This is a genomic window from Burkholderia latens, from assembly GCF_902499045.1.
Classification (GTDB): Bacteria; Pseudomonadota; Gammaproteobacteria; order Burkholderiales; family Burkholderiaceae; genus Burkholderia; species Burkholderia latens.
On the sequence record NZ_CABVPL010000007.1, the window covers coordinates 1 to 57,671 of the forward strand.

51 protein-coding genes and 1 pseudogene are annotated in these 57,671 nt (G+C 67.3%); 13 read left to right on the forward strand and 39 right to left on the reverse strand.

The window, feature by feature from the left end:
- The 5 genes from fhuB to BSE24067_RS07140 all read right to left on the reverse strand — a co-directional run.
- Positions 1-1,827: Fe(3+)-hydroxamate ABC transporter permease FhuB (gene fhuB, locus BSE24067_RS07120; protein ID WP_174904720.1), on the reverse strand; the 1,827-nt coding region annotated here is incomplete at its 3' end.
- Entirely contained in the window at positions 1,824-2,699 is an 876-nt protein-coding gene (locus BSE24067_RS07125; protein ID WP_151063508.1) for an ABC transporter ATP-binding protein, read from the reverse strand. The genes BSE24067_RS07125 and fhuB, both read right to left, overlap by 4 nt.
- On the reverse strand, positions 2,689-3,708 hold the full coding sequence (locus BSE24067_RS07130) for a TauD/TfdA family dioxygenase (RefSeq protein WP_151063509.1): 1,020 nt from the start codon (positions 3,706-3,708) through the stop codon (positions 2,689-2,691). Before BSE24067_RS07130 ends, BSE24067_RS07125 begins: the two co-directional genes overlap by 11 nt.
- 45 nt (positions 3,709-3,753) lie before the next feature.
- Positions 3,754-3,993 carry an MbtH family protein gene (locus BSE24067_RS07135; protein ID WP_040144164.1) on the reverse strand — a complete coding sequence of 80 codons (240 nt, stop codon included), beginning with the start codon at positions 3,991-3,993 and terminating at the stop codon, positions 3,754-3,756.
- 95 nt (positions 3,994-4,088) lie between these two features.
- Positions 4,089-4,757, reverse strand: coding sequence for an RNA polymerase factor sigma-70 (locus BSE24067_RS07140; protein WP_151063510.1), 669 nt, complete (start codon positions 4,755-4,757; stop codon positions 4,089-4,091).
- Positions 4,758-5,163: 406 nt separating this feature from the next.
- On the opposite strand from BSE24067_RS07140, the gene BSE24067_RS07145 reads away from it, so the two are divergent.
- Positions 5,164-5,367 carry a hypothetical protein gene (locus BSE24067_RS07145; RefSeq protein ID WP_151063511.1) on the forward strand — a complete coding sequence of 68 codons (204 nt, stop codon included), beginning with the start codon at positions 5,164-5,166 and terminating at the stop codon, positions 5,365-5,367.
- 49 nt (positions 5,368-5,416) lie between these two features.
- Complete coding sequence (locus tag BSE24067_RS07150) at positions 5,417-5,557, forward strand: HHHH-motif protein (protein WP_167432643.1); 141 nt, start codon at positions 5,417-5,419, stop codon at positions 5,555-5,557.
- Positions 5,558-5,626: 69 nt separating this feature from the next.
- Here BSE24067_RS07150 and BSE24067_RS07155 read toward each other — a convergent pair whose 3' ends face one another.
- From BSE24067_RS07155 to BSE24067_RS07190, 8 genes are all read right to left on the reverse strand, one after another.
- Positions 5,627-6,649 (reverse strand): fimbrial protein, encoded by a 1,023-nt coding sequence (locus tag BSE24067_RS07155; protein WP_151063512.1) that lies wholly within the window; start codon positions 6,647-6,649, stop codon positions 5,627-5,629.
- Positions 6,646-7,392: a fimbrial biogenesis chaperone gene (locus BSE24067_RS07160; RefSeq protein ID WP_151063513.1), complete on the reverse strand. Its 747-nt coding sequence runs from the start codon at positions 7,390-7,392 to the stop codon at positions 6,646-6,648. The genes BSE24067_RS07155 and BSE24067_RS07160 overlap by 4 nt, the downstream gene beginning before the upstream one ends.
- Positions 7,393-7,408: 16 nt before the next feature.
- The gene (locus BSE24067_RS07165; protein ID WP_477021215.1) at positions 7,409-9,895 is read right to left on the reverse strand and encodes a fimbria/pilus outer membrane usher protein; all 2,487 of its coding nucleotides are present in this window, start codon (positions 9,893-9,895) and stop codon (positions 7,409-7,411) included.
- Between the two features lie 86 nt (positions 9,896-9,981).
- Positions 9,982-10,494 (reverse strand): fimbrial protein, encoded by a 513-nt coding sequence (locus tag BSE24067_RS07170; protein WP_151063515.1) that lies wholly within the window; start codon positions 10,492-10,494, stop codon positions 9,982-9,984.
- Between the two features lie 537 nt (positions 10,495-11,031).
- Entirely contained in the window at positions 11,032-11,346 is a 315-nt protein-coding gene (locus tag BSE24067_RS07175; protein ID WP_151063516.1) for a hypothetical protein, read from the reverse strand.
- Positions 11,347-11,350: 4 nt separating this feature from the next.
- Positions 11,351-12,823 carry an efflux transporter outer membrane subunit gene (locus BSE24067_RS07180; protein WP_151063584.1) on the reverse strand — a complete coding sequence of 491 codons (1,473 nt, stop codon included), beginning with the start codon at positions 12,821-12,823 and terminating at the stop codon, positions 11,351-11,353.
- Positions 12,823-15,960 carry a multidrug efflux RND transporter permease subunit gene (locus BSE24067_RS07185; RefSeq protein WP_151063517.1) on the reverse strand — a complete coding sequence of 1,046 codons (3,138 nt, stop codon included), beginning with the start codon at positions 15,958-15,960 and terminating at the stop codon, positions 12,823-12,825. The genes BSE24067_RS07180 and BSE24067_RS07185 overlap by 1 nt, the downstream gene beginning before the upstream one ends.
- A gap of 18 nt (positions 15,961-15,978) precedes the next feature.
- Positions 15,979-17,166, reverse strand: coding sequence for a MexX/AxyX family multidrug efflux RND transporter periplasmic adaptor subunit (locus BSE24067_RS07190; protein ID WP_151063518.1), 1,188 nt, complete (start codon positions 17,164-17,166; stop codon positions 15,979-15,981).
- Positions 17,167-17,317: 151 nt separating this feature from the next.
- Between BSE24067_RS07190 and BSE24067_RS07195 the strand changes: the two genes are divergently transcribed.
- Positions 17,318-17,983: a TetR family transcriptional regulator gene (locus BSE24067_RS07195; RefSeq protein WP_151063519.1), complete on the forward strand. Its 666-nt coding sequence runs from the start codon at positions 17,318-17,320 to the stop codon at positions 17,981-17,983.
- A gap of 323 nt (positions 17,984-18,306) precedes the next feature.
- Entirely contained in the window at positions 18,307-19,578 is a 1,272-nt protein-coding gene (locus BSE24067_RS07200) for a M23 family metallopeptidase (protein ID WP_170297436.1), read from the forward strand.
- 279 nt (positions 19,579-19,857) lie between these two features.
- On the opposite strand, the pseudogene BSE24067_RS33085 reads toward BSE24067_RS07200, so the two are convergent.
- From BSE24067_RS33085 to BSE24067_RS07295, 19 genes and pseudogenes are all read right to left on the reverse strand, one after another.
- A pseudogene (locus BSE24067_RS33085) lies at positions 19,858-20,277 on the reverse strand (hypothetical protein); the annotation flags it as partial.
- Entirely contained in the window at positions 20,177-20,971 is a 795-nt protein-coding gene (locus BSE24067_RS07210) for an amino acid ABC transporter permease (protein WP_244122181.1), read from the reverse strand. The pseudogene BSE24067_RS33085 and the gene BSE24067_RS07210, both read right to left, overlap by 101 nt.
- 2 nt (positions 20,972-20,973) lie before the next feature.
- Positions 20,974-21,696, reverse strand: coding sequence for an amino acid ABC transporter permease (locus BSE24067_RS07215; RefSeq protein ID WP_151063522.1), 723 nt, complete (start codon positions 21,694-21,696; stop codon positions 20,974-20,976).
- Positions 21,697-21,808: 112 nt separating this feature from the next.
- Positions 21,809-22,624, reverse strand: a complete 816-nt coding sequence (locus tag BSE24067_RS07220; protein WP_151063523.1) for an ABC transporter substrate-binding protein — start codon at positions 22,622-22,624, stop codon at positions 21,809-21,811.
- A gap of 452 nt (positions 22,625-23,076) precedes the next feature.
- Positions 23,077-24,381, reverse strand: a complete 1,305-nt coding sequence (locus tag BSE24067_RS07225) for an MFS family transporter (protein WP_151063524.1) — start codon at positions 24,379-24,381, stop codon at positions 23,077-23,079.
- A gap of 231 nt (positions 24,382-24,612) precedes the next feature.
- On the reverse strand, positions 24,613-26,292 hold the full coding sequence (locus BSE24067_RS07230) for a SpoVR family protein (protein WP_151063525.1): 1,680 nt from the start codon (positions 26,290-26,292) through the stop codon (positions 24,613-24,615).
- Positions 26,289-27,557, reverse strand: coding sequence for a YeaH/YhbH family protein (locus tag BSE24067_RS07235; RefSeq protein ID WP_151063526.1), 1,269 nt, complete (start codon positions 27,555-27,557; stop codon positions 26,289-26,291). Before BSE24067_RS07235 ends, BSE24067_RS07230 begins: the two co-directional genes overlap by 4 nt.
- Before the next feature lie 125 nt (positions 27,558-27,682).
- A complete protein-coding gene (locus BSE24067_RS07240; protein WP_059449648.1) occupies positions 27,683-29,605 on the reverse strand; it encodes a PrkA family serine protein kinase in 1,923 nt (640 codons plus the stop codon).
- Between the two features lie 509 nt (positions 29,606-30,114).
- Positions 30,115-31,902, reverse strand: a complete 1,788-nt coding sequence (locus BSE24067_RS07245) for a methyl-accepting chemotaxis protein (protein ID WP_151063585.1) — start codon at positions 31,900-31,902, stop codon at positions 30,115-30,117.
- Positions 31,903-32,170: 268 nt separating this feature from the next.
- A complete protein-coding gene (rbsK, locus tag BSE24067_RS07250) occupies positions 32,171-33,100 on the reverse strand; it encodes a ribokinase (protein WP_151063527.1) in 930 nt (309 codons plus the stop codon).
- Positions 33,097-34,128, reverse strand: a complete 1,032-nt coding sequence (locus BSE24067_RS07255; protein ID WP_151063528.1) for a LacI family DNA-binding transcriptional regulator — start codon at positions 34,126-34,128, stop codon at positions 33,097-33,099. Before BSE24067_RS07255 ends, rbsK begins: the two co-directional genes overlap by 4 nt.
- 35 nt (positions 34,129-34,163) lie before the next feature.
- Entirely contained in the window at positions 34,164-35,183 is a 1,020-nt protein-coding gene (locus tag BSE24067_RS07260; RefSeq protein ID WP_151063529.1) for an ABC transporter permease, read from the reverse strand.
- Positions 35,180-36,793, reverse strand: coding sequence for a sugar ABC transporter ATP-binding protein (locus tag BSE24067_RS07265; RefSeq protein ID WP_151063530.1), 1,614 nt, complete (start codon positions 36,791-36,793; stop codon positions 35,180-35,182). The genes BSE24067_RS07260 and BSE24067_RS07265 overlap by 4 nt, the downstream gene beginning before the upstream one ends.
- 141 nt (positions 36,794-36,934) lie before the next feature.
- The gene (locus BSE24067_RS07270) at positions 36,935-37,888 is read right to left on the reverse strand and encodes a sugar ABC transporter substrate-binding protein (protein ID WP_151063531.1); all 954 of its coding nucleotides are present in this window, start codon (positions 37,886-37,888) and stop codon (positions 36,935-36,937) included.
- 409 nt (positions 37,889-38,297) lie between these two features.
- Positions 38,298-39,224 (reverse strand): CysB family HTH-type transcriptional regulator, encoded by a 927-nt coding sequence (locus BSE24067_RS07275; protein ID WP_151063532.1) that lies wholly within the window; start codon positions 39,222-39,224, stop codon positions 38,298-38,300.
- 91 nt (positions 39,225-39,315) lie between these two features.
- Positions 39,316-40,374, reverse strand: a complete 1,059-nt coding sequence (locus tag BSE24067_RS07280; protein ID WP_151063533.1) for a sulfate/molybdate ABC transporter ATP-binding protein — start codon at positions 40,372-40,374, stop codon at positions 39,316-39,318.
- Between the two features lie 13 nt (positions 40,375-40,387).
- Positions 40,388-41,332 carry a sulfate ABC transporter permease subunit CysW gene (gene cysW, locus BSE24067_RS07285; RefSeq protein WP_151063534.1) on the reverse strand — a complete coding sequence of 315 codons (945 nt, stop codon included), beginning with the start codon at positions 41,330-41,332 and terminating at the stop codon, positions 40,388-40,390.
- Positions 41,329-42,246 (reverse strand): sulfate ABC transporter permease subunit CysT, encoded by a 918-nt coding sequence (gene cysT / locus BSE24067_RS07290; protein ID WP_151063535.1) that lies wholly within the window; start codon positions 42,244-42,246, stop codon positions 41,329-41,331. The genes cysW and cysT overlap by 4 nt, the downstream gene beginning before the upstream one ends.
- A 139-nt stretch (positions 42,247-42,385) precedes the next feature.
- Positions 42,386-43,423, reverse strand: a complete 1,038-nt coding sequence (locus BSE24067_RS07295; protein WP_151063536.1) for a sulfate ABC transporter substrate-binding protein — start codon at positions 43,421-43,423, stop codon at positions 42,386-42,388.
- Between the two features lie 264 nt (positions 43,424-43,687).
- On the opposite strand from BSE24067_RS07295, the gene lexA reads away from it, so the two are divergent.
- Genes lexA through BSE24067_RS07310 form a run of 3 tightly spaced genes read left to right on the forward strand, consistent with a single transcriptional unit; the run spans position 43,688 to position 45,431 of the window.
- A complete protein-coding gene (gene lexA, locus BSE24067_RS07300; protein WP_151063537.1) occupies positions 43,688-44,335 on the forward strand; it encodes a transcriptional repressor LexA in 648 nt (215 codons plus the stop codon).
- A 26-nt stretch (positions 44,336-44,361) separates the two neighbouring features.
- On the forward strand, positions 44,362-44,700 hold the full coding sequence (locus BSE24067_RS07305) for a hypothetical protein (protein ID WP_040144136.1): 339 nt from the start codon (positions 44,362-44,364) through the stop codon (positions 44,698-44,700).
- Between the two features lie 29 nt (positions 44,701-44,729).
- Positions 44,730-45,431, forward strand: coding sequence for a DUF2939 domain-containing protein (locus BSE24067_RS07310; RefSeq protein WP_151063538.1), 702 nt, complete (start codon positions 44,730-44,732; stop codon positions 45,429-45,431).
- Between the two features lie 103 nt (positions 45,432-45,534).
- Here BSE24067_RS07310 and BSE24067_RS07315 read toward each other — a convergent pair whose 3' ends face one another.
- Positions 45,535-46,032 carry a universal stress protein gene (locus BSE24067_RS07315; protein WP_151063539.1) on the reverse strand — a complete coding sequence of 166 codons (498 nt, stop codon included), beginning with the start codon at positions 46,030-46,032 and terminating at the stop codon, positions 45,535-45,537.
- Between BSE24067_RS07315 and BSE24067_RS07320 the strand changes: the two genes are divergently transcribed.
- The 3 genes from BSE24067_RS07320 (at position 46,031) to BSE24067_RS07330 (ending at position 48,115) form a co-directional block, all read left to right on the forward strand.
- On the forward strand, positions 46,031-46,195 hold the full coding sequence (locus BSE24067_RS07320; protein WP_170297432.1) for a hypothetical protein: 165 nt from the start codon (positions 46,031-46,033) through the stop codon (positions 46,193-46,195). The genes BSE24067_RS07315 and BSE24067_RS07320 overlap by 2 nt on opposite strands.
- Positions 46,196-46,360: 165 nt before the next feature.
- A complete protein-coding gene (nodI, locus tag BSE24067_RS07325; RefSeq protein WP_151063540.1) occupies positions 46,361-47,275 on the forward strand; it encodes a nodulation factor ABC transporter ATP-binding protein NodI in 915 nt (304 codons plus the stop codon).
- 6 nt (positions 47,276-47,281) lie between these two features.
- Complete coding sequence (locus BSE24067_RS07330) at positions 47,282-48,115, forward strand: ABC transporter permease (RefSeq protein WP_151063541.1); 834 nt, start codon at positions 47,282-47,284, stop codon at positions 48,113-48,115.
- 48 nt (positions 48,116-48,163) lie between these two features.
- Here the strand turns inward: BSE24067_RS07330 and BSE24067_RS07335 are convergent, their stop codons facing one another.
- The 4 genes from BSE24067_RS07335 to BSE24067_RS07350 all read right to left on the reverse strand — a co-directional run bounded on the left by BSE24067_RS07335 (position 48,164) and on the right by BSE24067_RS07350 (position 52,011).
- Positions 48,164-48,586: a hypothetical protein gene (locus tag BSE24067_RS07335; RefSeq protein WP_170297434.1), complete on the reverse strand. Its 423-nt coding sequence runs from the start codon at positions 48,584-48,586 to the stop codon at positions 48,164-48,166.
- Positions 48,587-48,810: 224 nt separating this feature from the next.
- Positions 48,811-49,869, reverse strand: a complete 1,059-nt coding sequence (locus tag BSE24067_RS07340; protein ID WP_151063542.1) for a permease — start codon at positions 49,867-49,869, stop codon at positions 48,811-48,813.
- Positions 49,866-50,993, reverse strand: coding sequence for a tRNA 2-selenouridine(34) synthase MnmH (gene mnmH / locus BSE24067_RS07345; RefSeq protein WP_151063543.1), 1,128 nt, complete (start codon positions 50,991-50,993; stop codon positions 49,866-49,868). The genes BSE24067_RS07340 and mnmH overlap by 4 nt, the downstream gene beginning before the upstream one ends.
- Before the next feature lie 64 nt (positions 50,994-51,057).
- Positions 51,058-52,011, reverse strand: a complete 954-nt coding sequence (locus tag BSE24067_RS07350; protein ID WP_151063544.1) for a LysR substrate-binding domain-containing protein — start codon at positions 52,009-52,011, stop codon at positions 51,058-51,060.
- A gap of 166 nt (positions 52,012-52,177) precedes the next feature.
- On the opposite strand from BSE24067_RS07350, the gene BSE24067_RS07355 reads away from it, so the two are divergent.
- Both BSE24067_RS07355 and BSE24067_RS07360 read left to right on the forward strand, forming a co-directional pair.
- Entirely contained in the window at positions 52,178-53,599 is a 1,422-nt protein-coding gene (locus tag BSE24067_RS07355; RefSeq protein ID WP_151063545.1) for a M20 family metallopeptidase, read from the forward strand.
- A gap of 34 nt (positions 53,600-53,633) precedes the next feature.
- Positions 53,634-54,920: an MFS transporter gene (locus BSE24067_RS07360; RefSeq protein ID WP_151063546.1), complete on the forward strand. Its 1,287-nt coding sequence runs from the start codon at positions 53,634-53,636 to the stop codon at positions 54,918-54,920.
- 135 nt (positions 54,921-55,055) lie between these two features.
- On the opposite strand, the gene BSE24067_RS07365 is transcribed toward BSE24067_RS07360, so the two are convergent.
- Positions 55,056-56,108 (reverse strand): NADP(H)-dependent aldo-keto reductase, encoded by a 1,053-nt coding sequence (locus BSE24067_RS07365; protein ID WP_151063547.1) that lies wholly within the window; start codon positions 56,106-56,108, stop codon positions 55,056-55,058.
- A gap of 197 nt (positions 56,109-56,305) precedes the next feature.
- Complete coding sequence (locus BSE24067_RS07370) at positions 56,306-56,743, reverse strand: PaaI family thioesterase (protein WP_151063548.1); 438 nt, start codon at positions 56,741-56,743, stop codon at positions 56,306-56,308.
- 169 nt (positions 56,744-56,912) lie between these two features.
- Between BSE24067_RS07370 and BSE24067_RS07375 the strand changes: the two genes are divergently transcribed.
- Positions 56,913-57,395: a winged helix-turn-helix transcriptional regulator gene (locus BSE24067_RS07375; protein WP_151063549.1), complete on the forward strand. Its 483-nt coding sequence runs from the start codon at positions 56,913-56,915 to the stop codon at positions 57,393-57,395.
- Positions 57,396-57,671: the final 276 nt, after the last annotated feature.

Genomic DNA, 57,671 nt, shown 5'->3' on the forward strand with positions numbered 1-57,671 from the left:
CGCGACGGCCGCGCACGCGGCGAGCGTCGCGATCGTCAGCGCGAGCGGCCGCAGCGCGGCGACCGGCAGGCCGAGCGCGGCCGCCTGGTCGTCGCCGAGCGCGAGCATGTCGAGCGGCCGCGCGAGCCACGCGAATACGGGCACCGCAAGCACGCACCACGGCACGAGCATCGACACCTCGCCCCAGCTGCGGCCGTACGTGCCGCCGACGAGCCACACGACGAAGCGCGCGGGCTGCACGCTTTCCTGCGTGATCAGCCACTGCGCGAGCGTGGTCCACAGCGCACCGATCACGATGCCGGTCAGCGCGACCGCGAGCGGCGCATAGCGATGCCGGTGATTCAGCGCGAGCGTGATCGCGAGCGACAGGCCGCCGCCGATCAACGCGGCGGCGGCGAGCGTCACCGAACCCATCAGCGGCCACGTCGACAACGCGAACAGCGTGACGAGCCCCGCGCCCTGCGTGACGCCGAGCACTTCGGGGCCCGCGAGCGGATTGCGCACGACGCTTTGCATCGCGACGCCGCTCACGGCCAGCAGCGCGCCGGCGAGCAGCGCGCACAGCAGCCGCGGCATGCGCAGATCGATCAGCATCCGCGCAAGCGCGTCGTGGCCCGACAGCGCAGCGGACCAGCGCGCGGGCGACAGCCATTCGGGGCCGGCGGATACGCCGACGAACACCGCGAGCACGCCGGCCGCGACGAACAGCGCGGTGCGCAGCGGCCAGCCGAGCCGTTCGAGCCAGCCGACGATCCGCGTCGAGCCGCTGCCGGCCGCGCGTTCGGCCTGCGCGTGCAGCACACCCGACCACGCGGCGCCGCGCCGGATCATCGCGAGCATCAGCGGCGTGCCGACCAGCGCGATCGCGACGCCGGTCGACAGCGTCGCGTCGAGGCCCGATGCGAGCACCGCGCTGTCGGTGACGAGCACGAGCGCGCCGCCGGTGAGCGCCGACAGCGGCACCAGCACGCCGAGCCGCGCCGCGCGCGCGCCGCGCACCTGGCGCAGCAGGTTCGGCGCGACGAGGCCGACATACGACAGCGGGCCGGCGATGCTGACGGCCACGCTCGTGAACGCGACCGCGACGATCGTCGCGGCGAGCCGCGTCGCGTCGACGCGCACGCCGGCCGCGGCTGCCGCATCGTCGCCGAGCGCGAGCGGATTCAGCGGCCGGATCACGAACGGCAACGCGACGAGCGGCACGACGAGCCAGCGCGCGGCGAGCGCGAGCCCGGTCGCGCCCGGTTGATAGAGACTGCCGTTGGTCCACAGCGCGGCGCCCGCGATGTTCTGCTCGAAGAACGCGAGCACGAGCGTCGACAGCGCCGCGAACAAGAGCATGCACACGCTGCCCGCGAGCACGAGCCGCAGCGGCGTCGCGCGCCAGCCGCCGGCCGCGGCGATCGCGAGCGCGGCGGCGATCAGCCCGCACACGAACAGCAGCGGCACCGACGCGACGCCGGCGAGCGCCGGCACCAGCATCGCCGCGAGCAGGCCGAGCTGCGCGCCGCCCGTCACGCCGAGCAGATCGGGCGACGCGAGCGGATTGCGCGTGAGCGACTGGAACAGCGCGCCGGCGATCCCGAGGCAGCCGCCCGCGACGAGCGCGGCCGCGACGCGCGGCAAGTTCAGGTCGAACAGGAACACACCGGCGAGCGCGGCGGCGTCGCTGCCCGGCGCCGCGTTCCACCATACGCGCAGATCAGGTGCGACGCGCAACACCGCCAGCACGGCGATCAGCACGAGCGCGATCGCACCGGCGCGGCGGCCGGCGACGGTACGCTGCCCGCCCGACGCGAGCCGCTTGCGCATCGCGAACGTCGTCATACGGCGATGTCCCGGCCGATCGCGCGCTCGAATGCGTGCGCGGCGCCCGCTGCCCGCGAACCCGGCTCCGGCGAGCGCGGCGGCCCATAAGCCGGCACGCACATCGGCGCACCCGTCTGCGGATGCGCGAGCTTCAGCATGTCGACGCCGAACGCCGCGCGCAGCTGTGCGGGCTCCAGCATCGCGTCGGGCGAGCCTTGCGCGACGACGCGCCCCGCGCGCATCAACACGATGTCGTCGCTGTACGCGGCTGCCTGGTTCAGGTCGTGCAATACCCAGACGATCGTCAGCCCGCGCGTGCGGTTCAGCGCACGCAGCGCATCGAGGATGTCGAGCTGGTGATGGATGTCGAGATAGGTCGTCGGCTCGTCGAGCAGCACGATCGGCGCCTGCTGAGCGAGCGCCATCGCGATCCACGCGCGCTGCCGCTCGCCGCCCGACAGTGCGCCGACGTCGCGCCCGGCGTCCGCCGCGAGCCCGCTCGTGTCGAGCGCCTCGTCGACCGCCGCATGATCGGCGCGGGACAGACCGCGCAGGAAGCCGCCATACGCATAGCGTCCGTACGCGACGAGTTCGCGCACGGTCAGCCCCGACGGAATCTGGTTGAACTGCGCGAGCATCGTCAGCTCGCGCGCGAGCGCGCGACGGCGAAACGACGCGAGCGGCCTGCCGTTCACGTCGATATGGCCCGCACGCGCGGGCTGCAGGCCCGCGAGCGTGCGCAGCAGCGTGCTCTTGCCGCAGCCGTTCGGGCCGCACAGCGCCGTCACGCGGCCGGCCGCGATCGACAGGTCGAGCCCGTCGATCACGACATGGTCGCGATAACCCACCGTCAACCCGCGCGCGGCAAGCGCGGCGGTACTACGCGTCATCGGTCCTCCGTTCGGCCGCGCGCGGCGCCGTGTAACTCTGCGCCATCGCGACGACCACCTTGCGCGGCCCTTCGAACGGGTCGCGCGCATGCGCGGTCAGCATGTTGTCGAGCATCAGCACGTCGCCCGTCTGCCACGGGAACACGATCCGCTGGCGGTCGAGCACGCCGCGGATCTCCGCGAGAGCGTCGGCCTCGAGCGGCGCGCCGTCGCCGTAATAGACGTTGCGCGGCACGTTCTCGAGCCCGACCGCGTCGACGAGCGCGTCCTGCATGTCCTCGTCGAGCGCGGACAGGTGGAACAGGTTCGCCTGGTTGAACCACACGCGCTCGCCCGTGCGCGGATGGCGCGCGACGGCCTGGCAGCGTTCGCGCGTGCGCAGCAGCAGCTCGCCGTCGTCGCCGGTACGCCACGTGCATTCGATCCCGCGCGCCGCGCACATCCGCTCGACCTCGGCCGGCTCGTCGGTGCCGAACGACTGTTGCCAAGGCAGGTCGAGCCCCTGGCCGAAATTGCGCACGTACAGCAGCTCGCGCTGCTCGAAGCGTGCGACGAGCGCCGGATCGAGCGCGCGATGGACGGCGCGGCTGTCCGCGATCGGCGTCGCGCCGCCCTTCGGCGCCGCGAGCGCGCAGTGGAACCAGATCCGCAGCGGCCATTCGCGCGTGTACGACTGCTCGTTGTGCAGCGGAATCGCGCGATGCGGCGGGTATTCGGTCGACGTGTAGACCGCGCCTTCGACCTGGCTGCGCGGCGTCGATGCGTATTCATAGCCGATCAGCGGATCGCCGAACGATGCCGCGAACTGTTGGAATGCATCGATCGACGGCACGTGAAAGCCCGTAAACAGCACGCCGCCCGCGCGCTCGAGCGTGTCGGCCGCGATCGCATGCGCGAGCGGTGCGACCTCGTCGATCGACATCCCGTCGGCGCTGCGCGGCGACACGACGGTGGGCAGTCCCGGCTCGATACGCAAGTCGTCGAGCGTCGGCAACGAAAGCAGGGTCATGCAACGTCCTCTTCAGTTGGCGCGCCGCAGCCGCGGCGCAGCGGGTCACGACGCGCGGGAAGCGCGCTCGCCGTCCATCGCACGGCGCAGGCTCGCGGGTCGCATGTCGGTCCAGACCGTCTCGATGTGCGCGAGGCAGTCGGCCTTCGGGCCGCTCACGCCGACTTCGCGCCAGCCGGCCGGCACGGGCCGGAACGTCGGCCAGATCGAATACTGTTCTTCGTCGTTGATGACGACCGTGTAGACGATGTCGTCGGTATCGGAAGGCGTCGTGGCTTGCGTCATGATCGAAAAAAACGGGAGGCGGTTGAAGGGAGGCGAAGCGGCGAACCGTCGAATGGGCCGCTCCTGCCTGATAGACGATTGGCCGGCGCGATTTTTTACCGGCGCCGCGCGCGGCCGCCGAGAAACACCGGGCACGCGACGCCGCGCTGGCACGCGTCGAGACATTCCGCGCAGTGCCGCTCCGCGTCGCGCACCATGAAGTGCACGAGCGTCTGCGACACGTTCAGCGCACGCGCCGCGGTCTGCAGCGTCTCCTCGCGCAGCCGCACCATCTCGAACGCCGCGCGGCTGCGCGCCGGCAGATCGTCGAGCGCGGCCCACACGCGGCGCAGCGTGTCGCGCGTCATCAGCGCGGCCTCGGGGGTCGGCTCCGGCGACGGCACGTCGAAGCCGTCGTCCTCTTCGGTGTGATAGATGCTTTCGAGGCTTTGCCGCCGGCACGCGTCGATCGACGCGTTGCGCACCATCCGCGTCACGTACGCGACCGGCTGGCGCACCGCGTCCTGGTTCGGGAATTCGACGAGCTTCACGAACACGTCGTGCACGACGTCCTCGGCGCGGCTCGCGCAGCCGACGAAGCCGCGCGCGACGTTCACCAGCATCGCGCGATGGGCGATCAGCACGTCGAGCAGCGCGCCCTGCGCGTGCGATTCCACGGCACGACGCGCACGCCGCGCGGGGCGCGACGGCCGGTCCGGACAACCGCCGAGGAACGGGTTCGCCGGTGCCGCTGCCGGTCGTTCGAGCACTTCCGCCATTGCCATCGATCTGCTCCGTCCAATTCCGAGATAGCGCAATTTAACGTAAACGCAAATCATTCTCAATCCGATTACCGGAAACCCCTTCGAGTTATCCGGATTTGTCTGATCAATCGGCGGAAGCAGTGTTTCGACGGACGTTGCCGCGACGCGGGATCGGTGGCGGGTGGAAAAGCTTTCCGCATGAAAGGAAGCTCTCGTGGAGCTCGCGCGTGTGGATGTTCATGTCCGGAACCCCACCCGACATGGCATACAGCGGATTCGCTCTGTGCTGTTGGCGTGCACGGCGGAGGCACAACCTTTCATCCACCCGACGAAACGCATACGTCCGTCATTTGCCGTAGCAACTTCTTACTACGTGAAATTTTGGGGGCTCGTACGATCGCCTTGCCGTTTCCGACGAGAGAACGACATGCAGTCCATCGTGTCATCCGCGGCGATGGCCGGCGCGCTGTCGAGCGTGATGCTCGCCGGCAGTGCGGCCTGCCGCGGCGCTGCTGAAGTCACGATGGGCTGGCATGGCGATCGCTACCGGGACGGACATCGCAACCGGGAGCGCCACGACTGGGAAGCGCGGCATCCGCGCGGTCGTGACGATCAGCGCCCGCAGTGGTGATGGCGCCCGTTCCCGTAAACCAACCGACACTGAACGACAGGATCTCGACATGAAGACGCTACTGAAAACCCTGACCGCCGCCGCCGTTGCCGCCGCCGTGCTCGTACCGGCCATCGCCGAAGCGCACCCGCACCGCGTGTGTCACTTCGAGCATCATCACCATCACAAGGTATGCCGCTGGGTGCGTTGAGCCCCGCGCGACACCTTGGAACAAACGCCGGCATGCCGGCGTTTTTTTCGTCGAACGCCGACGCGCACGTCAGTAGATGAACAGCCGGATCGTTGCGGTCGCATCGAAGCGTCCGATCTTCGGCGGGCCGAACGACTTCAGCACCGCGTCCATCAACACGCTTTGATTCATCACGTTCGACGGCAACTGCGTGAGCGTGAACTGCTGGTTGAACGGGATCGCGTTGCCCTGGCTGTCCTCGATGCCGATCCCGAAATTGCTGTCCTTCGCCGGCACCAGCAAGCCGTTCTGCACCGGAAAGCTCGTTTCGAAATAACCGTCGACCCGCACCGCGACGCTGCATTTCTTCGTCAACGACAACGAGAACCGCTTGCGCGGCACCGCCGGCATGAAGCCGTTGCCCGCGGCCTGCACCTGCCCGAAGTTCACGATGCCGGGTTCGGGCGTCACGAGCACGTCGACGAAACATGGCGTCGGCTTCAAATTGCGCAGGCCGCTCAGCCGGTACTGGAAACTCGGGCTGTACGCATTCAGCCCGAACTCGCCGTCGAACTGGAACACGGTATAGATGTCGCTCGGCGGCTGGACCCAGTTGCCCTTCTTGCGCACGACGACCTGGTAGTCGATGCTGATCCGCGTCTGCTGACAGCGGCCGCGATCGAAGTCGTACCGGCTGCACGGCGGGACCGCATAGCCGGTGAACACGCCGCCGCCGCGATTGCTGGTCTTGTCGAAATAGTCGATGCCCTTGTAGCGGATGCCGATCTCGAGCCCCCAGGCGGCCGGATTCGTGCGATTCGGGTTCGCGTAGAAATAAATGTTGTCGACGACTTTCAGGCTGCCCGCGTCGCCAAGATCCTTGTAGCAATATCCGGACGTCGTGCGCACCGGCGACACCCAGATCACGTAGCCGTCCGGCGCGTCGGTCGGATACGACGCCACGCCGCCGATCGGCTCGGTCAGCGACGTCGCGCCGCTGTTCGTCAGGCAGCGCAGCGCCCACGCGGGCTGCGCCGACGCGATCAGCAACGCGAGCATGAGCCACCGCAGCCACGCGGCCGGCGACCGCCGTTCGTGCATGGCCGTGCTCATTGCTTCACGCTCTTGCACATGCCCGCGTCGCACGCATACTCGACCGACACCTGGCCGCCGTAATCGTCGATGTGCGTGACGAACAGCGTCGACGGCGTCGCGGCGTTGAACGGCACGTCGGCCGTGCTCATCGGGCTCACCATCACCGGGTCGATCGGGATCCGCGCTTTCTGCGCGCCCGCCGCCACGTCGACCACCGTCACGTGGTACGGCGTCGGGTTGTCGAACACGAGCCGGTGCGCGGCCGCGTCGACGCGCAGCGTCATCGGCAGCGTCCAGTCCTCGTCGCGCGCCGGCTGCACGCCCTTCGGCCGATAGAACAACTTCATCTGCGTATGCAGCGCGATCTGCAGCGTGTTCGGCGTATCGGTCTTCGGCGGCACTTCGCGGATGTTCAGGTAGAACACCGATTCGCGATCGGCCGGCAGCGCGGCGCCGGGCAGCTTCGCGATGCGCAGCACGTTGCGCTCGTTCGCCTCGATGCGCTGCAGCGGCGGCACGACCATCAGCGGCGACGCGATCTTGTTGCCGTGCGTGTCCTCGAGCCACGACTGCACGAGATACGGGTACGTCGTGCTCTTGTTCGTGATCGTGACGATCGCGGCCTGTTCGCCTTCGTTGAAGATCACGCGCGTGCGGTCCGGCACGATCGCCGCATGCGCGGCGCCGGCAAGCAATGCGCCCGCCGCGCTCAGCATGCACGACGCGCGCCGCAGGAAGGAAAGAGAGAAAACAGAGTTCATCGCTGGGTCCGTGAAATCATCGTTCGGTCTGACGCACCGCCGCATGCGGCTCGCCGGCGGGCTGGCACGCGACCGGAATCGGCGTGCCTTCGAGTTGAAGCTGGTTCGGCAAGGTATCCACCGTGCACAACGTGCGTTCGCCCGCGCGCACCGCGAGCGCGGATTTCGGCTGCACCTGCGTCAGGAACGCGGCGCCGCCCTCGCCGACGATGCCGAGCTCCTTGCCGTTCGCCGCGTCCTGCACCGATGCGCCGAACGGCAGCGGCTTGCCGTCCGCGTCGGTCAGCGTCAGGTACAGGTTGCTGCCGCGCGCGGCCGAGAACTTCGCGAAGCCGATCGCGCCGTCGGTCAGCACCATCCGCTGGATCGGGTTCGACACCTGCACTTCGAGCGGCAGCTTCTCGACGTTGACGGTCGCGTCGTACACGTTGTACGGCGAGATCCCGTCGAGGACCGCGTAGCCGCGCGAATCGGTATGCGTGAGCGTGCCGGACAGCGGCACGCCGGGCACGTCGTCGGTCGACACCAGCAGGCGCGTATCGCCCGCGTTGCCGTTCGCGTGCGCGGACACGCCGTACTGCGTCGCGACGAACGAGCCGTCGAGCTCGAGCGACGCCGCCGCATACGCGTTGGCGAGCGTCGATGCCTGCGCGGTCAGCTGATACGTCGACGTGCGCTGGCGGAAGCTCGCGTTCGCCGACGCGCGGCCGTCCGTCGCGCCCGCGTTGATCTGGTAGGTGCGGCCGGCCGGGTCGTCGTAGATGTAGCCCGCGTTCGCGCTCGTGCTGCCGTTGCCGGTCGTCAGGTTCGACGTGACCGTGTGGCGGCCGCCGATCGGCAGCGTCGCCGTCACCGAGAACTGGTTGCCGCTCGCGCCCGCGCTCTGCGTGCGGAATGCCGACAGGCTGACGTTCAGGTTGCGCAGTACGCCGAACGAGAACGCGCGCGTCAGCGTGAGGCCGACGCGCTGCTCCGATGCGCGCGCCCAGTAGGTCGTCTGGTCGTACGAGAAATAGGTCGACGTGTCGCCGAAGCGTTTCGACAGCGTCGCCGAGTAGCGCTGCTTGCTGTTCGCGAGTCCGTACGCGGTCGGGTCGCCCGAGAACTGCGCGAAGTTCGTGTACTCGCGCTCGGAGAAGCGATAGCCGAAAAAGCGCACGTCGGCGTCGAGCCCGTCGAAGTGCTTCGAATAGTTGATGCGGTACGAGTTGCCGTTGCGGGTCGCCCCGTTCCACCACAGCCGCGCGCGTGCGTGCGTGACGTCGGCCGACACCGCGCCGAACCTGCCGAAATCGCGGCCGACGCCGAGCGCGATCGACGTGTAGCCCGATGCGGCGATGAAGCCGCCGTACACCGTGACGTCGAACGGCAGCCCGTACGCCGCTTCGCCGAATCCGAAGAACGGCGTGATGCCGGCGCCGCCGAACTGCCGCGGCTTGCCGACGGCGGCCTTGTAGCGCAACTGCCCGGTGCGCGCGAGGAACGGCACCGCGGCCGTCGTCACCTGGAAGCGCTGCACGCTGCCGTCCTCTTCGTCGACCGTGACGTCGAGCGCGCCCTGCACGCTCGTGTTGATGTTCTGCAGCGCGAACGCGCCCGGCGACACGCGCGTCACGTACAGCACGCGGCCGGCCTGCGACACGGTCACGGTCGCGTTGGTCCGCGCGACGCCGGCGATCAGCGGCGCGTATCCGCGCAGCGACGGCGGCAGCATCCGGTCGTCGCTGCGGATCGACGCGCCCGTCAGCGCGAACGTGTCGAAGATGTCCGAGCTCAGGTAATCGTCGCCGAACGTCGCCGTCGACCGGATCGACGGCAGCGCGCGGAACGCGTAAAGCCGGCTGAAGCGGAACGTGCGGTCCGCATACGCGCTGCTGCCCGCGTTCGACTGCGCCTGGAAGTCGCCGCGAAATCGCCATGCGCTCCAGTTCGCGCCGATCGTGCCGTACGCCTGGATCGCGTTCGTCTGTTCGCCGGCCGCGCCGAAGCTGCGGTTCGTGTTCGCGATCACGCGATAGTCGAGCATCGCGCCCGGAATCCCGTCGGACCAGCGCTCCGGCGGCAGATACGTCGAATCGGTGAATTCGAGCGCGGCCTGCGGAATCGTGATCTTGAGCCGCCCGTCGCTCTTCAGGTAGCGCACGGTCGCGCCCTCGATCGCGCCGAGATCGACGCAGCGTCCGCCCTGCAAGCGCGGCAGGTCCTTCGCGAGCGACGGCTTCAGCCCGAACTGCGCGACGAGCTCGGGCGCGACGCACGGCTTGCCCGCGCCCGAGCCGTCGAGCGCGACGAACTGGATCGCGTGCAGTCCGTAGAACAGGTCGTTGACCTGCACGTCGAGCATGTACTCGCCGGGCAGCGTGAAGTCGGGCTGCGAAAACTGCGACAGGTCGACGTTGCTGCCGCCGCCGATGTCGAGGAACGACGAATTGAATTCCGTCGCATGGCTCTGGCTGCCGACGACCAGCACGGAGACGCAAAGGAAGGAATGTCTGATTCGCACGCGGCGCTACCGAATCCTGGGGGAAAAAGCGGAAAGGAAGGAGGAACGGAGAAAGGGTGCGCGCACCCCTTCTCCGGTACGGCCGCTTACTGGTAGCGGACCGTGAAGTTCGCGACGCCGTCGGCCGTACCCGGCGTCACGCCGGCTGCCGTCGCTTCGTACATCGCCGCGAAGCGTGCGATGTTCGTGCCGTTCTGCAGCACGGTCGGCGCCTTCTGCTCGGCGCCGTTGTCGAGGTATTCGCCCGACGCGGCCTGCAGGCGGATGCCGACGTTGGTTGCCGAGCCGATCGTCGCGAGCAGCTTCGGCTGGCCGGCGCTCGACGTGCCCGTGAACGTGAAGTACGCGTTCTGCGCGACGCTCGTGTCGCAGTCGGTCAGCTTGATGTCGAAGTTGGCCGGCGTGGACTTGTCGCCGGCCTGCTTGAACGTGTGCGTCGGCACCTTGCCGAGGTTCACGGTCTGGTTGACCGAGCCCGAATCGATGCCGCACGCGCCCGCGACGATCTCGCCCGTGAAGTTGATCGTGCCGGTGCCGGCCGCGAATGCCGACGTGGACAGGGCTGCAAGTGCGACAGCGGTCAGGAGGGATTTATTCATGACGTTTTCCGTGAGAATTGCAAAGGGAATGGACGACGTGGCGGATACAAAAGGCAGCGTGTGGTTGGCTCCCGTCCGTCACGAGGCGGCATTATCGAGATAGGGATGAAAGTTTTGTGTAAATCATTGTTAAATCCAACATGACAATGTTCGATTCAGCATTGCTCAAGTCGACCGCTTCTCCGCCATTCCGAATACCGACATTTTCCTCCGCAGTCCTTTTCTATTCCGCGGAACCAATTGAAATTCAAAGACATTTTCGCCTGAGTCCTTTCGTTACGCCGCTCCTCCTTGCCGGTAAAGGCTTTCCGCGATTGCCCATTCAAAATGCCAAAACACTGTCCCATTTCGCCATCGTTGCCATACCGCAACGAAAACATTTGGCGATTTTCAACTGACAGGAAATGAACCGACGATTTCCATCATTGACGATTTCGCGCGCAAACGATTGCGACGCACGAACAAACGTTTCACCGCGACATTGTGTCGCTGCATATTATTTACAAAGCGAGAATTAATCGATTCGTCAATTCAGGGTTAAAAAGCCGATATGATGCCGCGCGCGCCGGTGCATTCGCTGCACCGGCGCGACGACGCACACACCGCAATCCGGATGAAATCGAAAAGAAGAAAGTGCGGCACGATCAGCGCGCCGTGTGGCGACGCGTTCGGCCGCCGTGATGCGTGCCGGGCCGAAGGCAGTCCTTCGCCCGACAGCGAGAAGATACACGTACGTGACGACGATATGCGGACGCGCGCATCGTCGCCCTCCGCCGGCGTCCCAGCGGAACCGGCATCCATGGAACGCAGCGGCGGCGCATCGCAAGGCGCGACCGCCGCCAGCGCACTCAACGGCTCATGCAGCCGGCTCCGCCGCGTCGGCCAACGTCCACCCGCCGCCCAGCGCACGATACAGCGCGATCGCGTTCGCGAGCTTCAACTGCTTGAGCCGGATCAGCTCCTGCCCCGACTCGTACGTGCTGCGCTGCGCGTCGAGCAATTCGAGATACGTCGCGACGCCGCCCGCATAGCGGCGCTCGGCGAGCTTGAGCCGCGCGCCGTCGGCCGCGTACACGTCGTGTTGCGCCGCCAGCTGGCGCTCGATCCAGTCGCGCGCGGCGAAGGCGTCGGCCACTTCGCGGAACGCCGTCTGCACGGCCTTCTCGTATTCGGCGACCGCGATGTGCTTGCGCGCTTGCGCGACATCGAGGTTCGCGCGATTGCGGCCGCCCGCGAAGAGCGGCAGCGTGATGCGCGGCGCGAACGTCCACACGCTCGTGCCGCCCGCGAACAGGCTCGAGAACGCGTCGCTGACCGAGCCGTACTCGGTCGTCAGCGCGATGCGCGGGAAGAACGCCGCGCGCGCGGCGCCGATCTGCGCATTCGCGGCCTTGAGCCGCGCCTCGGCCTGCCGGATGTCGGGCCGCCGTTCGAGCAGCGCGCTCGGCGCACCGGACGCGACCGGCGCAATCGCGAGGGCGAGCGCATCGAGCGCGGCGCCGTCTGCCGGCACGGTCCGCGCGAAATCGCCGGCGAGCAATTGCAGCGCGCGCACCGACTGCGCGTGTTCGCGCTGCAGCGCGGCCTGCGACGCGCGGGCGGACGCAACCAGCATCTCGGCCGAGCGCAGCTCGATCGCGTCGGTCGTGCCCGCTGCATAGCGGCGCTGCGTGAGCGACGCGATGCGCTCGCGTGCGTCGAGCGTACGCTGCGCCAGCGCCAGTTGCTCGTGCAACGATCGTTCGGACACGTACGCCGCCGCGACTTCCGCGATCACGCCGATGCGTACCGTGCGCTGCGCGTCCGCCGTCGCGAAATACTCGGCGAGCGCCGCGTCCGACAGGTTGCGCACGCGGCCGAACAGGTCGAACTCGTACGCGCTGATGCCGACGCCCGCGCGATACAGCCCGCTCACCGCGCTCTCGCGCAGCACCGGGTCATACTGGCGCGCGCGCTCGTAGCCGAGGTTCGCGTCGACCGCCGGCATCAGGTCCGCGCGCTGCACGCCGTACAGCGCGCGCGCTTCGTCGAGCCGGCCGGCCGCGATCCGCAGGTCGCGATTGTTCGCGAGCGCCGCGTCGATCCACGCGCGCAGCGCCGGATCGGTGAAATACGCGCGCCAGTCGTCGAGCAGCGCGGCATCGGGCGCTGCAACGGCGGCTTCGGCGCCCTGCTCGGCTGGGCCATCGACGGGCGCATAACGCGCGGGCACCGGCGCCGCGGGCCGCTCGTAACGCGGCGCGAGCGAGCAGCCGGCGAGCGCGAACCCGAGCGCGGCGGCCAGCGCGAGCCGCACACCGCGCGCCGCGCGTGCATTCAACGCAAACATCATTGCGAACCCTCCATCGCCGCCGGCTGCGCCGCGCCGCGTCGGCGCGGGCCGACGTCGAACAGGCGGCCGACGATCACGAAAAACAGCGGGACGAGGAACACCGCGAGCACCGTCGCCGTGATGACGCCGCCGAGCACGCCGGTGCCGATCGCGCGCTGCGCGCCGGACGCCGCGCCCGACGCGAACGCGAGCGGCAGCACGCCGACGCCGAACGCGAGCGACGTCATCACGATCGGCCGCAGCCGCAGGCGCGCGGCCTCGAGCGCCGCGTCGACGAGCGACAGGCGCTGCGCGACCAGATCCTTCGCGACTTCGACGATCAGGATCGCGTTCTTCGCGGACAACCCGATCGTCGCGATCAGCCCGACCTTGAAATAGATGTCGTTCGGCATCGCACGCAATGTGACGCCGAGCACCGCGCCGATCACGCCGAGCGGGACGACCAGCATCACCGCGAACGGAATCGACCAGCTTTCGTACAGCGCGGCGAGCGCGAGGAACACGACGAGCACCGACAGCGCGAACAGCATCGGCGCCTGCGCGCCCGACAGCCGCTCCTCGAACGACTGCCCCGACCACGCATGACCGATGCCGGCCGGCAGCTTCGCGGCGAGCCGCTCGATCGCGCTCATCGCTTCGCCGCTGCTGTGCCCGGGCGCGGCCGAACCGTTGATCGTGAACGACGGATAGCCGTTGTAGCGCGTGAGCTGCGGCGGCCCGAGCGTCCAGTGCAGCGTCGCGAACGCGGCGAGCGGCACCATCTCGCCGCGCGCGTTGCGCACGCGCAGCTTCTTCACGTCGTCCGCGTCGAGCCGGTGCCGTCCGTCGGCCTGCACGATCACGCGGCGCACCTGCGTGCCGTGCATGAAGTCGCCGATATAGTCGGAGCCGAACATCACCGCGAGCGTCGTGTTGATCTCGTCCATCGACACGCCGAGTGCCGACGCCTTCGCGCGATCGATGTCGAGCTTCAGCTGCGGCGCGTCCTGCGTGCCCGCGAACATCACGTCGGTGAGCGCGGGATCCTTGCCGGCCGCCGCGAGCAGCCGGTCGCGCGCGGCGCTGAATGCCGCGTAGTCGAGTCCGCCGCGGTTCTGCAGCCGGAAGTCGAAACCGCTCGTCGAACCGAGATCGGGCAGCGCCGGCGCGTTCATCGCGAACACCGTGGTGTTCGGCGTGCCCGCGAAGCGCTCGTTGACCCGCGCGACGATCGCCTGCACGTGATCGCGTTCCGCCGTGCGCGCTCTCCAGTTCTTCAGCGTGACGAAAATCATCCCGCCGTTCGGCCCTTCGCCGTACAGATTGAAGCCGCCGAGCGCATACGTATAGGCGGTCGGCTCGTCGCGGCGGATCGCCGACTCGACGTCGCGCACGCTCTGCATCGTTTCGGCAAGCGGCGTGCCCTGCGGCCGGATCACCATCACCATGAAATTGCCCTGGTCCTCGTCGGGCAGGAACGCGGTCGGCAGCTGCGTGAGCATCAGCACTGCCGCCGCGGTCAGCGCACCGTACACGACGAGCCAGCGCAGCGGCTTCTTCAGCATCGCGCCGACGCGCGTCGCATAGCGTTGCGTCGAGCGCGCGACGAAGCGGTTGAACCAGCCGAAGAAGCCGCGCTTCTCGTGATGGTCGCCGGACACCGGCTTGAGCAGCGTCGCGCACAGCGCGGGCGTCAGCGACAGCGCGAGGAACGCCGAGAAGCCGATCGACACCGCGAGCGACAGCGCGAACTGCCGGTAGATGTTGCCCACCGCGCCGCCGAAGAACGCCATCGGCACGAACACCGACGTCAGCACGACCGTGATGCCGACGATCGCGCCGCTGATCTGCCGCATCGCCTTGACCGTCGCGTCGTACGGCGCGAGCCGCTCCTCGACCATCAGCCGCTCGACGTTCTCGACGACGACGATCGCATCGTCGACCAGGATGCCGATCGCGAGCACCATCCCGAACATCGTCAGCACGTTGATCGAGAACCCGGCCGCATACATCACGCCGAACGTGCCCGCGAGCGCGACCGGCACGACGAGCGTCGGGATCAGCGTCGCGCGCAAATTCTGCATGAACAGGAACATCACCAGGAACACCAGCACGCCGGCCTCGATCAGCGTCGTGACGACCTTGTTCATCGACACGCGCACGAACGACGACGTCTCGTACGGGATCTGGTATTTCACGCCCGGCGGGAAATACGCGGACAGCTCGTCCATCGTCGCGCGGATGCGCTGCTCGGTGGCCACCGCGTTCGAGCCCGGCGCGAGCTTGATGCCCATCCCGGTCGCGACCTTGCCGTTCACGTACGACGGATAGTTGTAATCGTTGCCGCCGAATTCGATGCGCGCGACGTCGCGCAGGTAAAGCGCCGAACCGTCGGGCTGCGTGCGCAGCGCGATCGCGCCGAACTCCGCCGGCGTCTTCAGCGGCGCATCGGCGAACACGGTCGCGGCGATCGGCGCGCTGTCCGGCACCGCGCTGCGGCCGATGTCGCCGATCGTCACGCGCGCGTTGTGCGCGCGCACGGCCGACGCGATGTCCGACGCGGTCAGGCCGTGCCCGGCCATCTTCACCGGGTCGGGCCAGATCCGCATCGCATATTCGGCGCCCCAGAACTGCACGCGGCCGACGCCGTCGACGCGGCGCAGCGCCTGCACGACGTTCGCCGACGCATATTCGCCGAGCTGCACGTCGGTCATCCGGCCGTCGTCGGACGTCAGCGACACGACGAGCTGGATGTTGTCGGCGGCCTTCTCGACCTGGATGCCGTCGCGCCGCACCGCCTCGGGTAGCCGCGCATCGACCGCCTTCAGCCGGTTCTGCACTTCGACGGCCGCGAGATCGGCGTTTACGCCCTGCCGGAACGTCAGGTACAGCGACGCGGCGCCGGCGCTGCTCGTCGCGGACGTGTACAACAGCCCCGGCGCGCCGTTCATTTCGCGCTCGATCAGCGCGGTCACCGATTCCTCGACGACCTGCGCGGACGCGCCCGGATACGTCGCGTAGATGCTGACGACGGGCGGCGCGATGTCCGGGTACTGCGCGACCGGCAGCGCGCGAATCGCGAACGCGCCGCCGAGCATCATGAAGAGTGCGATCACCCACGCGAAGACGGGGCGATCGATGAAGAAACGTGCCATGTTGGTCGATTGAACCGGTCAGGTTTGACGGGCGGCCGCCTGCGATGCGGGCCGGGTCGGCGCTGAGCGCTCGACGGGCTTCACGGTGGTGTCGGGCGCGAATTGCGCGGCGTCGTCGACGATCACGCGCTCGCCGCCCGCGAGGCCGCGCGTGATGCGCCAGTCGCGGCCGCTCATCTGGTCCGCGACGACCTCGACGTCCGTCACCTTGCCGTTCGCGCCCACCACGCGCACCGACGTGCGATCGGCCGTACGCAGCAGCGCATCGCGCGGCACGAGGATCGCGCGCTGGTCGACGGCCGCGTCGAGCGCGATCCGCACGTACGCGCCCGGCAGCAATTCGCGCTCGGGGTTCGGGAACAGCGCGCGCATCGCGACCGTGTCGGTGGTCGGATCGACCGCGAGATCGCTGAACAGCAGCTTGCCCTTCAGCGGATACGCGGTGCCGTCGGCGCGCAGCAGCGTCACCGTCACGTCGTGCTGTGCGATCCCCGTCGCACGCCCGCTCTTTACCGCGCGGCGCAATGCGTCGACGTCGGCCGCCGGCTGCGAGAAGTTCACGTAGATCGGATCGATCTGCTCGACCGTCGTGAGCGGCGTCGGCTGGTCCTGGCCGACGAGCGCGCCTTCGGTCACGAGCGCGCGCCGCGCGCGGCCCGAGATCGGCGCGGTGACGGTCGCATAGTCGAGCTGCAACTGCGCGCGCGCGAGCTCGGCTTTCGCGGAAGCAACGTCGGCCTTCGCCTGCGTATCGTCGGCGACGGCCTCGGTGTGATCGCGCTCGCTGACCGCGCGGTCGCGCACCAGGTCGTCGTAACGGCGGCGCTTGTCGCTCGCCGCGAGCGCAGCGGCCTGCGCCTTCGCAAGCGCGCCCTGCGCGGCGTCGCGCGCGGCCTTCAGCGGCGCGGGATCGATGCGAAACAGCACGGCGCCCTGCTTCACTTCCTGCCCTTCGTCGTAAGTGCGTGCGGTCACGATGCCCGCGACCCGCGCGCGCACTTCCGCCTGTCGATACGCGTCGAGCCTGCCGGGCAACTCGACAGTCATCGGCACGGCGGTCGGCCGCACGGTCACGACCGTCGCCTTCCGAACGGCGTCCGGCGTTTTGTCCGGTTCGCCGTTCCCGCATCCGGCCACGGCGAGCAGCGCCGCGAGCGCGAACGGCGCCAGCCGCGAGCGGCGCCACAGCGTGCGTTTGTTATTCATGTTCTGACCTCGGATCGTTCGCCGCCGATACAATGCGGCGGCTCAGGGTGGCCGATTATAATCAGTCACGTCTGATTAAATATGGGCGTTTGCAACCGACTCGTCATACTGTCTCAATAAAACGACAGCGAACTGTAAGGAAATTCACGACATGGCCCGCAAGACCCGGGAAGAATCGCTCGCCATCAAGCACCGGATCCTCGACGCCGCCGAACTCGTGCTGCTCGAAAAAGGCGTCGCGCAAACCGCGATGGCCGACCTCGCCGAGGCGGCCGGCATGTCGCGCGGCGCCGTGTACGGCCATTACCGCAACAAGATGGAAGTGTGTCTCGCGATGTGCGACCGCGCGTTCGCGCGCACGTCCGAAGGTTTCGACGCGGTCGACAGCCTGCCCGCGTTCGCGACGCTGCGCCGCGCGGCGTCGCACTACCTGCGGCAATGCGGCGAACCGGGCGCGATGCAGCGCGTGCTCGTGATCCTCTATACGAAGTGCGAGCAGAGCGAGGAGAACGGCGCATTGCTGCGGCGGCGCATGTTGCTCGAGCTGCAGATGCTGCGCATCGCGAAGGCGCTGCTGCGCCGTGCGATCGCGGCCGGCGAACTCGCGGCCGATCTCGACGTCCATCTCGCGGCGGTCTATCTCGTGTCGCTGCTCGAAGGCGTGTTCGCGTCGATGATCTGGACCAACCGGCTGCGCGGCACTTTGTGGAACGACGCGGAGGCGATGCTCGACGCCGGTTTCGACGCGGTGAGAACGTCGGCGGCGCTCCGCGCGCGTGCGCAAAAATTGCCTTGTGGACGAGACGCATCGCAATAAATGCGGATTTAACCCGATTTACCGCAGTGCGAAACGAATGAGCCGACCCTCTTTAAAATTTTTAACGTTTCGCGGAACATCGGTAGACTGACGCTGTCATCTTTCTTTAGCGTCTTCGTGATAACCGGGTTCGACCCGGCTAGATCACGCCGCCGTTCGAAGCGGGCCTGCCCGCAAGTTGGGTCGAACGGGAACGATACAGGCCCCTGGCGGGGCCTGTTTTGTTGCACGCCCGTCGCCCGCCCCCGTCGTCGCCCGACGGACGGACCGCCGACGGCTCCTGCCCACACCTCTTTGAACCGCTTTCCTGGATGTGGACACCTGTGGTCAAGCCTGCCGCAACTCCTGATACTTTCGCGCCCGGCCGCGCGCGGCGCTTCGTGCGCGCGCTCGTGCCGGCCGCCGTGCTCGGCGCTCTCGCCGCCTTCGGTCTCGCCGCCGCGCTGCCGGCCGTGTCGCAACTGCCGGGCGCCGTCGACACCGGCGCCGCCGCGCTGCCGCAGCGCGTGCTGTCCGACACGCCGTTTCCGACCGCGCAGCATTTCGTGACGAGCGAACTCGTGCGCACGCTCGGCGAACGCAACGAATTCGACGAACGCAGCAACCGCGGCGCGCAGCCCGGCCTGTTCGCGCCGCTCAGCGCCCACCGCAACGACATGCTCGGCTACACGAACCTGTTCCAGTACGCCGCGCCCGAAAATGCGCACGGGATGCGCGCGGGCGACATCGAACTCACGCTGTCCGATACGCTGAACCGCCTGGACGTGCCGCCCGAGGTGCGCATCCAGCTCGGCGATCTCGTCAGCGGCAAGGTCGCGATGCGCGCGAGTGCGCAGCGCGGCGACTACTACCGCGTCGCGTACGACACCAACAACGGCACGCCGCATCTCACCGCGGTCGAGTTGCGCGTCGCCGGCCGCACGTTCGGCGCGATCTGGTTCCGCGCGCCGGGCGCCGATCATGGCGCGTACTACACGCTCGACGGCGCGCCGCTCGAAGCGGCCGCATTCACGATGCCGGTCAAATGGACGCGCATCAGCTCGTTCTTCGGCGAGCGCATCCATCCGCTGTCGCAGGCGATGGCGTTCCATACGGGCGTCGACCTCGCCGCGCCGTCGGGCACGCCGGTCACGTCGGCGGCCGACGGCGTCGTGTCGTTCGTCGGCACCGATCCGGGCGGCTACGGCCGCTACGTGATCGTCGATCATGCGGATGGCTATTCGACCTACTACGCGCATCTCTCCGCGTATGCGCGCGGGCTGAAGGTCGGCGAAACGGTGAAGCAGGGCCAGCGCATCGGCTCGGTCGGGATGACGGGCGCGGCCACCGGCCCGCACCTGCACTTCGAAGTGCGTGTCGCGAACGATCCGGTCGATCCGCTCGTCACGCTCGCGAACGCGCAGACGGGGCTGTCCGACATGCAGCTCACCGCCTTCCGGCAGGAAGCGGCGCAATGGCGTTTCCGCCTCGCATCGATCCACACGGCGCCGTTCGCGTTCGCGCAAAGCGACGGCCCGCTGTGGGGCGACTTCGCGACCGGCCCGTCGATGCTGCGTTCGGTGTTCGATACGCATTACTCGGCGGAACGAAGCTGATTCCGACGCACGATCCAGCTTGCAGAAGAGCGTACGGTCAAAATGCTCCGCCGCTCTTCTCTACACGGTCCGTTGTTCAGCGCCTATGCGCGTGAAGTCATAGCCTGATTCGCAGCGGAATACATGGTACTTCAGCCCTCGCCATTCGAGCATCAAAAGCGTAAGCCCTTCGTTCGGCGGTAATCTCGACCAGACGGACATATGCAACATCCGGCTTGCGACGTGCACGTGTCGGAGAAGTACCTTGTCTCATTGTCTTCAGAACTGAGCAGTCACCTGAAAACCGAGCGTCACTCGCGCAGTCGGAAAACCCAGATCGACGCCGATCTGATTGAAAAAGTAGTCGCTCGACAGGAAGGTCTTCTGATTCGTGAACGCCGGGTTCGTCTCGATCACGTAGCTCGCGTTCGGCGACTGGCTCGGCCTGTACAACCCGCCCTGCGGAATCGCGAGATTGTCCAGCACCCTTTGCGCCGTCGCGCCGGCGATGATCGGCCTGACGGGCTGAACGGGCTTACTCGTCACGGTCCCGCCTTTCGCGCCTGCGCCGGAAACCTGCCCCGTTACCATACCGCCCGACGTTTTCGACACCGCGGCATTACCGTTCAGGCTTCCAAACGTCAGGCCCGGCACTTCCTGCCCGGGAAGCAGCCCGAGCGACGGAATCGACGCGTTGCCCGCCGTGTTGTTGATGCTGATTGCCCTCGACGCTCCGCTCCCTCGGCCCCCGCGACAACAACCACCGCGCCGCGCCGTCGAGCGACGTGCACAGCACCAGATAGATCACCGCGACGAACAGGAAGATCGGCGCCGGATACACCATCAGCCGGTTGTTCACCTGCGTGGCGACGAACGACAGCTCGGGTACGCCGACGATATACGCGAGCGACGTGTCCTTCACGAGCGCGACCCACTGGTTGACGAACGACGGCGTCATGATCCGGATCGCCTGCGGCAGCAGCACGTAACGCACCGTCTGCCAGCGCGTGAGGCCAAGCGACAGCCCCGCCTGCCACTGTCCGTCGCCGGCCGCGACGATGCCCGCATGTACCGCATGTGCGAGATACGCCCCGCCGATCAGCGCGAGCGCGCACACGACCGTCGCGAGCCCCGGCACGTCCATGTGCAGCAGCATCGGCATCAGGAAGTACGTCCAGAAGATCAGCATCAGCACCGGAATCGCGCGGAAGAAGCCGATGAACGCGAGCAGCAGCACGCGCGCCGGCCCGCGCGCGAGCGCCATCGCGACGCCGAGCGCCACGCCGAGCACCGCCGACGCGACGGCCGACGCGATCGCGAGCATCAGCGACAGCGCCGCCCCGCCGAGCGGGCCGTCCGGGAACGCGCCGACCAGCAGGTACGGGAGATTGGAGAACAGCAGCGAGAAATCCATCGTCAACGCCCTGCCCCGAGCCGGTCGCGCCATTGCGTAGCCGTGTACGCGCCGGCCTCGATCGCGGCCACCGCCGCGACGTACAGCACGGTCGCCACGCCGAACGCGGCGAACGTCTTGAACGTCTCCGTCTCGACCTGCCGCGACGCATACGACAGTTCGGCGACACCGATCGCCATCGCGAGCGACGAGTTCTTCACGAGATTCATGTATTGGCCGAGCAGCGGCGGCAGCGCGATACGCACGGCCTGCGGCAACACCACGTAGCGCAGCGACTGCAGCGGCGTAAGCCCGAGCGCCGCGGCCGCGTCGTGCTGTGCTCGGCGCACGCCGCGCAGCCCGGCTTCGCATTCCTCGGCGACGAACGCGGCCGTATAGGCGCTCAGTCCGACCCAGCCCGCGACGAATTCGAATGACGGCCATGCGAGCGTGAGCGGCCCCATGCCGAGTTCGTGGCGTGCGTTCAGCCATGCCGTCCATGTGTCGGGCAGCAGCGACGCGACGCCGAAATACCAGAACAGCAACTGCACGAGCAGCGGCGTATTGCGAAACGCGACGACATAACCGGCGGCCAGCGCGCGGAGCCCGCTCGCACGAGCATGCCGCGCGACGGCGAGCAGCAGCCCGCCGACGGTTGCGGCGAGCGCCGACGCGGCCGCAAGGCCGAGCGTCAGCAGGAAGCCGTGCCAAAGCCAGAACAGATATTTGGGCGCCAAGCCGAGCATGATGCGACGGTGCGGGCGCGCAATGCGCGCCACGAAGAAGGAAGCAGAAAACGCCGCGATCCGTGCGCGCCGGCACATCCGGCGGCCGATCGCGGCGCGCGCGGTGTGCGGCTCAGGTCTTGTCGCCGATGCGGAAGATGCGCGTGAGCGGCGTCTTCGTCGTCGGGCCGAACCATGCGTCGTAGATCTGCGCCGCGCGGCCGTTCGCCTCGAGCCCCTTCAGCGTGTCGTTCACGAAGCCGAGCAGCCGCGTTTCGCCCTTCGGCACGCCGACGCCCATGTAGTCGTTCGAGATCGTGAACGGCGGGATCTCGTAGTTCTGCTTGTCGGGCACGTTCGCGAGCAGGCCGATCAGTTTCGGCCCATCCTGCGTGATCGCCTGCACGTTGCCGGCGCGCAGTGCGGCGAACGCGAACGGCGTGTCGTCGTACGCGACGATCGTCGCCTTCGGGAATTTCTCGCGCAGCGTGATCTCGTTCGTCGTGCCCTTGTCGGCGCCGACGCGCAGCGTGTTCAACTGGTCCGCCGATTTCAGCACGCCCTTCTTCGCGAGAAACTGCTGGCCCGACGAGAAATACGGAATGCTGAAGTCGACCTGCTTCGCGCGCTCGTCGGTGATCGTGAAGTTCGCGAGCACGAGGTCGACCTTGCCCGACGTCAGGAACGGAATACGGTTCGCGGGGTTGGTCGGCTGCAGTTGCAGCTTCACGCCGAGCTTGTCGGCGAGCGCCTTCGCATAGTCGACGTCGAGGCCGACGATGTGATTGGTCTTGGCATCGACGTACCCGAACGGCGGATTGCTGTCGAACGTTGCGACGCGCAGCACGCCGGCCTTTTTGATGTCGTCGAGCCGGTCCGCGTGCGCGAGCGTGCCTGCGGTGACGAGCGCGGCCCCGACGAGCCACGTAACGAGAGTGTGGAATTTCATGAGCACGACCTGATTTGTTATGACGGCCGCCGCGGATCGCGCGGCGGCCTGGTTCGAGGAACATCGCGACGCAGTGTGTGTCGCCGCGAAGCCGCTAACGTAGCAGTGCGCGCGTCAATTTCGAACCAACAAATGGTGCTTTGCTCTGCGGGTTTCGTGATGACGCGTGCACGGCTCGGACACACCCTGCGCGCGCAAAAAAAGACGCCCGCTGCGAGCAGCGGGCGCGAATCCCAGTCAAGGAGGTGTCACACGAACTACGGGCTCAGAATAAAAGCATCGCCCGCGGCGAACAACGAAGCGATTTCGATATCGATATCGCGCGTCGCGCGATGAGCTTGCACGCGGCAATGCGAACGCGCCGCGCATGAAAAAAACGGCGCACCGCCTGCGTGGCGGAGCGCCGTTTCGTTGCGTGATACGAGTCTCGGGCAGCCGGGCCGCCCCGCCGATCACGGCTCGTGACGCAGATACCCTTCCTTGCTCGGATCGCGCATCCGCCACGACACGATCAGCGAGATCGCGCACAACGCGGTCACGTACCAGTAGAACGTTTCCTCGCTGCCGATCGACTTGAACCACAGCGCGACGTACTCGGCCGAACCGCCGAAGATCGCGTTCGCGACCGCGTACGACAGGCCGACGCCCATCGCCCGCACTTCGGGCGGGAACATCTCGGCCTTGATGAGGCCGCTGATCGACGTATAGAAACTGACGATCGCGAGCGCGACGGTGACGAGCACGAACGCGGCCGTCGGGCTCGTCACGGTCTTCAGTGCATGCATCAGCGGCACCGTGCCGATCACCGCGAACGCACCGAACAGGATCATCGACGTGCGGCGGCCGATCTTGTCTGACAGCGCGCCGAACACCGGCTGCATCAGCATGTAGACGAGCAGCGCGACGGTCATCACGTTGCTGGCCGTCTTCGCATGCATGCCCGCGGTGTTGACCAGATACTTCTGCATGTACGTCGTGAACGTGTAGAAGATCAGCGAGCCGCCGGCCGTGAAGCCGACCACCGTGAAGAACGCGCCCTTGTGCTGCCACACGCCGCGGATCGTGCCGGCGTCCTTCTTGTCGCGCGATGCGCTCGTCGACGTCTCGTCGAGCGATTTGCGCAGATACAGCGAGATCAGCGCGGCCGCCGCGCCGACGACGAACGGAATGCGCCAGCCCCACGCTTTCAGCTCGCCCGCCGACAGCGTCTGCTGCAGGATCACGAGCACCAGCAGCGCGCACAGCTGGCCGCCGATCAGCGTCACGTACTGGAACGACGCGAAGAAGCCGCGCCGCCCCTTCAGCGCGACTTCGCTCATGTAGGTCGCGCTGGTGCCGTATTCGCCGCCGACGGACAGCCCCTGGAACAGTCGCGCGACGAGCAGCAGCGCCGGCGCGAGCGCGCCGATCTGCGCATAGGTCGGCAGCACCGCGATCACCAGCGAGCCGCCGCACATCATCAGCACCGAGATCATCATCGCCGTGCGCCGGCCGTGGCGGTCGGCGATGCGGCCGAACAGCCAGCCGCCGATCGGACGCATCAGGAAGCCGGCCGCGAACACGCCGGCCGTGTTCAGCAGTTGCGTCGTCGTGTTGCCGCTCGGGAAGAATGCCGGCGCGAAGTACAGCGCGCAGAACGAGTAGATGTAGAAGTCGAACCACTCGACGAGGTTGCCCGACGAGGCGCCGACGATGGCGAACACGCGCCGCCGGGTGTCATGCGCGGACAGCGCAGCTTGGTCGCTCTGGACGTCCATGGGTTGGTCTGTTCCTTTTAGTGCTTTCTGGGCGAGACGGCTGGGGGGCCGCCGCGTGCGGTCGCACGTGGCACCGGTTCCGGCGCACGGCGCTACGGGATTTTAGCGAAATGTAAAGTAACGGGCGCTCCGGGTTCGTCCCGATGTAGAAAAATCTTCTCCCGCCGTGCGTTCATCATATGAAAACGCCAGCGCTGAGGCTGGCGTGTCATGCAAGCTGTTCTCCGGCGATCACACCCGCACCTCCGGCGGCACGTATCGGCACTCGTAGCGCTTGCGCACGGTCCCGGCCTCGTCGACGCTTTCGAGGAACACGTCGAACTGCCAGAGCCGCGCCATGTGCTTGAGCACTTCCTCGCTGTCGTTCGACAGATGGCGGTTGTCGGTCATGAAGTGGCGCAGCGTGAGACTGCGGTCGCCGCGCGTGTTCACGGCCCAGACCTGGATGTTCGGCTCGCGATGATGGATGTCGTACTGCCGCGACAGTGCCTGCCGCACGTACTGATAGCCGGATTCGTCGTGGATCGCCGACACCTCGAGCGAATCGCGCATGTCGTCGTCGAGCACCGAGAACAGCCGCATCTCGCGGATCAGGTTCGGCGACAGATACTGCGCGATGAAGCTCTCGTCCTTGAAATTGCGCATCGCGTAGTGCATCGCCGGCAGCCACGGCGTGCCCGCGATCTCCGGAAACCACTTGTAGTCCTCTTCCGTCGGCGCTTCGCAGATCCGGCGGATGTCGCTCATCATCGAGAAGCCGAGCGCATACGGGTTGATCCCGCTGTAATACGGCTTCGTCACGGGCGGCTGGTAGACCACGTTGCTGTGCGAATGCAGGAACTCCATCATGAAGCCGTCTTCCAGCTTGCCCTGGTTGTACAGCGTATTGAGCAGCGTGTAGTGCCAGAACGTCGCCCAGCCTTCGTTCATCACCTGCGTCTGCCGCTGCGGATAGAAGTACTGGCCGATCTTGCGCACGATGCGGATCACTTCGCGCTCCCACGGCTCGAGCAGCGGCGCATTCTTTTCCGCGAAATACAGCAGGTTTTCCTGCGGCTCCGGCGGGTAGCGTTCCTCCTGCTCTTCCATCTGCTCGGGCTTGCGGCCCGGCAGCGTGCGCCACAGCTCGTTGACCTGCGACTGCAGATACGCCTCGCGCTCGCGCCGCAGCGCCGCCTCCTTCGACAGCGAAGGCTTCTGCGGCCGCTTGTAGCGGTCGACACCGTAGTTCATCAGCGCATGGCACGAATCGAGCAGTTCCTCGACGCGATCGAGGCCATAACGCTCCTCGCATTCGGCGACGTAGTTCTTCGCGTACACGAGATAATCGATGATCGCGTGCGCGTCGGTCCACAGCCTGAACAGGTAGTTGCCCTTGAAGAAGGAATTGTGTCCGTACGCCGCGTGCGCGATCACCAGCGCCTGCATCGTCATCGTGTTCTCTTCCATCAGATACGCGATGCATGGATTCGAGTTGATGACGATCTCGTACGCGAGACCCATCTGGCCACGACGATAGCTTTTCTCGGTCGCGAGGAAGTGCTTGCCGAACGACCAGTGGCGATAGTTGACCGGCATCCCGACCGACGCGTACGCATCCATCATCTGCTCGGCGCTGATCAGCTCGAGCTGGATCGGATAGATGTCGAGTTCGTATTGCTCGGCGACCTGCGAGATGTGCGTGTCGTATTCCTCGAGCAACTCGAACGTCCAGTCGGACGGGCACGGCAACGGCTTGCGTTCGGCAACGTTCATACGCGCTTCCTTTTGCCCGGCAGCGGGCAAATCGGCGGCCGGCGGCGCCGGTTCGGCTCCGCCGCGTTGCTGCGATGCGGCAGTGCCGGACGTGTCGTCGCCGGAAGGGCGCGGCGCGTAGCCGCGCGACTCGTTGTGCAGATGGCGGGTCGTCATGACATTTCCACCTGCTTTTCGAACAATTCGCGAAACACCGGGTAAATATCGGCAGCCGATTCGACTTTCTTCATCGCCAGATGCGGTTGCGACAGCGCGAGCTGCGCGTATTCCAGCCACAGGTTCTGCTCTTCCGGCGCGACCTGGATGTACGCGAAGTAGCGCGTCTTGGTGAGGATATCCTCTTCCAGGATTTTGCGACACTTCGGCGAATCGTCAGTCCAGTTGTCGCCATCGGACGCCTGCGCGCCGTAGATGTTCCACTCGGTCGGCGAGTAGCGCTCGTTCATCACCTTGCGCATCAGTTCGAGTGCGCTCGACACGACGGTGCCGCCGCTTTCGGTCGAATGGAAGAACGTGTCCTCGTCGACTTCCTCCGCACGCGTATGGTGCCGGATGAACACGACCTCGATACGCTCGTAGTTGCGCTTCAGGAACAGGTACAACAGGATGAAGAAGCGCTTCGCGAGATCCTTGCGCTGCTCGTCCATCGAGCCCGACACGTCCATCAGGCAGAACATCACGGCCTGGCTCGACGGCTGCGGCTGCTTCACGCGGTTGATGTAGCGCAGGTCGAACGGGTCGATGAACGGGATCCGCCAGATGCGCCCCTTCAGGTGATGGATCTCGGCCTCGAGCGTCGCGATTTCCGCGCGACGGTCTTCCGTGTCGTTCTTCAGCGCGTCGAGCTGCGCCTCGAGTTCGCGCAATTCGTTGACGAGCGGCGAGCCGAGCGCGATGCGCCGGCCGAGCGCGCTTCTGAGCGAGCGCACGACGTCGATGTTGTTCGGCGTGCCTTCCGCCGACCAGCCCGCGCGCACGTTCTTCCAGCTCGGCACCGTCAGCAGGTGCGTCTTCACGAGGCGCGGCAGTTCGAGATCGTCGAAGAAGTACTGCATGAATTCGTCGCGCGACAGCTCGAACACGAAGTCGTCCTGCCCTTCGCCCTCGTTGCTCGCCTGACTGCCGCCGCCGCCCGAGCCGCCCTGCGGACGCGGAATCTTGTCGCCGCGCACGTAGTCCTCGTTGCCGGGATGCACGTATTCGCGACGCCCGCCCGGCGCGTGCCGGAAGTTCGGCTCCGCGATGTCCTTGCGCGGGATCGTGATGCTTTGCGTGCTCTGGATGTCCTTGATGCTACGGTCGCGCACCGCGTCGGAAACGGCACGACGAATGTAGTTCTTGACGCGACGCAGAAAGCGTTCGCGGTTGGCGATGCTCTTGTTCTTGCCGGCCAGCCTGCGGTCGATGATTTGATGAAGCACTCCCGGTCTCCCGCTCGAAAGTCGATATGCCGGGACGCTCGCCGCACATGCCGTCTGCCGTCATGCGGGCGGCGTCTCTGAAGTTGCCCGTGCGGACGAACCGCACGGGCGCGGTACCACGCGCGTCATGACGACTTGCGCACGCGCAGGTACCAGTCGCAAAGCAGCCTCACCTGCTTCGGCGTATAGCCCTTCGCGACCATCCGGTTCACAAAGTCCTCATGCTTGCGCTGCTCCTCCGCCGAGCCCTTCGCGTTGAACGAAATGACCGGCAACAGTTCCTCGGTATTCGAGAACATCTTCTTCTCGATCACGACCCGCAACTTCTCGTAGCTCGTCCACACCGGGTTCTTGCCGGCATTCGCGGCCCGCGCGCGCAGCACGAAGTTGACGATCTCGTTGCGGAAATCCTTCGGATTGCTGATCCCGGCCGGCTTCTCGATCTTCTCCAGCTCCGCGTTCAGCGCGGCGCGGTCGAAGCTCTCGCCGGTGTCGTGATCGCGGAATTCCTGGTCCTGGATCCAGAAGTCCGCATACGTGACGTAGCGATCGAAGATGTTCTGCCCATATTCGGAATACGACTCGAGATACGCGGTCTGGATCTCCTTGCCGATGAATTCCGCGTAGCGCGACGCGAGCACGTCCTTCACGAACGACAGGTACTTCTGTTCGGTTTCCGGCGGGAACTGCTCGCGTTCGATCTGCTGCTCGAGCACGTACATCAGATGCACGGGGTTCGCCGCGACCTCGCTCGTGTCGAAGTTGAACACGCGCGACAGGATCTTGAACGCGAAGCGCGTCGATACGCCGGTCATCCCTTCGTCCACGCCCGCGTAGTCGCGATACTCCTGGTACGACTTCGCCTTCGGATCGGTGTCCTTCAGGTTCTCGCCGTCGTACACCTGCATCTTCGAGAACAGGCTCGAATTCTCCGGCTCGTGCAGGCGCGACAGCACCGAGAACTGCGACATCATCTTCAGCGTGCCCGGCGCGCACACGGCTTCGGCGAGCGATGAATTGCGGATCAGCTTCTCGTAGATCTTGATCTCTTCCGACACGCGCAGGCAGTACGGCACCTTCACGACGAAGATCCGGTCGAGCAGTGCCTCGTTGTTGCGATTGTTGCGGAATGCCTTCCACTCCGACTCGTTCGAGTGCGCGAGGATCACGCCGTCGAACGGAATCGCGCCGAATCCTTCGGTGCCCTTGAAGTTGCCTTCCTGCGTGGCAGTCAGCAGCGGGTGCAGCACCTTGATCGGCGCCTTGAACATTTCGACGAATTCGAGCAGGCCCTGGTTGGCGAGGCACAGGCCGCCCGAGTAGCTGTATGCGTCGGCATCGTCCTGCGCGTACTGCTCGAGCTTGCGGATGTCGACCTTGCCGACGAGCGACGAGATGTCCTGATTATTCTCGTCGCCCGGCTCCGTCTTCGCGATGCCGATCTGCCGCAGGATCGACGGATAGCGGCGCACCACGCGGAACTGGCGGATGTCGCCGTTGTATTCGTGCAGGCGCTTGACCGCCCATGGACTCAGGATGCTCTTCAGGTAACGGCGCGGAATGCCGTACTGCTCTTCGAGAATCGGGCCGTCTTCGTCGTAGTCGAACAGACCGAGCGGCGATTCGTTGACGGGCGAACCCTTCAGTGCATAGAACGGCACGCGCTCCATCAACTGCTTCAGGCGTTCGGCGATCGACGACTTGCCGCCGCCGACCGGGCCGAGCAGGTAGAGGATCTGCTTCTTCTCTTCGAGCCCTTGCGCAGCGTGGCGGAAGTACGCGACCACCTGCTCGATCACTTCCTCCATTCCGTAGAACTCACGGAACGCGGGATAAACCTTGATGACCTTGTTCGCGAAGATCCGCGACAGGCGCGGGTCGTTGCGGGTATCGATTTGTTCGGGTTCCCCGATTGCAGCCAGCATGCGTTCGCCTGCCGTGGCGTACGCTGACGGATCGTTCTTGCAGAGCGCGAGATACTCCTCCAGCGAGAACTCTTCCTCTCGCGTTTTTTCGAAGCGGTTCGCGAAGCTGCTGTAAATATCCATGCTACCTCCCTCGCCTGAGTCTGAAGACGTGCCTGCCTTCGTACGACTGCGCAGAAGCAAGCGCGTTCGAATTCATCCTAAACCCTTTCTTATTTTTTTTCACGAACTCTTCGTATGAAGTTCGTCATTCTCGACAACACCGGTTGGACAACGCATTTCGACGCTTTACAATTGTCGTCCCGAGCCGCAGAAACTGCATCCGCCGCGTCTCGTCGAGCATCGAATCGTCTCGTGCGTTGGACACCTCCGGCGTCGTCGCCCGCCGTTCTTCCCCCTCTGCATCCCTATACGTTCGAGCGGTCGTGCGCGATGACGCCGCACGTGCACCGTTACAACTTTTTTTCGCATTTTTCACGGTCGCCGTTCGCGCGAATGCGCAGACGAACGCGCGGCGATGCACGATCGTGTTCGCGCGGCTGTCACATTCGGCCGGCCGCGAAAACGCCGACGCCCGCATGCCGCGGGCGTCGAGCGCTACCAAATGGGGATAGATGCGCGACCTGCGCGTATCAGAACGTCTCCCAATCGTCGCCGCCAGCGGCAGCCGCAACCGCCGCCTGTGCAGGCGCGGCGGACGCGGCCGAGGGTTTGCGAGCAGACGTAGCAATTGCCGTGCGCTTGACCGGTCCATCGCGCACGTCCCGATCGTCGCGCGCAGCCGCGGGTGCGGACGCGGCCACCGGTGCGGCCGTCGCGCGCGGCTTTTGACGCACCGCAACGGCGGCGGTCGCGGCCGCCGCCGGCCGCGCGGCATCGTCGTCGATCCGGAACACCGACGCGGTGTCGCGCAGGCGCGCCGCCTGTTCGTCGAGCGATTGCGCGGCAGCCGCCGCTTCCTCGACGAGCGCGGCGTTCTGCTGCGTGACTTCGTCCATTTGCGCGACCGCGCGCGCGACCTGCTCGATGCCGCCGCTCTGCTCCTCGGACGCCGCCGCGATCTCGCCCATGATGTCGGTCACGCGCTGCACCGCGCTGATTACGTCGCTCATCGTGCGCCCGGCTTCGTCGACCAGCGTCGAGCCCGTGCGAATGCGCTCCACCGACGCGTCGATCAGCGCCTTGATCTCCTTGGCCGCGCTCGACGAGCGCTGCGCAAGGCTGCGCACCTCGCCCGCGACGACCGCGAAACCGCGCCCTTCCTCGCCGGCACGCGCGGCTTCGACGGCCGCGTTCAGCGCCAGGATGTTGGTCTGGAACGCGATTCCCTCGATGATCGCGATGATGTCCGCGATCTTCGCCGAGCTGTCGTTGATCTCGCCCATCGTGCCGACCACCTGGCCGACCACCGTATTGCCCTTGTTTGCAATTTCCGACGCATTCGCGGCCAGCGAGCTTGCCTGCCGCGCGTTGTCCGCGTTCTGCTTCACGGTGCCGGTCAGTTGCTCCATGCTCGACGCGGTTTCCTGCAGCGCCGACGCCTGTTCCTCCGTCCGCGACGACAGGTCGATGTTGCCGGCGGCGATCTGCCGCGCCGCGGTCGCGATCGACTCGCTGCCGCCTCGCACCGTGCGCACCGTATCGACGAGCCCGCGCTGCATCCTCGCCAGACCGTCGAGGAGCTGCCCCATTTCGTCGCGGCGCTGGACGACGATCGCGCGGCGCAGGTCGCCCGCGGCGATCGCGTCGAAATGCGCGAGCGCTTCCGCGATCGGGCGGCCGATCGCGCGGGTAAGCGCGAGCCACGACAGCGCGGCGGCGACGAAGCCGGCCGCCAGCGCGGCGATCGACACCGCGCGCAGCGTTTCATACACCGATTCCGCATGATCGAAGCCCGTCTGCGCAGCGCTGAACTGGAACGTGCGCAGCGTCTCGCTCGCGGTCGAGAGTTCGGTGTACAGCGCCTGGAGCTGCTTCGCGCCTTCGCCGACCCGGTCGTGGTCGCCCGCCGTGACGAGGCTCGCGAACGCGTCGCAGCCGCGCTGCAGCGCCTGCCGCTTCGCCGCGACGTCCTGCGCGAGCCGGTCTTCTTCGGGGCTCCGCGGCAACGCGAGGTATTTCTGCCACCACGCGTCGGACTGCGCGCGCATCGCGCGGCTTCGCTCGACCGCGGCCGCGGAGTCGGGCGTACCGGCCAGCAGCGCCGCGCGATCGAGCGCCAGGCGCTCCCGCGCCGCGTACATCTCCGCTACCGCCACGTTGACCGCACTCGGCATCTCGTTCGTGAAGATGTCGCGCGTCGAATCGTTCGCCTTCGTCATCCCGTAAAGGCCGAGGACGCTGATCACCGCCAGCAGCACCGCGAGAAACGCCATCGTCAGACCGATGCGCGCACGTATGGTCAGGTTTCGGATCACCATCATTGTTCCTGTGTTGCGTCGTCAGGGACGGGCGAGGCCCGTTTTTCGAAACAGTGTTTCGCTCTGACTCATTTACGACCGTCCGCCGCACAACTTGATGGTATTGATACCAATTTTCCAATCAATTCATTAGTTCATTACATATTCTTGAATGATGGGGACGATACGACGCACGCCTGCGCCGCGGGAACGCCGCGCAGACATCGGCATCGGGCAATCGGGAAGAAACGGCCGGCCGCAGGCGCCGGCCGAGACGGACGGTCCAGCCCTATTCGGCCAGTTCCGCGAGGGTGGGAATCGACGGCTGCGCGCCCGCGCGGGTGACGGAGAGCGCCGCCGCGCGTTGCGCGAAGCGGATCGCGGGGTCGACGTCGTCGCCGGCCGCAAGCCGTGCGGCGAAGCCGCCGATGAAGGTGTCGCCGGCCGCGGTCGTGTCGAGTGCCTGCACGACGGGCGCCGGATAGTGGCGCGCCGCGCCGTCGGCCGTCAGCGCGAGCACGCCGCGCGCGCCGAGCGTAATCAGCACGTTGCGCGCGCCGGCCGCGTGCAGCGCGCGTGCGGCTGCTTCCGCATCGGCCGGATCGCGCACCGGCAGCCCGGTCAGCGCGGCCGCCTCGACTTCGTTCGGAATCAGGTAATCGACGAGCGGCAGCCAACCGTCCGGCAGCGGCGCGACGGCCGGCGCCGGATTGAGCACCACGGTGCGGCCGAGCCGCCGGCCGGCCGACAGCGCCGCATATACCGCATCCGGCGGCGTCTCGAGTTGGCAGATCAGCACGTCGGTCGCGGCCAGCGTGGCTTCGTGCCGCGCCACCGTATCGGGCGTGACTTCGCCGTTGCCGCCCGCGACGATCACGATCGTGTTCTGGCTCGCATCGTCGACGACGATCAGCGCGACGCCGGTCGATGCGGCCGCGCTCGTCGCGAGCCCCGCGCAATCGATCCCCTCCGCTTCGAGGCCGGCCCGCAGCGCGGCGCCGTGCGCATCCGCGCCGACGCACCCGATCATCGCGACCTGCGCGCCCAAGCGCGCGGCCGCGACGGCCTGGTTGCCGCCCTTGCCGCCCGCCGCCTGCGCATACGCATGGCCGGCGAGCGTTTCGCCCGGCAACGGCAGGCGCGGCGCGCGCACGACGAGATCCATGTTGAGGCTGCCGACCACCGTCACGCGGCCGGCGCCTGCGCGGCGCGCGCTCATGCGCGATCGCCCGGCGCGGCCGGCTCGCGGTAGATTGCCGTCGATTCGCGCAGCACGAGGCGCGGCGACACGACGCGACGCCGGCTCGGCGCAGCCGACGAACCGCCGCCGATCCGCTCGATCAGCGTCTGCGCGGCCATTTCGCCGAGCGCGCGCACCGACTGGCCGACCGTCGACAGCGCCGGATACGTGTAGCGGGAGAATTCGATGTCGTCGAAGCCGATGATCGAGCAGTCGTCCGGCACGCGCAGCCCGCGCTCGGCCGCCGCGCGCAACGCGCCGACGCCCATCAGGTCGTTGCCCGCGAAAATCGCGCTCGGGCGCACCGACTCGAACAGCCGCGACGCCGCGTGATAGCCGCCGAGGCACGAAAAATCGCTCTCCGCGATCGCGCCGGACACGATGTCGATCCCGCGCTCGGCCATCGCGCGGATGAAGCCGTGTACGCGCATCGCACTGACGGCCGTGTCGGTCGGCCCGGTGATGCAACCGATCTTCGCGTGCCCGAGTTCAAGCAGGTGACGCGTCGCGAGGTACGCGCCGCGCTCGTGGTCGATCTGCACGAGGTCAGCCGCGAGCCCCTCGATGTTGCGGTCGACGACGACGAGCGGCGCGTGCGCGTCGGCGAGCGTCCGCGCGAGCACGGCATCCTCGCCGGCCGACGCGACGATCAGCCCGTCGATGCGCTTTTCCTGCAGCACGCGCAGGTAGTTGCGCTGCTTCACGGGATCGTCGTCCGAGTTGCAAAAGAACACGCAATAGCCGTTCGCCGCGCACTGGTCCTCGATACCGCGCGCAAGCTCCGCGAAGTACGGATTCGTGCTGTTCGGCACGACGAGGCCGATGGTCGCCGTCGCGCGCGCCTTCAGCGAGCGCGCCACCGCCGATGGCACGTAGTTCAGCTCGCGGATCGCGCCCTCGACCTTCGCACGCACGTCCGCGGACACCGGCCGCGAATTGTTCACCACGTGCGAGACGGTCGTAAACGACACGCCCGCCATGGCCGCCACATCCTTGATCGTCGCCATTTCCCGTTTCTCTCTGGTCTGCTTTCTGTGTAGTTCTACCGGGCGCGCGCGCGCCGGCTGCGATACGTATCGAGCACGACCGCCACCACGATCACCGCCCCGGTGATGATCCGTTTGGTCGGCTCGTTCGCGCCGATCTGCGCGAGCCCGGCGGCCAGCACCGAGATGATCAACACGCCGAAGAACGTGCTGATCACCGAGCCGCGCCCTCCCATCAGGCTCGTGCCGCCGATCACGACAGCTGCGATCACCTGCAGTTCGAGGCCTGCGCCCGCATTCGGGTCGGCGGCCTCGAGCCGCGAGATCTGGAACAGCGATGCGAGCCCCGCGAGCGCGCCCATCAATGCGAATACGAGGATTTTATACGGCCTCGGGTTAACCCCGGCAAGCCGGACCGCTTCCTCGTTCGTGCCGATCCCGACCAGATAGCGCCCGAACACGGTGCGCGTCAGCACGAACTGCGCGGCGATCATCACCACGACCGCGATCAGGAACGCCGGCGAGATGCCGAGCGCGATCGGGTTCGACAGGAAATCGAACGCGTCGCCGATGTAGGCCGTGCGCGAATTCGTCAGCTGATACGCGACACCGCGCGCCGCCTCCAGCACGCCGAGCGACACGATGAACGACGGGATCCGCCAGCCGACCGTGATCGCGCCCGTCAGCGAGCCCGTCGCGGTCGCGACCGCGATCCCGATCAGCGCGGCCGGCAGCGGCGCCCACTGCCATTTCAGCGCGGCCACGCTGACCATCGACGCGGCCAGCGCGAGCACCGAGCCCACCGACAGGTCGATGCCGGCAATGATGAGCACGAACGTCATCCCGACCGACATCACGACGAGATCGGGGATCTGGTTCGCGATCGTACTGAACGTATCGTAGGTCAGGAAATGCGAGCTCAGCGCCGAAAACAGCGCGATCATCGCGACGAGCGCGCCGGCGAGCCCGAGGTAGTTCGACACGCCGAGCCGCGTGCCGGACAGCGTGCGCGCACGGCGGCCGGTCACGTCCTGCTGCGCGCCGGCGTCGCTCGGGGATACGGGAGGCTGGGTCATTGCTGGGGTCCTGTCGTCGAAGTGCCGGAAGCCGCGCGCGGCGCCGCTCCCGTATCCGGATGCCGCGCGCCTTCCGGCAGCGCGTCGCGGCCGAAGCCGGCGAACGCTGCGGCCAGCAGCGCATCCTGGGTCCAGTTGCCGCGTTCGAACACGGCGGTCATGCGGCCGGCCGACATCACGCCGATCCGGTCGCAAATCAGCATCAGCTCGCGCAGGTCGCTCGATACGACGACCAGCGCGCGGCCTTCGCGCGCGAGCGCGCCCATCAGCGTGTAGATCTCGAACTTCGCGCCGACGTCGATTCCGCGGGTCGGCTCGTCGAACAGCAGCACGCCCATGTCGCGTGCGAGCCAGCGGCCGATCACGACCTTCTGCTGGTTGCCGCCCGACAGTTCTCCGACGGCCTGCGCGGCGCCGTGCGTGCGAATCCGCAACGCGTCGATCTGCCGCTCGGCGAGCGCCGTCTCGCGCGCCGTGTCGACGATCCCGCCGCGCGCGAGCCGGTCGAGCTGGCCGAGCGACACGTTCGACGTGACCGACTGCGTCAGCAGCAGCCCCTCGCCCTTGCGATCCTCGGTGATCAGCGCGATCCCGTGCTTCACCGCGTCGACCGGCGAGTCGATGCGCGCCGGCTTCGGCGGATCGCCGACCGCGATCACGCCCGCATCCGGCGTATCGGCGCCGTAGATCAGCCGCAGCAATTCGGTGCGCCCCGCGCCGATCAACCCCGAGATGCCGAAGATCTCGCCGGCGCGCACTTCGAGCGACACGTCCCGCACCGCCGTGCCGCGCGTCATGCCGGACACGACGAGCCGCGGCGCGCCGATCCGGCGCGCGCCGAGATCGATGTGCTCGCCGATCTCGCGCCCGACCATCAGCGTGACGAGCCCGTCCGACGTCGTCGCGGCCATGTCGCCGACGTGCACGAGCCGGCCGTCGCGCAGCACCGCGACGCGCTCGGCCACACGCGCAAGTTCCTCGAGCCGGTGCGAGATATAGACGATCGCGACGCCGCGCGCCTTCAGCCGGTCGATCTGCTCGAACAGCAGCTCGACCTCGCGGGCTGTCAGCATCGCGGTCGGCTCGTCGAGAATCAGCACACGGCAGTCGCCGATCAGGTTGCGCGCGATCTCGACCATCTGCTGGTGGCCGATGCCGAGCGCGCCGACCGGCGTATCGGGATCGACTGCGTCGAGCCCGACCTGAGCCATCGCGGCGCGCGCGTCGTCACGCAGCCGCGCGCGGTCGATGATGCCGAAGCGGCGCGGCAGACGGTTCAGAAACAGGTTCTCGGCGACGGTCAGCGTCGGCAGCAGGTTCAGCTCCTGCATCACCATGCGCACGCCGAGCGCCTCGGCCTGCGTGCGGCTCGCCGGTGCATACGCGGCGCCGCCGAGCTGCATCGTGCCGGCCGTCGGATCGACGAGCCCGCCGATGATCTTCGACAGCGTGCTCTTGCCCGCGCCGTTCTCGCCGGTGAGCGCGAGCGCTTCGCCGGGTGCGAGCGTCAGCGTGACGTCGGCAAGCACAGGTTCGGCATAGGTCTTGCCGATGCCGGAGACGGACAGTACGGGAACGGCAGAACGGGAGGGTTGGAAGGTCGGTTCCATCGCGATCCTGGTTGCGGCCGCGCGCGGCGCGCGGGTATGACGCTCACAAGTGCAGGTGCATGCAGTGGCCGTGATCGCGCTCACACCGTATAACGGCCGCCGGTCCGGATTCTTGAGGCCGGCGGCCGTCACGGCGCGGCGTTACTTCGTCACGAGGTCCACCGGCGTCTCGACCACACCGGTCATGTCGGCCTGCTTGCGATGCTCGGCGATGGCCTTGAGCGCCGTGTCGATGCCGAACACGGCCTGCTTCGCCGCGTACTGGTCGGCGGTCGCGAGCACGCGGCCGTCCTTCAGCATCGGCTTGATCGCGTTGATGTTGTCGTAGCCGACCACGAACACCTTGCCCTGCTTGCCCGCCGCGCGCACGGCCGACACGGCGCCGATCGCCATGTTGTCGTTGCCGCACAGCAGCGCGCGCAGGTTCGGGTATTCGTTGAGCATCGCGGATGCGACCGCGTTGCCCTTGTCGATCTCCCATTCGCCCGACTGCACCGACACGACCTTCATCCCGCCCGCCTTCATCGCGTCCTGGAAGCCGGCCGTGCGCTGCTGCGCATTGGTCGTCGTCGACACGCCTTCGATGATGCCGACCTGGTCGCCGGCCTTCAGCCGTTTCGCGAGATAGTCGCCGATCTTGCGCGCGCCCTTGCGGTTGTCGGGGCCGACGAACGGCACGTTCAGGTTCTTCGACTTCAGCACGTCGGGATCGAGCCGGTTGTCGATGTTCACGACGATGATGCCCGCGTCGACGGCCTTCTTCACGACCGGCACCAGCGCCTTCGAATCGGCCGGTGCGAGCACGATCGCATCGACCTTCGACACGATCATCTGCTCGACGATGCGGATCTGGTTCGCGGTGTCGGTCTCGTCCTTGATGCCGTTGGTGATCAGGTCGAACTGGCCGGCGTTGTGCTTCTGGTACTCCTTCGCGCCGTTTTCCATCGTCAGGAAGAACTCGTTGGCGAGCGACTTCATCACGAGCGCGACCTTCGGCTTGGCCGCAGACTGCGCGTGAACGGCGGCCGGTGCGGCAGCGACCGCGACGGCGGCAAGCGCGGCGGTCAGGAAACGACGGCGAAACAGGACATTCATACATATCTCCTGGCGACTGGCCCGACGGGCCGGATTATTGTTCGACTGTTGTTTTAATGCGAGCAAACGTTTGCGCCACACTACCCGGGCAATGGCCATCGATGCTGCTTGTCGGTACCAAGGAATGGAAGCAAGGCAGACGGCCGACTGCCTGGCGCGTGCTGTCCGACGCGCCACCGCCGGCGAGGCGCCGGCGGAGTGAGGGCTATGCTGGACCGTTTCGATGCAACGCGCAACCCGTCTAATCAATATTTAAGGGTTTATTCGGAGCGCGTCGCCGCTCGCGTCGGTTGCCGTGCGTTACGCCGGACGAGTCGCCCGTTCGTACAGCGCGCCCCGGCCGGGGCCGCCGCGTGGCGATGCGATGCTGCCGGCGGGCGCATGCCGCGCCCGCCGTACATCGGTGCGATCAGACTGCTTCGCGCAACTGCCCCGCGATCTCCGCTTCGTTCAGGTGCGGCGCGAACATCTCGATCAGCCGGTACGCATACGCGCGCAGGAACGCGCCCTTGCGCAGCCCGACGCGCGTCGTGCTCGCCTCGAACAGGTGCTGCGTGTCGAGCGCGACGAGCCCCGTGTCGCGCTGCGGGTCGAACGCCATCGCCGCGACGACGCCGATCCCCATCCCGAGTTCGACGTAGGTCTTGATTACGTCCGCGTCGATCGCGGTGAGCACGACGTCAGGCACGGCGCCGGCCTGCGCGAACGCCTGGTCGATGTGCGAGCGGCCCGTGAAGTCCTGGTCGTACGTGATGATCGGATACTCGGCGATTTCGTCGAGCGTCAGGTTCTCGCGGCCGACGAGCGGATGGTCCTTCGGCACGACGACCGTGTGGTGCCACGAATAGCACGGGAACGTGACGATGTCCGGATAGCGATCGAGCGCCTCGGTCGAGATGCCGAGATCGGCTTCGCCGTTCAGGATCATCTGCGCGATCTGCTGCGGGCTGCCCTGGCGCAGCGCGAGATGCACCTTCGGGAACACGTCGGTGAACTGGCGGATCACCTTCGGCAGCGCGTAGCGCGCCTGCGTGTGCGTCGTCGCGACGACGAGGTGGCCGCTGTCCTGGTCCGCGAACTGCCGCGCGACGCGGCGCAGGTTCTCCGCGTCGAGCAGCATCCGCTCGATCAGCTGATGCACGGCCTTGCCCGGCTCGGTGAGCCCGGTGAGCCGCTTGCCGCGCCGGATGAAGATGTCGACGCCCAGTTCATCCTCGAGATCCTTGATCTGCTTCGACACGCCCGACTGCGACGTGTACAGCACGTTCGCGACTTCCGTCAGGTTCATGTTCTGGCGCACGGCCTCTCGCACGAAGCGCAATTGCTGAAAATTCATGGGTATGCCTCTTAGGCTGTCGTTGTTCGAATGTCGATTCGATGTCGATTCGGAGCGGTGTCCGCCCTGTTCTCGTTGCCGGATTCGGGCGTCAGTGTGCGGGAAAGACGCGGACCGCGCGCGGCACGGCCGTCGCGCCGTCGCCGACCTGCAGCTCGAGCGCACGCCATGCGTCGCGGTCGAGCTCCGCTTCGAGCGCGCCGCCCGTGCGCGCCTCGAGCTCGATCCGCACCGAGCCGCCGAGCGGAATCACGCGCCGCACGTCGACCGCGATGCCGTCGCGATGGCCGTCGCCGTCCTTCCACAGCTGCAGGTCGTGCGGCCGCACGTAAGCGTTCGCGGGGCCCGCGAAATCGGCGTCGACCGCGATCGGCGCGGCCGCGCCGTCGGCGACGAAGCCGCGGCCGGCGACCGTGCCCGGCAGCCGGTTCGCCGCGCCGAGAAACTCGTAGACGAATGCGCTTTGCGGATGATCGTAGACGTCCTGCGGGCTGCCGACCTGCTCGACGCGCCCGCGGTTCAGCACGACGATCCGGTCGGCCACTTCGAGCGCTTCCTCCTGATCGTGCGTCACGAAGATCGTCGAGATGTGCAGGTCGTCGTGCAGGCGGCGCAGCCAGCCGCGCAGTTCCTTGCGCACCTTCGCGTCGAGCGCGCCGAACGGCTCGTCGAGCAGCAGCACCTTCGGCTCGACCGCGAGCGCGCGGGCCAGCGCGATCCGCTGGCGCTGGCCGCCCGACAGCTCGGACGGATAGCGCTGCGCGAGCCAGTCGAGCTGCACCAGTTTCAGCAGCTCGTGCACCTTGTCGCGGATCACGGCTTCCGACGGCCGCTCGCGGCGCGGCTTCACGCGCAGCCCGAACGCGACGTTCTCGAACACGGTCATGTGGCGGAACAGCGCGTAATGCTGGAACACGAAGCCGACCTGCCGCTCGCGCGCGCCGACCGACGCGACGTCGAGCCCCTGCAGCACGACCTGGCCGGCGTCCGCGTGCTCGAGGCCCGCGATCACGCGCAGCAGCGTGGTCTTGCCGCACCCGGACGGCCCGAGCAGCGCGACGAGCTCGCCCGGCGGGAAGTCGAGCGACACGTTGTCGAGGGCGGTGAAATCGCCGAAGCGCTTCTGAAGATGACGGACGGTGATACCCATTCTGGTTGCCTCTTTACGATTTCGACGAAATGGCGGCGGGGCCGGCATGAGCGGGAACGTCATCGCGTGCGCCGGCCAGTTCGGCGGCGAGATGACGCTCGGCGAGCAGCTTCAGCGCGAGCGTGACGAGCGCGAGCAGCGCCAGCACCGACGCCACCGCGAACGCCGCCGCGAAGTTGTATTCGTTGTACAGAATCTCGACGTGCAGCGGCATCGTGTCGGTTACGCCGCGGATGTGGCCGGACACGACCGACACCGCGCCGAACTCGCCCATCGCGCGCGCGTTGCACAGGATCACGCCGTACAGCAGCCCCCACTTCACGTTCGGCAGCGTCACGCGCCGGAAGATCTGCCAGCCCGACGCGCCGAGCACGCGCGCGGCCTCTTCCTCGTCGGTGCCCTGCGCCTGCATCAGCGGGATCAGCTCGCGCGCGACGAACGGGAACGTGACGAAGATCGTCGCGAGCACGATGCCGGGCACCGCGAAGATGATCTGCACGTCGTGATCCTGCAGCCACGGGCCGAGCCAGCCCTGCGCGCCGAACAGCAGCACGTAGACGAGGCCCGAGATCACCGGCGAAACCGAGAACGGCAGATCGATCAGCGTGGTCAGCAGCGCCTTGCCGCGGAATTCGAACTTCGCGATCGCCCACGACGCGCACACGCCGAACACGAGGTTCAGCGGCACCGCGATCACGGCGACGGTCAGCGTCAGCTTGATCGCCGACCACGCGTCCGGATCGGCGAGCGATTCGAGATAGAAGCCGACGCCCTTGCGCAGCGCCTCGAAGAACACCGCGGCGAGCGGCACGACGAGAAAGAACGCGAGGAACGCCAGCGCGATGCCGATCAGCAGCCAGCGCACCGCGCGCGGCTCGCTGACGGGGTCGAGCTGTTTCGCGGCGCGCGCACGCGCGGCGGACGGATTGTTCAGCACGGCGGTGGACTCCTGGCTCATTGCTGGCCTCCGGCGGCGGACGCGGCAGCGGCAGCGGCAGCGGCAGCGGTGACGGCCGCAGGCGCGGGGCCGCTTGCACCCTTGCTCGTCCGGCGCTGCAGATACCACTGCAGCGTGTTGATCAGCAGCAGCATCAGGAACGACACGACCAGCATCACGACCGCCAGTGCGGTCGCGCCCGCGTAGTCGTACTGCTCGAGCTTCGTGATGATCAGCAGCGACGTGATCTCGGATTTCATCGGCACGTTGCCGGCGATGAAGATCACCGATCCGTATTCGCCGAGCGCACGCGCGAACGCGAGCGCGAAGCCGGTCAGCAGCGCCGGCAGCACCGACGGCAGCACGACGCGGCGGAACGTGAGCCAGCGCGACGCGCCGAGGCATGCGGCGGCCTCTTCCTGTTCGCGCTCGAAATCCTCGAGCACCGGCTGCACCGTGCGCACGACGAACGGCAGCCCGATGAAGGTCAGCGCGACCAGCACGCCGACCGGCGTGAACGCGATCTTGATCCCGAACGGCGCGAGATACTGGCCGACCCAGCCGTTGGACGCATAGACGGCGGCGAGCGAGATGCCTGCGACCGACGTCGGCAGCGCGAACGGCAGGTCGACGATCGCGTCGACGAGGCGCTTGAGCGGGAACGTGTAGCGCACGAGCACCCACGCGACGAGAAAGCCGAACACGGCATTGATCACTGCGCCGCCGAGCGCGGCCGAGAACGTCAGCCGGTACGACGCGAGCACGCGCGGCGACGTGACGGCAGTGACGAACTGGTCCCACGACAGCGTCGCGGTTTTCAGGAACGTGGCGGCGAGCGGGATCAGCACCACGAGGCTCAAATAGGCCACCGTGATGCCGAGCGTCACGCCGAAACCGGGCAGCGCGCTTGGCTTGCGAAAGGTGTACGTCGTCATCGGATGCTCTTGCTGGGTCGTTGCTGCTCACGGGCCCGACGCAAACGCCGGCGCGGAGCGTGCTCTCGCGCCGGCGGCCCGCCGGGGATGCGGCGCGCTATCGTGGCGCGCCGCTGTCGTTATGGTGTAACTGCGTGCGTTACTGCGGCTTGTAAATCGAATCGAACACGCCGCCGTCCGCGAAATGCGTCTTCTGCGCATTCGTCCAGCCGCCGAACGTGTCGTCGACCGTGTACAGCTTCAGCTTCGGAAACTGCTTCGTCAGCTCGGCCGGCACGTTCTTCGAACGCGGCCGGTAGTAGTTGCGCGCCGCGATCTCCTGGCCCTGCGGGCTGTACAGGAAATTCAGATAGGCCTCGGCCAGCTTGCGCGTGCCCTTCTTGTCGACCACCTTGTCGACCACCGCGACGGGCGGCTCGGCCAGGATGCTGACCGACGGCACGACGATCTCGAACTTGTCGGTGCCGAATTCCTTGATCGACAGGAACGCCTCGTTTTCCCATGCGATCAGCACGTCGCCGAGCCCGCGCTGAACGAAGCTCGTCGTCGCGCCGCGCGCGCCCGAATCGAGCACGCCGGCGTTCTTGTACAGCTTCGTCACGAATTCCTTCGCGCTCTGCTCGTTGCCGCCCGGCTTGTGCACCGCGTACGCCCATGCGGCCAGGTAGTTCCAGCGCGCGCCACCCGACGTCTTCGGGTTCGGCGTGACGATCGAGATGCCCGGCTTGGTCAGGTCGTCCCAGTCCTTGATCCCCTTCGGGTTGCCCTTGCGCACCAGGAACACGATCGTCGACGTGTACGGCGACGCGTTGTCCGGCAGGCGCTTCTGCCAGTCCTTGTTGATGAGGCCCTTGTTGGCGATCGCATCGATGTCGTACGCGAGCGCCAGCGTGACGACGTCGGCCTGCAAGCCGTCGAGCACCGAGCGCGCCTGCGCGCCCGAGCCGCCGTGCGACTGCTTGAAGTTCACCGTCTCGCCCGTCTTCGCCTTCCACTCCTTGCCGAACGCCTGGTTGAAATCCTGGTACAGCTCGCGCGTCGGGTCGTACGACACGTTCAGGAACGTCGTATCCGCCTGCGCGTGCGTCGCGACGCCGAGCGCCGCCGCCGCGCCCAGCGCGAGTGTTGCGATCAGGCGGCCCACTCCGCCCACCAGCCCCGTATTGCGCTTCGCCATCCTTGGTTCTCCAGTGTTGTCGGTATTGCGATGTCGGGCCAGTCTATCGAACGGGTTACATGATTAAAAATAATCCTTCCTCATTTTTTAATACTCAAAAGTGCTAACGCAGACGGGACGGACGGTTGCGGCAGACGAACCGCTGTCCGGGCGTCGCAAAATGACGCCGGAATCGGCGCGATCGCGTCGAACCTCAAGTAACACTTGAAATTCGCGAAGTACTGTATAAAAATACAGCTCACTGTCTATCCATACAGTTCAGCCATGACCAAACTCACCGCCCGTCAGCAGCAAGTGTTCGACTTGATCCGCCGCGCGATCGAGCGCTCCGGTTTCCCGCCCACGCGCGCCGAGATCGCGGCCGAGCTCGGCTTCAGTTCTCCGAACGCAGCCGAGGAGCATCTGCGTGCGCTCGCGCGCAAGGGCGTGATCGAGCTCGCGGCCGGCGCGTCGCGCGGCATCCGCCTGCTCGGCGTCGACGACGTCCCGCACCAGTTCACACTGCCGCATGCCGGCCTGATGCAGTTGTCGCTGCCGCTCGTCGGCCGGGTCGCGGCAGGTAGCCCGATCCTCGCGCAGGAACACATCTCGCAGCACTATGCGTGCGATCCCGCGCTCTTCACGAGCAAGCCCGACTATCTGCTGAAGGTGCGCGGGCTGTCGATGCGCGACGCCGGCATTCTCGATGGCGACCTCCTCGCGGTGCAGAAGCGCACCGAAGCGAAGGACGGCCAGATCATCGTTGCGCGTCTGGGCGACGACGTCACGGTCAAGCGCCTGATGCGCCGCCCCGGCGGCCTCGAGCTGATCGCGGAGAACCCGGATTACGAAAACATCTTCGTCAAGGCCGGCAGCGCGGAATTCGCGCTGGAAGGCATCGCCGTCGGGCTGATCCGCTCGGGCGAACTCTGACAATCGGTCTCGCTGAGGAGAACACCATGGAACGCCTTTCCCGTTTGCTGCCTTTCCGTCAATTCGGCCGCCTGCGTCACCTGCGCGGCCGCACGCCCTGCGCGCCGCTGTCCGCCGCGGCGCCCGTCGTGAGCCAAGAAGTCGCAGTTGAACGGCAGGCGTCGCTGCTGCCGTCGGCGCTCCCCGCATTCGCGCGGGTGTCGCTGAACGCCGGCCTCAATCACGCGGAACCGGCGCGCCGTGCGCCCGTGCGCGTCTATCATGGCCGCTCGCGCCTGATCATGGTGGGCACGATCGATGCCGTGTGCCGGATGATCGATCGCTGCATCGCCGAGGAACGATCGGCCACGCACGGCGGTCTCTGATTGCGGAAGCCGTCCGCACCGGAGGTATCGTGACTGGAACGTCGGGCCGCACGTTGCGGCTCAAGCCCCTGCTGATCGTCGTGCTGGCCGTCGTCATCCTGGCGGCGATCGGTTACGCATACGCATCGCCGTATGTCGCACTCGGCCGTCTGAAATCGGCGGTCGATGCGCGCGATGCGCAAGCAGTCAGTGAATATGTCGATTTCCCGTCGCTGCGTATCAGTCTGAAGCAGCAGGTCACGGAAGAATTGATGCGCCGGATCGATGCGGTGAAGAAGGACAACCCGTTCGCGGTAATCGGCGCGCTGATCGGGTCTGCATTGATCGGCCCGCTGGTCGATGCGTATGCGACGCCGGAAGGTGTAGCGGCGCTGATGAGCGGGCTTCCGCCGCGCGGCAATCCGGGCGAACGGCCGCCCGAGTGGTCGGAGCCTCCGTCCGGCGCCACGCCGGGCAACGCACCGGCGACACCGGCAACACCGCCCGCCGGTCCGGGCGCTGCCGCGAGCGCCCCTGGCAATACCGCTGCGCCGGCCGCATCGGCGGCAGCACCCGCGCCGGCCAGCGCCGGTGACGCAGGCCATCCGGAGCAAACGAGTGCCGGCTACCGGAATATTGATGAATTCGTCGTGACCTACCAGCGCAGCGCCGACGGCACGCGCTATGCGGCGATCTTCCGCCGCTTCGGGCTGTTTTCGTGGAAGCTGTCCGCGATCGACCTGCACGCGTGAGCGTGCCGCACAGGAATGAATGCCGCTGACGCGGCACAGCGCGCGACCGGCGTGATTGCGGAACACCGCAGCCGGTCACGCGATCACGGCATCGGTTGCCGCGTTATTTGCCGCTCGCGGTTGCCGCTTCGCGCTCGCGCGCGATCTCGGCCTTTTGCTCTTCCGCCGACGAGCACGCAACCAGAATGCTGCAGTTCACGCGGTCGAGTAGCTGCGTGTTGCCCGAGCCCATCCACCATCTCGACAACCCGCTGCGGCATCGGTGGCCGACGACGACGAGATCGGCGTTGATCTCCGTCGCGAGATTCGCGATTTCGTCGATCGGATAGCCGAACGCGAAATGCCCCTCGGCCTGAACGCCACGCTCGCGCAGCCAGTTCACGCCTTCCTGCAGGATCTCTCGCGCGGTTTCCTCGAAGCGGCCGCATGCGACGTCGGTCAGCAGCCCTGCGCTTTGCGCGATGCTCGAGCGCATGTCGACGACCGACAGCAAATGCGTTTCCGCCTTCAGGTCCAGCGCGAGATTGGCGCCGCACCGCAATGCCTTGCGCCCTTCGAGCGTCCCGTCGTAGCACAGCAGAATCTTGTTGTAGCTAGCCATGAAACCTCCCTATCGCGACTACGTGCGCTATGCACTCATCATGGTGCGCCGCAATTCCGGGCGCAAGGGATGGAAAACGCTGATTCGCCACGCGTGGCGCGTCGGCGATGATGCGGTGCACGATCGGTGCGCGCATGCCCCGTGCCGCACGGGCATGCGCTGAAGGGACGCAGCCGATGCACTAGAATGGCCCGTTCGTGCCATCGACGCGCGCTCGCTTCGGTCATGTCCATGTGACAAGCATCCGCCCGATCCGTTCGCACACCGGCATGCCGACCTGGCCGGCCGCGACATGCACCCGCGTCCGCTTACAACGACAAACCCGCCCATGTCCGTTGCACCGATCGATTTCCGGAACGTCGAAAAGCGCTATGGCGACAAGCTCGTCGTCGACGACCTGTCCTTCCACGTGCAGGCCGGCGAATGCTACGGCCTGCTCGGGCCGAACGGCGCCGGCAAGACCACGACGCTGAAGATGCTGCTGGGTCTCGCGTACCCCGATGCCGGCGCGATTTCGCTGTGCGGCGAACCGGTTCCGTCGCGTGCGCGGCATGCGCGCCGGCGCGTCGGCGTCGTCCCGCAGTTCGACAACCTCGATCCCGATTTCACGGTCCGCGAAAACCTGCTCGTGTTCAGCCGCTATTTCGGGATGTCGGCGCCGGCTGCACGCGCGCTCGTGCAGCCGCTGCTCGAGTTCGCGAAGCTGGAAAACAAGGCCGATGCGAAGGTCGGCGAGCTGTCGGGCGGGATGAAGCGGCGGCTGACGCTCGCACGCGCACTCGTCAACGACCCGGACGTGCTCGTGCTGGACGAGCCGACGACGGGCCTCGACCCGCAGGCGCGGCATCTGATGTGGGAACGGTTGCGCTCGCTGCTCGCGCGCGGCAAGACGATCCTGATCACCACGCATTTCATGGAGGAAGCCGAACGGCTGTGCGACCGGCTGTGCGTGATCGAGGAAGGCCGCAAGATCGCCGAAGGCGCGCCGCACGCGCTGATCGAATCGGAGATTGGATGCGACGTGATCGAGATCTACGGACCGGACCCGGGCACGCTGCGCGACGAACTGTCGCCGTTCGCGAAGCGCACCGAAATCAGCGGCGAGACGCTGTTCTGCTACGTGACGGACCCCGAGCCGCTCAGCGCGCGGCTCAAGGGTCGCACGGGCTTGCGCTATCTGCATCGTCCGGCCAATCTTGAAGACGTGTTCCTGCGGCTCACGGGCCGCGACATGCAGGACTGATCGATCATGGACGTACGCAACTATTCCACTGCCGCGTCGTCCGCACCGCCGCGCGAATCGCGTTTCGCGATCGCGCTGCCCGCGAATGCGACCAACTGGATCGCGGTGTGGCGACGCAATTACCTCGTGTGGCGCAAGCTCGCGCTCGCGTCGATGTTCGGCAATCTCGCCGATCCGATGATCTACCTGTTCGGGCTGGGGTTCGGGCTCGGGCTGATGCTCGGCCACGTCGACGGCGTGTCGTACATCGCGTTCCTCGCGGCCGGCACGGTCGGGTCGAGCGTGATGATGTCCGCGAGCTTCGAGTCGATGTACTCGGGTTTCTCGCGGATGCACGTGCAGCGGACCTGGGAAGCAATCATGCACACGCCGCTCGCGCTCGGCGACATCGTGCTCGGAGAGATCGTGTGGGGAGCGAGCAAGGCGCTGTTGTCGGGCGTCGCGATCATGCTGGTCGCCGGCCTGCTCGGCTACGCGCGGCTTCCGTCGATGCTCGCGGCGCTGCCCGTGATCGCGCTCGCCGGCCTCGCGTTCGCGAGCACCGCGATGATCGTCACCGCGCTCGCACCGTCCTACGACTTCTTCATGTTCTATCAGACGCTCGTGCTGACGCCGATGCTGCTGCTGTCGGGCGTGTTCTTCCCGATCACGCAGTTGCCGCCGATCGCGCAGCACGCGGCGCACGCGCTGCCGCTCGCGAATGCGGTCGAACTGATCCGGCCCGCGATGCTCGGCCGGCCGGCGGCCGACGTCGGAATGCATGTCGCGGTGCTCGCCGGCTATGCGGTCGGCGGCTTCGTGGTGTCCGCGTGGCTGTTCCGGCGGCGCATGATGCGCTGACGGCCGGCGCGTGCGCCGCCGGCCCGATACGACGAAATCGTGACGACGTCATTCGTCGTCGTCGCTCCACGGAATCTCGACGTCGGTCAGGAACGCGACGGTCGCAAGCGGCCCGCCTTCGTGGCGGCCGAGCTTGCCGTCCGCGCGATGCCATTCGACGCGGAACTGCGTACCCGGATCGTCGGCGACGAGATAGACCGCCCGCAGCTCTTCCGGATCGGCTTCGGCGACCGGACCGTCGAACGATACCAGCATCTTCTGCGGCCACAGGCCGTTCACCGGATCGTAAATGCGGTCGCCCTGCGGAATGTCGATGCTCGCCTCGACACCGATCGTGGCCGACGCTTCGATGATCATCGTGCCGAGCGCGTTCAGCACGGCAGTCGCCCGCGCGGAATTGGCCTGGCGGATCGCGAGATCGCCGCGCGTCAGCGCCTTTTCGAGTCGAGGATGAATCTTCGGTTGGGTCATGCGTTTTCCTGTTTGCTTCTTGTAAAGGGCGCCGCACGCTCGAAGCGGCGGCGCCGGATGAATACGACGGTTGCGCGGCACATTCGAGCCGCGCGCGGCGCAGCGGCCGTCATGCCGGTTCAGTCGCCGTCAACCGCGCCTATCGTGCCCCGCGGGCCGATCAGCGGTGCGAACCGGAGCCGCCCGGCCGCGTCGCCCGCTCACCGCCCCGCTGCGTGCGCCGCTCAGAACCCGAACGCGATCGCGAGCAACCCGCTCGCGATCCCGAATATCACGACGAGTCCCGCGACGATCGCCAGCATGTACGGCTTGAACGAACGCGCGAGCATCGCGAGCGACGGCACGCTGATCGGCGGCAGCGTCAGCAGCAGCGCGGCGGCCGGGCCGACGCCCATGCCGAGCGACAGCATCGCCTGGATGATCGGCACCTCGCCGGCCGTCGGAATCACGAACAACGTGCCCGCGACCGCGAAAGCGACGATCCAGCCGAGCTGGTTGCCGATGTCCGGGCCGATATGCGGAAACAGCCACGCGCGCGCCGCGCCGAGCAGCAGCACGAGCACGATGTATTCGGGCACGAGCCGCACGGCCATCCGCGCGAGCAGCTTGATCCAGCGCACGAACGGATTGCCCGCGGCAGCCTGCTCGGCCGCCAGCGCGGCGAGCTGCGCATCGTCGATGCTGCGGTCTTCGGGGCGCGCGATACGGTTCAGCAGATAGCCGATCCCGAACACCATCGCAATGCCGAGCACCAGCCGCAACGCGCTCCAGTGCCAGCCGAGCACGAAACCCATGAACACCAGCGCGGCCGGATTCAGCACCGTGTTGCCGAGCCAGAACGCGACCGCGCCGCCCGGCGACGCTTGCCGCGCGCGCAGCCCCGCCACGACCGGCGCCGCGCAGCATGTGCACATCATGCCCGGCAGCGACAGCAGGCCGCCCGCCGCCACGCTGCCGAAGCCGGTACGGCCGAGCACGCGCGCGACCCAGTGCGCGGGCAGCAGCGCCTGCACGGCCGAGCCCAGCAACAGGCCGAGCACCATCGCCTGCCAGATTGCCTTGCCGTATGCCCATGCATAGTCGAGCGCCGCCTTCAGCGACGGTTCGGGCGCGCTGGCCGACGTGCCCATCAGGATCGACTGGCCGATCGAATGATGCTCGGCGGCGACGAATGCCTTGTTGTAGTACGGGAACCATTTCACGTAGAAAAGTCCCGCGACCGCGATCAGCAGGAACGTCATCCAGCCGAGCGCCGGATTGGGTTGGGTGCGTGTAGTCGTCATCGTGTGGTGGTCGATTGGTTTTTGTCGGTGTCGGATCCGGCATTCGCGTCAGCAACCGGTGCCGCCGGCAGCCCGGCCTGCGCGAGTGCGTCGAGCAGCGCGCGCGCCTGCTCGCGCGCGTCGGCTGCATTCGGCCGGAACGTGAACGTGAGCGCACGGTTCGGGTTGCCGTACGACGAACGATTCGTGCGCGCGTACGCAGGATCGTAATGCTTGTCGATCAGCGTGCTGAACAGTTCGGCGCGGGCGTTCGCGTCGATCATCGCGCTCCAGCGAGCGACCTCTTCCCGGCTATGCAGGCCGATCAGACGGTCGAGCTGCGCCTTGAACGCGGCCGGCTCGTCGAACAGATGCGCGTAGTCGTCGAGCAGGAATGCGATGCGGTCGTCGTGCGCGGCGTCGACCTGCACCCACGGCCCCGTGCGGAACGCGTCCAGCAGCGCGAGCGGCAACTGGATGAGCCCGATCTTGCGGCTTTCCGATTCGACGAACACCGGCCACGCGGGGTCGAAACGTTCGAGCGCCTTCACCAGGCCCGAATCGAACGCCTTCTGCGTCGGCTGCGGCACGCCCGGCAGCGCGCCGAGCAGCGAGCCGCGATGGCACGCGAGCGCCTCGAGATCGAGCGTCTGCGCGCCCTCGTCGCGCAGCGCGTTCAGCAGCCGCGTTTTGCCGCAGCCCGTATGGCCGACGAGCGCGATGTAGCGAAAGCGCGTCGGCAGCGTGTCGAGCGTCGCGCACACCGCGCGCCGGTACGCCTTGTAACCGCCTTCGAGCTGGCGCGCGTGCCAGCCGATCAGGTTGAACCAGGTCGTCATCGAGCCGGAACGCTTGCCGCCGCGCCAGCAGTAGATCAGCGGCCGCCAGTTGCGCGGACGGTCGGCAAACGTGGTGTCGAGATGGCGCGCGATGTTGCGCGCGACCATCGCCGCGCCGACGCGTGTCGCCTCGTACGGCGACACCTGCCGGTACATCGTGCCGACGATCACGCGCTCCTCGTTGCTGAGGACGGGCGCGTTCAGCGCGCCGGGAATATGGTCCTCGGCGAACTCGAGCGGCGTACGCACGTCGATGATCTCGTCGAACTCGCCGGCGCGATCGAGGGTGACAATCAGATTCTTCAATTCGGTGTCGAACAGGGGCGATGCGGCTCGGCGAGCCGCACGGGCACGGAAGGCGGATTCGCGATTATCTCACGCCCGGGCGCCTCGGACCGCGCGCGGCGACCGGCGGCGCCGACGCGGCGCGCATCGCGTCGACCAGATGGTCGCGAAACGCGCGCACCGATGCGGGCAGATCGCGCCCCGCCATCGTCTGCACCTGGATGCTGCGTTCGCGCAGCTGCGGGTTCGTGACGGGCACGACGACGAATCCGTCCGCGTCGATGCGGTCGCGCACCGACAAGAGGCCGGTGAACATCACCGCGCCCGTACGCTGCGCGTACCGGTACATCACCGCGGTGTTGTTGCTCGTCAGTTCCGGCTCGAGCATGAGGCCGTCGAGCACGCACGCGATGTCGATCAGCTGGCGCACGGTCGTGCCGGCTTCCGGCAGCGCGTGCGGGTGGGTGGCGACATCGGCGAGCGACACCGCATCGCGCGCCGCGAGCGGATGATCGTGCCGCACCAGCGCGAAGATCGGCGCGCGCTCCGCGTGTTCGACGCGCACGCCCTGCTCCGGCGCGAGGCTGAACGTCAGCGCGATGTCGGCGTCGCCGTCGCGCACGCGCCGCGTCGCCTCCGCGGGCGACACGACCCACACCGAAAAATCGACGCCCGGGTGGCGCGCCTTGAAGCTCGCGAGCGCACCCGGCAGGAAATCGATCGCGAACCCTTCCGAGCATGCGATCTTCAGCAGGCTGCCGTGCAGCGCCTCCAGGCCGCCGATCTCCTTCATCACATGCTCGGCCTCCAGCAGGCTGCGTTGCGCGAAACCGAGCAGCCGTTCGCCGGCCTCCGACAGCGCCATCCCGCGCGGCCGCCGCTCGAACAGCGGCGCGCCGAGCTCGCTCTCGAGCTTCGCGATCTGCCGGCTGATCGCCGACACGGCCACGTGCAACCGCGCGGACGCATCGCTGATCGACCCGGTGCGCGCCACCTCGACGAAGTACCGCAGCGCAAGACCATGCAGGAAAGCCGCCATCGTCGTGTCTCCGCGGCCGCCGATCGGGCCGCTCCGCTTTGCCTTTTCGGCAACGAAAAGTTCGAAATTCGATCATTGTGACAAAAAAAACGGCTTTCTAGAATCGTTCGCAACCTTGGCCCTGCGCGCCGCCCCCGAGCCCGCAAACCGACAGAGGAGAACCGTCTTGAGCCGTACCGCCGCCATCCAGCACGCGCTGAACCAGTTCGAATCGGGTGCGTTCTTCACGACCCTGAGCCGCCGCGTCGGTCTGCGCACCGAAAGTCAGGACAGCGGCGCGGGCGCCGCGCTGCGCGCGTATCTGGCCGACGAGATCGCGCCGGAGGTCGCACGCCTCGGTTTCACGTCGCGCATCGCCGACAACCCCGTCGACGGCGGCGGCCCGTTCCTGCTGGCGTCCCGCCACGAGGACGACGCGCTGCCGACCGTGCTGATCTACGGCCACGGCGACGTCGTGCGCGGCTACGACGCGCAATGGCGCAAGCCGCTGTCGCCGTGGACGCTGACCGTCGACGGCGATCGCTGGTACGGCCGCGGCAGCGCCGACAACAAGGGCCAGCACACGATCAACCTCGCCGCGCTCGCGAGCGTGCTCGACGCGCGCGGCGGCCGGCTTGGCTTCAACGCGAAACTGCTGATCGAGATGGGCGAGGAAACGGGCTCGCCGGGCCTCGACGCACTGTGCCGCCGGGAGCGCGATGCGCTCGCGGCCGACGTGCTGATCGCGTCCGACGGCCCGCGCGTGAACGCGGAACGCCCGACGGTGTTCCTCGGCTCGCGCGGTTCGGTCAACTTCAAGCTGAGCCTGCGCGCACGCGACGGCGGTCATCACTCCGGCAACTGGGGCGGGCTGCTGCGCAATCCGGCGACCGTGCTCGCGAACGCGCTCGCGAGCCTGGTCGATGCGCGTGGCGCGATCCGCGTCGCGGGGCTGCGCCCGCCGCCGATCCCGGCCGCCGTGCGCGCCGCGCTTGCCGACCTGTCCGTCGGCGGCGGCCCGGGCGACCCCGCGCTCGATGCGGACTGGGGCGAGCCGGGCCTTAGCGCCGCCGAGCGCGTGTTCGGCTGGAACGCGCTCGAGATCCTCGCGTTCAAGGCCGGCAATCCCGAGCATCCGGTCAACGCGATTCCACCCGTCGCGTATGCGCACTGCCAACTGCGCTTCGTCGTCGGCACCGACTGGGAGGCGCTGCAGACGCACCTGCGCACGCATCTCGATGCGCACGGCTTCGCCGACGTCGAGATCGACGTCGAACGCGGCGCACCGGCCACGCGCCTGCCGCCGGACGATCCGTGGGTGCGCTGGGCCGTCGCATCGCTTGCGCGCACGACGGGCAAGAAGCCGGCGATCCTGCCCAACCTCGGCGGCACGCTGCCGAACGAAGTATTCGCCGACACGCTCGGGCTGCCGACGCTGTGGGTGCCGCACTCGTACCCGGCGTGCTCGCAGCACGCACCCGACGAGCATCTGCTCGCGAGCGTCGTGCGCGAGGGGCTGCAGATGATGGCCGGCCTCTTCTGGGATCTCGGCGATGCGCCGCCGTCCGTTCGCCGCGCGGCGCCCGCCGCGGCCGGTGCCGTTCTGTAACGCGTTCGCTCCTTACCCGGGATCTCCCCACACGATGAATACGACCACCCTGACGGCGCAGGACGCCGCCCGCCCCAGCGCCGCGAAGATCCGGCGCATCATCTTCGCCGCGTCGATCGGCAACGCGCTCGAATGGTTCGACCTGATCGTCTACGGCTTTTTCGCGGTGACGATCGCGAAGCTGTTCTTTCCCGCGACGAGCGAAGCGACGTCGCTGCTGCTCACGCTCGGCACGTTCGGGCTGTCGTACCTGATCCGGCCGATCGGCGGCTTCGTGCTCGGCGCGTACGCGGACCGCGCGGGGCGCAAGGCGTCGCTGCTGCTGTCGATCGGGATGATGATGGCCGGCACGCTGCTGATCGCGCTGATGCCGACCTATGCATCGATCGGCATTCTCGCGCCGCTCGGGATCATGCTGTCGCGGCTGATGCAGGGCTTTTCCGCCGGCGGCGAATTCGCGAGCTCGACCGCGTTCCTCGTCGAACATGCGCCGCAGCGGCGCGGCTTCATGTCGAGCTGGCAGTTCGCGAGCCAGGGGCTCGCGACGCTGCTCGCGTCCGGCTTCGGTGCGCTGCTGACGTCGACGCTGAGCACCGCGCAACTGGAAAGCTGGGGCTGGCGCGTGCCGTTCCTGTTCGGGCTCGCGATCGGCCCGGTCGGGCTGTACATCCGCCGCTACGTCGACGAAGGCATCGAGTTCAAGACGCAGGCGCGCTCCGAAGCACCGGTGCGCGAGCTGTTCGCGGACCAGAAGATGCGCGTGCTGCTGTCGATCGGCGTGCTGGTGATTTCGACCGCGATCAACTACATGGTGCTGTACATGCCGACGTACGCGATCAAGCAGCTCGGGCTGCCGGCGTCGACCGGCTTCGCGGCGACGCTCGCGACCGGCTTCGTGCTGACGCTCGTCACGCCGCTCGTCGGCCATCTGTCGGACCGCACGGGCCGGATTCGCGTGATGGCGGCCGCCGCCGTGCTGATGCTCGCGACCGTGTCGCCGACGTTCGCGTGGCTCACGCATCGCGCATCGTTTGCGACGATGCTCGCCGCGCTGATCTGGATCGGCCTGTTGAAGGCGACATACTGCGGCGCGCTGCCGGCGCTGATGGCCGAGCTGTTTCCGGCGCAGACCCGCGCGACCGGGCTCGCGGTCAGCTACAACACGGGCGTCACGCTGTTCGGCGGCTTCGCGCCGTTCATCATCACGTGGCTGATCAGCGCGACCGGAAACCGGTTGTCGCCGGCGCTGTACCTGATCGGCTGCGCGGTGCTGAGTCTCGCTGCGCTGATGGTTGCGCGCACGCGGCTTGGGATGCGGTGACGGCGCGAGCCGCGTATCGGCCTGTTGGCTGTTCGCCCGTTCGCGACGACGAAAGACGCGGGCGCGCAGCGATGCGCGTCCGGCGCGCCGCGAGCGGCCCGCCGCAGCATTCATGCCGCGCAGGCCGCTCGCCGTTCACGGCGCCGGATTCGGCTGCAGTTCGTGCAGCGCGTCGATCTCGGCAAGGATCTCGTCGGACAGCTTCACGTCGATGCTGCCGATGTTCTCCTTCAGTTGCTCGAGCGACGTCGCGCCGATCAGGTTGCTGCGCACGAACGGCCGGCTGTTGACGAACGCGAGCGCGAGCTGCGCGGGCGACAGCCCGTGACGTTGCGCGAGCGCCACGTAACGCGACGTCGCTGCCACGGCCTGCGGCTTGCTGTAGCGCTGGAAACGTTCGAACAGCGTGATGCGCGCGCCGGCCGGACGCGCACCGTTCTCGTACTTGCCCGTCAGCCAGCCGAATGCGAGCGGCGAATACGCGAGCAATCCGACCCCGTCGCGATGCGTGAACTCGGACAGGCCGTTTTCGAACGTGCGGTTGAGCAGGCTGTACGGATTCTGGATGCTCGCGATGCGCGGCAGCCCGAGCTTCTCGGCCGCGCGCAGGAATTGCGCGACGCCCCACGGCGTTTCGTTCGACACGCCGATCGCGCGAATCTTGCCGGCCTTCACGAATTCCGCGAGCACGCCCAGCGTTTCCTCGATCGGCACCGTGTATGTATCGTCGACCCACGGATACGCGGTGCGCCCGAACGTCGTCGTGCTGCGATCGGGCCAGTGCAGCTGGTACAGGTCGACATAGTCGGTCTGCAGGCGCTTGAGGCTGCCGTCGAGCGCCTCCGTCAGGTTCTTGCGATCGAACTGGTTGCCTTCGCCGCGAATATGGCGCGGATTGTGCGGTTGCCGTGCCGGGCCCGCGATCTTCGTCGCGAGCACGATCCGGCCGCGCTGCGCGCGATGCTGCGCGAGCCACGTGCCGATGTACTGCTCCGTGCGGCCCTGGGTATCAGGCTTCGGCGGCACCGGGTACATCTCCGCGGCATCGATCAGCGTGACGCCCTGCCCGAGCGCGTAATCGATCTGCTCGTGCGCGTCGCGCTCCGAATTCTGCTCGCCCCACGTCATCGTGCCGAGACCGATCAGGCTGACTTCGATGCCCGAATCGCCGAGTGTGCGGTATTCCATGCTGTTCCTGTCGCGTCAGTGGAAAGCAGGAAAGCTAACACATCGGAGCGAGCGCTTCAGAGGGCAGCGCACACGCTTACAGGCGGCCTTCGACGCGCCGGCAGCGCTCGCCCATGCGCGTGACCGCCGGGTCCGTACGCGTGTCGGCTGCGCTGCATACCGCGACGGCGCGCAGCGCTTCAACCGCGCCCGCGCCGTTACTGCGGCCGTTGAATGAAGCACGTCGCCGACGCATGCGCGACGATCTTGTCGTCCGGCGTCTTCAACGTGCCTTCCGCGACGCCGAGCGAACGCGACAGGTGAATCACGCGCCCTTCCGCGATCAAGTCGACGTCGCGCGGCACGGGGCGCAGCATCTTCACGTGCAGGTCGACCGTGCCATAGCCGACACCCGCGTCCAGCATCGAATGTACCGCGCAGCCGGTGACCGAATCGAGCACCGTCGCGGCGAACCCGCCGTGCACGCCGCCCAGCGGATTCAGATGCCGCCCGTCCGCGCGCGCGGACATCTTCACGTAACCGAGCTCGACGCCCAGCGGCCGCATCGGGATCGTTTCCGAAATCGACGCGAGCGGCGCGTCGCCCGCCACCGCTGCACGCAACAGTTCGAGACCGGACAGGGAAAGCGGATTCATCGGGTTGTCTCCTGATTGAAAGCGCGTCGCCGCGCGAGTAAGTTCTAAATTGGAACTCATTATTGACAACCGCGCCGGGCTTGTCAACGCACCGTGCAGCCGTTGCAACCGAAGGCGGGTTCTATAATCGAACCCGCTCCGTTACTGAACCGCCGCACGAGACTCGATCATGAAATGGGATGACATCGGCACGCTGAACTGTTCGGTCGCGCGCACGCTCGCCGTGCTCGGCGATCGCTGGACCATGCTGATCCTGCGCAACGCATTTCTCGGCTGCCGCCGCTTCGACGCGTTCCAGACGCAGTTGGGTCTCACCCGCCACGTGCTGGCCGAACGGTTGTCGCGGCTGGTCGATGAAGGCGTGCTGGTCAAGCGCGCATATCAGGAGCGCCCGCCGCGCTTCGAATACCGGTTGACGGAAAAAGGTCTCGACCTCTACCCGGCCCTGCTCGCGCTGATGGCGTGGGGCGACCGCTGGAAAGACGACGGCCAAGGGCCGCCGATGCAATTACGCCATCGCAATTGCGGGCAGTTGATGCATGCGGTCGCGGTGTGCTCCGCGTGCGGCGAGCCGCTCGACGCGCACGACGTGCAGCCCGAGCGCGGGCCCGGGTGGGTCGCATGCGAGACTGCCGGGCCGCTCGATACCTGACGCTCGGCGCGGCAAACGTGCGTCGTGCCGATCATCCCGGCTCGGGCGTCATGCGTGCGGCGCAAGCCGCACGTATTCAAGCGTGCCGACACATTCGTGTTGACGCACGGCGCTCGCTGCATCGTCCGAACCGGCCCACCATACTGCGCTGAACCCGTGCGATCGAGCGCGCGCGTCGTGACGCCGCGGCGATACACCCAAGCGCGCGCCCACACGCGCTCGCTGCCGAGCCCCGTCACCGGCGCGCCCTATCCGTCGAATGCAAATCACACGCAA

Excerpts from the sequence above, each read along its gene's own strand:
- BSE24067_RS07360 (WP_151063546.1), top strand. The coding sequence starts at position 53,634 with ATGAATACGACCACCCTGACGGCGCAGGACGCCGCCCGCCCCAGCGCC.
- BSE24067_RS07260 (WP_151063529.1), bottom strand. The coding sequence starts at position 35,183 with ATGACCCAGCCTCCCGTATCCCCGAGCGACGCCGGCGCGCAGCAGGAC.
- BSE24067_RS07125 (WP_151063508.1), bottom strand. The coding sequence starts at position 2,699 with ATGACGCGTAGTACCGCCGCGCTTGCCGCGCGCGGGTTGACGGTGGGT.
- BSE24067_RS07150 (WP_167432643.1), top strand. The coding sequence starts at position 5,417 with ATGAAGACGCTACTGAAAACCCTGACCGCCGCCGCCGTTGCCGCCGCC.
- BSE24067_RS07155 (WP_151063512.1), bottom strand. The coding sequence starts at position 6,649 with ATGAGCACGGCCATGCACGAACGGCGGTCGCCGGCCGCGTGGCTGCGG.
- BSE24067_RS07315 (WP_151063539.1), bottom strand. The coding sequence starts at position 46,032 with ATGGCTAGCTACAACAAGATTCTGCTGTGCTACGACGGGACGCTCGAA.
- BSE24067_RS07130 (WP_151063509.1), bottom strand. The coding sequence starts at position 3,708 with ATGACCCTGCTTTCGTTGCCGACGCTCGACGACTTGCGTATCGAGCCG.
- BSE24067_RS07180 (WP_151063584.1), bottom strand. The coding sequence starts at position 12,823 with ATGTTTGCGTTGAATGCACGCGCGGCGCGCGGTGTGCGGCTCGCGCTG.
- BSE24067_RS07230 (WP_151063525.1), bottom strand. The coding sequence starts at position 26,292 with ATGACGACCCGCCATCTGCACAACGAGTCGCGCGGCTACGCGCCGCGC.
- BSE24067_RS07320 (WP_170297432.1), top strand. The coding sequence starts at position 46,031 with ATGAAACCTCCCTATCGCGACTACGTGCGCTATGCACTCATCATGGTG.
- BSE24067_RS07190 (WP_151063518.1), bottom strand. The coding sequence starts at position 17,166 with ATGAATAACAAACGCACGCTGTGGCGCCGCTCGCGGCTGGCGCCGTTC.
- BSE24067_RS07340 (WP_151063542.1), bottom strand. The coding sequence starts at position 49,869 with ATGACGACTACACGCACCCAACCCAATCCGGCGCTCGGCTGGATGACG.
- BSE24067_RS07220 (WP_151063523.1), bottom strand. The coding sequence starts at position 22,624 with ATGAAATTCCACACTCTCGTTACGTGGCTCGTCGGGGCCGCGCTCGTC.
- BSE24067_RS07335 (WP_170297434.1), bottom strand. The coding sequence starts at position 48,586 with ATGACCCAACCGAAGATTCATCCTCGACTCGAAAAGGCGCTGACGCGC.
- cysW (WP_151063534.1), bottom strand. The coding sequence starts at position 41,332 with ATGAGCCAGGAGTCCACCGCCGTGCTGAACAATCCGTCCGCCGCGCGT.
- BSE24067_RS07305 (WP_040144136.1), top strand. The coding sequence starts at position 44,362 with ATGGAACGCCTTTCCCGTTTGCTGCCTTTCCGTCAATTCGGCCGCCTG.
- BSE24067_RS07275 (WP_151063532.1), bottom strand. The coding sequence starts at position 39,224 with ATGAATTTTCAGCAATTGCGCTTCGTGCGAGAGGCCGTGCGCCAGAAC.
- BSE24067_RS07295 (WP_151063536.1), bottom strand. The coding sequence starts at position 43,423 with ATGGCGAAGCGCAATACGGGGCTGGTGGGCGGAGTGGGCCGCCTGATC.
- BSE24067_RS07170 (WP_151063515.1), bottom strand. The coding sequence starts at position 10,494 with ATGAATAAATCCCTCCTGACCGCTGTCGCACTTGCAGCCCTGTCCACG.
- BSE24067_RS07365 (WP_151063547.1), bottom strand. The coding sequence starts at position 56,108 with ATGGAATACCGCACACTCGGCGATTCGGGCATCGAAGTCAGCCTGATC.
- BSE24067_RS07330 (WP_151063541.1), top strand. The coding sequence starts at position 47,282 with ATGGACGTACGCAACTATTCCACTGCCGCGTCGTCCGCACCGCCGCGC.
- BSE24067_RS07140 (WP_151063510.1), bottom strand. The coding sequence starts at position 4,757 with ATGGCAATGGCGGAAGTGCTCGAACGACCGGCAGCGGCACCGGCGAAC.
- BSE24067_RS07160 (WP_151063513.1), bottom strand. The coding sequence starts at position 7,392 with ATGAACTCTGTTTTCTCTCTTTCCTTCCTGCGGCGCGCGTCGTGCATG.
- lexA (WP_151063537.1), top strand. The coding sequence starts at position 43,688 with ATGACCAAACTCACCGCCCGTCAGCAGCAAGTGTTCGACTTGATCCGC.
- BSE24067_RS07270 (WP_151063531.1), bottom strand. The coding sequence starts at position 37,888 with ATGAATGTCCTGTTTCGCCGTCGTTTCCTGACCGCCGCGCTTGCCGCC.
- BSE24067_RS07185 (WP_151063517.1), bottom strand. The coding sequence starts at position 15,960 with ATGGCACGTTTCTTCATCGATCGCCCCGTCTTCGCGTGGGTGATCGCA.
- BSE24067_RS07145 (WP_151063511.1), top strand. The coding sequence starts at position 5,164 with ATGCAGTCCATCGTGTCATCCGCGGCGATGGCCGGCGCGCTGTCGAGC.
- BSE24067_RS07265 (WP_151063530.1), bottom strand. The coding sequence starts at position 36,793 with ATGGAACCGACCTTCCAACCCTCCCGTTCTGCCGTTCCCGTACTGTCC.
- BSE24067_RS07215 (WP_151063522.1), bottom strand. The coding sequence starts at position 21,696 with ATGCTCGGCTTGGCGCCCAAATATCTGTTCTGGCTTTGGCACGGCTTC.
- BSE24067_RS07375 (WP_151063549.1), top strand. The coding sequence starts at position 56,913 with ATGAAATGGGATGACATCGGCACGCTGAACTGTTCGGTCGCGCGCACG.
- BSE24067_RS07255 (WP_151063528.1), bottom strand. The coding sequence starts at position 34,128 with ATGGCGACGATCAAGGATGTGGCGGCCATGGCGGGCGTGTCGTTTACG.
- BSE24067_RS07280 (WP_151063533.1), bottom strand. The coding sequence starts at position 40,374 with ATGGGTATCACCGTCCGTCATCTTCAGAAGCGCTTCGGCGATTTCACC.
- BSE24067_RS07370 (WP_151063548.1), bottom strand. The coding sequence starts at position 56,743 with ATGAATCCGCTTTCCCTGTCCGGTCTCGAACTGTTGCGTGCAGCGGTG.
- cysT (WP_151063535.1), bottom strand. The coding sequence starts at position 42,246 with ATGACGACGTACACCTTTCGCAAGCCAAGCGCGCTGCCCGGTTTCGGC.
- BSE24067_RS07245 (WP_151063585.1), bottom strand. The coding sequence starts at position 31,902 with ATGGTGATCCGAAACCTGACCATACGTGCGCGCATCGGTCTGACGATG.
- rbsK (WP_151063527.1), bottom strand. The coding sequence starts at position 33,100 with ATGAGCGCGCGCCGCGCAGGCGCCGGCCGCGTGACGGTGGTCGGCAGC.
- BSE24067_RS07240 (WP_059449648.1), bottom strand. The coding sequence starts at position 29,605 with ATGGATATTTACAGCAGCTTCGCGAACCGCTTCGAAAAAACGCGAGAG.
- nodI (WP_151063540.1), top strand. The coding sequence starts at position 46,361 with ATGTCCGTTGCACCGATCGATTTCCGGAACGTCGAAAAGCGCTATGGC.
- BSE24067_RS07225 (WP_151063524.1), bottom strand. The coding sequence starts at position 24,381 with ATGGACGTCCAGAGCGACCAAGCTGCGCTGTCCGCGCATGACACCCGG.
- BSE24067_RS07210 (WP_244122181.1), bottom strand. The coding sequence starts at position 20,971 with ATGGATTTCTCGCTGCTGTTCTCCAATCTCCCGTACCTGCTGGTCGGC.
- BSE24067_RS07135 (WP_040144164.1), bottom strand. The coding sequence starts at position 3,993 with ATGACGCAAGCCACGACGCCTTCCGATACCGACGACATCGTCTACACG.
- BSE24067_RS07195 (WP_151063519.1), top strand. The coding sequence starts at position 17,318 with ATGGCCCGCAAGACCCGGGAAGAATCGCTCGCCATCAAGCACCGGATC.
- BSE24067_RS07350 (WP_151063544.1), bottom strand. The coding sequence starts at position 52,011 with ATGGCGGCTTTCCTGCATGGTCTTGCGCTGCGGTACTTCGTCGAGGTG.